This window comes from Bellilinea caldifistulae, assembly GCF_001306055.1.
GTDB classification, from domain to species: domain Bacteria; phylum Chloroflexota; class Anaerolineae; order Anaerolineales; family Anaerolineaceae; genus Bellilinea; species Bellilinea caldifistulae.
In genome coordinates, this window is record NZ_LGHJ01000008.1 from 1 (window position 1) to 57671 (window position 57671).

The window sequence follows — 57671 nt, forward strand, 5'->3', positions numbered from 1 at the left end:
TGGAGGTGAAGAGGTCAAATCAAGATACACAGCCCCTTTATTTTAGGGTGGATACCCCATCGGGTGCGGCTTTTCCACCCCTCAAACAGCCTGCTCGGCGTATTACGCTTGATTTTTCAACTCTCTCAATATGGGTTTGGTTGAACGTACAAACTTAATTGTTTTTCCATTGTTCTGCGGCGGTGCGCAACAATAGATAAGAGGATGTGGCACCGGGATCCTGATGACCCGCACTGCGTTCGCCGAGGTAACTGGCACGCCCTTTACGGGCAACCAGCGGGATGGTGGCTTTCATGCCTTCCTCGGCGGCGCGGGCAGAGCGCTCCAGAGCATCGCTGAGAGTGGTGCCATTCTCAGCGGCTTGTTTGAGTGCGTTCAGAGCCGGCACCAGCGCGTCAATCATGGTCTTGTCGCCCAGTTCGGCTTTGCCACGCATCTTGACGCCATTGACGCCGGCTTCGAGTGCATCAATCCAGTCCTGAAGCGTCAATTCCATCTTACCCGTGGTCTTCATCCCAGCCTGGAGAAATATGGTGGAGTAGAGCGGCCCGCCCGCTCCCCCAACTGTGGAGAGGAGTGTCATACCCACTGTTTTGAAAATGGTGCCGATGTCCTTATCCCGCATCTCCGGCATCTTTTTCATCACAGCCTGAAAGCCGCGGTCCATGTTGGCGCCATGGTCGGCATCGCCAATGGCGGCATCCAGTTGGGTCAGGTAGTCGCGATTCTCCGCCAGTATTTCAGCGTAGCGTGTAATCCATTCCAGTACGTCATCACGTGTAATTACCATAGACTTCTCCATCAAACAAGCCAGGCAGAGCCAGCGGGTAAACCTGGCTTTTCAGGATTTTTAGACGCCCCAGCGCAGTCCGGGGGTTTTGACGGGTGCATCCCACAGTTTGATCAGGTCATCGTCCATCTTCAGCATGGTGATGGACGTGCCAGCCATTTCCAGACTGGTGATGTACGGGCCGATCAGATTGCGAACGACCTTCAAACCGTGCTTGGTGGCGATTTCGTAGGCCTTGCGATAGACAATGTAGAGTTCGATTAGCGGTGTACCGCCCATGCTGTTGACGAACAGCAACACTTCATCACCGGCTTTGTAAGGCAAATCCGAGATGATCGGTTCCATCAGCATTTCGACAATTTCGTCGGCGGGTTTGATCTTCATGCGGGTGCGGCCCGGTTCACCGTGAATGCCGATGCCGATTTCCATCTCGTCTTCCGGCAAATCGAAGGTGGGTTTACCGACATGCGGCACGGTGCAGGACGTGAGCGCCATGCCCATGCTGCGACCCCAGCCGTTGACTTTGCGGCAAATATCGGCAACTTCCTTCAACGAGCGGCGCTGTTCAGCGGCGGCACCGCAGATCTTTTCTGCCAAAACGGTGGTGCCAACCCCGCGGCGTCCGGCGGTGTAGAGACTGTCCTGTACGGCCACATCATCATCAATGACCACCGATTCGATTTCGATGCCTTCGGCGCGCGCCAGGTCGGCGGCCATTTCAAAGTTCATGATATCGCCGGTGTAGTTCTTGACGATGTGCAGCACACCTGCCCCGCCATTGACGGCTTTGGTGGCTTCCAGCATCTGGTCTGGGGTGGGGGAGGTAAACACCGCCCCTGGGCAGGCTGCATCCAGCATCCCCAAGCCGACAAAACCGCCGTGCATCGGTTCGTGGCCAGATCCGCCGCCGGAGACAATGCCCACTTTTCCTTGAATGGGCGCATCTGCGCGGACAATGAAATTCGGGTCAAAATGGACTTTGACGAGATCGGGATGAGCAACTGCAATCCCCTCCAGCTCCTCCTTCACTACGTCTTCGGGTTTATTGATTAACTTTTTCATGCTGTATTTCCTTTCTACACAAGAAACTTTTGCGGTGTGCCACTACCTGTCAGCGGGGCGAAGGTGGGCCTGCTTCTACTTGCAAAGCAGGCCCTGATGATGACGAAACTAATCTTTCTTGGGGGGCAGTTGAGCGGTGACCAGGGCGTCATAAATGACCGCGCCGAGGATACCGCCAATGATCGGCATGATCACCGGGGCAACCAGCCAGTAAATGCCATCGAACAAGCCCTGAGTTCCGACCAGCGCGCCAAAGATGCGGGGGCCGAGATCACGGGCGGGATTGATGGCGTAACCGGAGGGGCCGCCAAGGCTCAAACCGACCGCCAGAACCGTACCACCGACCAGGAACGGCCCCATGTTGAATTTAAGGCCGAGGTTGCGTTCATCTCCGCTGGCTAATACACCCATCAGCAGCACCGCCGTACCCACAATTTCTGCGATGCTGGCGTTGACCAGCGAGTAGGCCCCAACCGAGCCGCCTCCCGTTCCGCCCCAAAAGGCCTGACCGAACACCGAACCCGGCCCGGTGCACCATACATTTGGCATACCGGCGGCTTGCAGACCTTCCATGTAGACCAGATAGACACCCAGTGCGCCAAGGAACGCACCAACGAACTGGCCGAGGATGTAGGTGGGGACTTTCGACCATGAAAAGCCACGTTTGACTGCCAGAGCGATGGTCACGGCGGGGTTGAGATGTGCGCCGGAAACGCCAGCCGACACATACACCGCCACGATCACCGCGAAGGCCCAGCCGATGGTGATGGTGTTCCAGTTGTAGGCGGGGGAAGCCAGACGCGGGGCAAGACCAACGTTGGCGACCACGCCATCACCCAACAAAATCAGCGTGAATGTTCCAATGACTTCGCCGAGGAATTCACTTAAACCTCTTGATTTCATCTTCGATCTCTCCTTTCAAGGATTTGAAAAATTGGGAAACAGCAGGAAACCAAGGACAGAAATGGAATGTATCTCTTTCCGTGCAACCTCCTTGTTATGATTTGGATTGTTGAGAAAAGACCGATAGGAACTTGCAAAAAAATACCGCTGTCTGGATGGGGTTCCTAACGAGCGGTATCTCTTGCCGGAAGGGAGGGAATAACCAATAATCCTTGAGCTGCAACCTGCCAGCTCATCATATCGGAGCAAAGCCCCTGCCAATAATTGCGCGTAAATGTCCAAAAATTAAACATCGCCCTTAATTGTACGGCACTTAACCAACGGGTCAACTTTTGTGCAATTTTTGGTTCGGAATGAAACAGATATCTTAATAAGTGTTTCAATTTGAAACATTGAGTGATTTTGTGTTGCGAATGCGGAATTCTTCCGGGGATAAATTCATCTGCTTAAAGTAGCGCCAGATGGTCGTCCGGCCGATCCCCAGCATCTCCGACATGCGGGTGACATTCCCCTGACAGTACTGAGCGGCCTGCAGGATGGCGCGTTTTTCCAGTTCTTCCAGCGGCAGGATTCTGCCGTCCTCGCGCGGCAGGCTGAGATCGCTTTCCCCGATTGCCTGCAACTGAGGCAGATGGGCGGGGGTAATCAGCCGGCTCGGGCTGGCCTGGACGGCAGCGCGGGTCAACACCGACTCCAGCTCGCGCACGTTGCCGGGCCAGTGATAGGCCTTGAGCAGGCTGAGCGTTTCGCGGCTGAGAGTCAGAGGATGTCCCACCTGTTTGGACAACCGTTGGAGAATTTGTTCGATCAACAGGTCTAAATCCTGCTTGCGTTCGCGCAGGGGCGGCAGCACAATTTCAAATGAACTGAGACGGTAAAGTAAATCGGCGCGGAAGTTGCCCTCGCGTACCAGATGCTCCAACGGAGCGGAGCTGGAGGCGATGATGCGTACATCCACCTCGATGGGTTTGCGGCTGCCGATTTTCTGAATGATGCCCAATTCCAGAAAGTTGAGCAAAACGCTTTGCGCCTCGAGCGGCAGTTGATCCACATCCTGCAGGAACAACGTGCCGCCGGCAGCCAGCTCGAACTTGCTGGTGATCGGCGCGCCGTCGTGATTGCCTTTTTCACTGCCGATCAGTTCGGTTAGCGCCAGTTCACTGGGGACTGCGGTACAGGCGAAGACCACAAACGGAGCCTGGCTGCGCTGGCTGTGGTAGTGGATGGCGCGGGCGAGCAGGTTTTTACCCGTACCCGGCTCGCCGCGGATCAGCACACAGCCACGGGCAGCCGCGGCGCTGCGCGCCATGCGCCGCACCCGCCGGATAGCGGGTGATTCGCCGATCAGATTTTGCAGGTCGAAGGTGGGTGAGCTGACCTGCCTTTGGACGTACTCGCGCAGGGTCTTGACCGGGCGCAAGACGGCAATGGCTGAACGCAGCCCGTGCCGGCCGTGAATGTACTGCAAACTGAGCAAGCAGTTGATTGGTTCGCCGGCAGCGGTCAACTGGATCTCAAGATCGGTGATCGGGATGAGTTTTTGAAGGGCGTCTTGAATCACGCGCGGGAAACGGATGTAAGCATCCAGCTTGGAGCCGAGCAGGCTATCCGGTTTCACCCGCAGGATGTTGGCGGCGGTGGGGTTGGCGTGCAGAATGGTGCCCTCCGCATTCCACACGAGGATACCCTCCTGGATGCTGGAGAGGATGGCATTCAGACCGGTAAGCTGATTGTTCTGTTCTTCCAATAACTGGTCGGCTTGGCGTTGGGCTTCGATGGCTCGGGCAGCGGCAGTAACCATGCCGAGCGAATGCGGGTGAAGATGTCCGCGCAGGGTGATGATTCCCAGCGCCCCGATTAACTTACCGGAAGTATCGAAAACCGGGGCAGCGGCGCAATCATACTGGTGGAACGGCTGGCGGAAATGTTAAAATCCCAGCACATATTGCGGCATTCTTTCGAGCAGGCTTAATCCAATTCCGTTGGTGCCAATTTCTCCCTCGGCCAGCAAGGTGCCGGGAGTGATACCCATTCGCTCGAGCGCCGCCATGATGTTGGCATCCCCCACGGTATCCAGCAGATAGCCCACGTTGTTGGCAAACACCACCGCCGAATTGGAGTTTTCGATGTATTGATAGACATCTTCCATGACCGGACGGGCTATGGCCATCAGGTCAAAGTGATTCACCTGGATGGAAAGTAAGTGCTCGGCAGAGAGATGGGGCGGGCGGTGTGGGGAGTAAGGATCCACGCGCGCCCAGCAGCGTTCCCAAGAGGCGGCAATCACCGGGCGCACAGGAGGCATAAGGACGTGGTTGGTGACGAACGCAATCCAGGCTTGCTGGATTTCCTCACCCGGTTGATGGCTCATTGACTTCTCCTCTCCCGAAGTATGGAATAGAAACGAATCAACCCCAATATATTCTAGCCGATAGCGCCTTCAGATTCAATAACCAACTTTTTGGGGAATGGAGCCGATTGAACTCTGACTTGATCTGGATGCGGTTGTATTTGGGTGAAGTAGTGTTGTTTTATGAATGAGTAGTTGTTTGATCAACCAGTGATAAATTTAGACCTTACAAATCAGTATATTCATTTCAGTCTTGACAGAAATGATGAATGATTGTAGAATAAAAAAGTCCCTGATGGACGGCTTGGTCCTTTTTAATTTCAAGGAGTGATGAATCGTATGGTTTCAGACGAAACGGATAGTGGTGATAGTACCCCTCCCATATCGGGAGACCTGACCACCCTATCCCAGTTCATTGAAAATATGGGATTGCACTTTGAGGAGTACGGCATTCCTCGCATCGGTGGCAAGATTCTCGGGCTGCTGTTGATTGCCAGCCGACCGGTTTCGCCGGAAGAGATGGCCGAAGTGTTGCAGGTCAGCCGCAGCAGCATCTCCACCAATCTCCGAACGCTGTTGATGGCTGGGCTGGCAGAGCGGGTTTCTCTGCCCGGAGAGCGCAGCGATTATTATGTGTTCTCTGACGAGGCGTGGGAAAATTCGCTGGAGATGCGTCTGGAAAGCATTCAGAACCTGCGCGAAATGGCGGAAGAAGGCCTGCAAGGACTGGCAGACAATCACCCGGCCCGCCAGCGGATGGATGAGATCATCGAGTGGACCGATTTGCTGGAAAAGTCGTACGAGAAAATTTTACAGGAATGGCAATCCCGCCGAGAGATACCAGCCTGATGGTGTAGATGGCGCATGACCGCCTCCTTTGACCGGCTGGTATCTCGACACCAGCCGGTGTTTTTTACCGGTAATTGACGGACAAGGAGGTTGAAAATGCGCTACCTCGTACTGCGTACCGAAAATTTAACCAAAGAATTTCACCGCCGCCCGGCGCTTTGTGGGGTGACGCTGGAAGTTGACCCGGGAGAAGTGTTCGGCTTGCTTGGGCCATCCGGCTCCGGTAAATCCACCCTCCTTCATATTCTCCTTGATTTTATCCGTCCCTCTCATGGTCAGGCACTGGTCTTAGGCATGGACTGCCAGCGCAACGGGCTGAAAGTACGGCGGCTGGTGGGCTATTTACCGCAAAATCTGACATTGCCCAAGGGGATCACTGCCGGTCAACTGCTGGAACGCTTTGCAGCTTTGCGTGGTGGTGTGGAAATGACTTTTGCCGATGAACTGGCGGCGCGTTTTCAACTCAATTTGGAATTGCCGTGTGAACGGCTCTCACCGGGCGAACGTCGGAAAATCGGTCTGGTGCAGGCTTTTATGCACCGTCCTGAATTGATTCTACTGGATGAACCTTCCCGTGATCTGGATACGGCTGCTCAGAGGGAACTCTACCGATTAATTGCCGAATTTCGCGCCGAAGGCCGTTCGGTGGTGATGGCTTCTCAATCTATCTCCGAGATGGAGCGGATTTGTGACCGGGTCGCCGTCTTTTACCGGGGACGGATTATTGCTGTGGAACGCGGCGCCCAATTGCGCGCTCGCGCCATCCGCAAAATTGAAATGCGCTTTGCCAACCCGATCAACCCGCAGATTTTCATAGGTTTGAACAATATCAATCAACTGGTCTGTGATCAGAACAAGGTGTACTGCACGGTACAGGGAGACCCGGATGCTTTGCTGAAAACGGCCACCCAGTTCCGCGTGCTGGATATCATCAGCCAGCAGCCCAGCCTCGAAGAGGTCTATCAAACCGTCTACGGCATTCCAGCCTATGCGACTTGATCTATTGCGGGATCTCTGGCTGGAAAGAAGGCGCCGCTTCGCCTTCTGGTGCATAATGGTTGTGGGCTGGAGCGGGGTATGTGGATTGCTTTTTCCGGTGCTGGTGGATGAAATCTGGGTTGAAGTGGTGATGGATTGGTTCAACCCCGCTCTGGATCTGCAACAGGGTTACTGGTTGGTGGCGCTTCCTGCTGTGGGGTTACCGGTTCTTGGCGGATCGTTTGCTTTTTTGGAAGGAGGATCGCTCTTCAAGGGGCAGACGGTGCGCCATGCAATTGCCTTTTTGCTGGCTTACCCGCTGCCGCGCTGGCAGGTCTATTTCAGTCGTCTGGCATATCTCCTGTCGGCGTGCTTTTTGTTGACCGTGGCCGGTTATCTTAGCGGAAGCGGTATGATTCTCCTGACCGGCTATCCGCTGCCGGCCGGGTTGTCTGGGTTGTTGCCCGGTACCTTTTTGCTGATCCTGCTGTTGGGGGAATTGGGGGTTCTGTTTGGCATGTTGAGCAAATCTTTCTGGCTCGATCGGCTGGCAGGCATCGTCTTTCTGTTTTTGGTTTACCTGCCCTTTGGGATGAGGTCGGGTTCTGGATGGGTGCGGTATTCGCCCTTATTCTATGTGCTGGGTGAATCACCGCTGATGGGTGGAGTTGATGTGGTAAATTTGCTCGTGCTGAGTCTGTTGTGTGTGGCTGGCGGGCTGGCAGGCGGTTACGTGTTTGAGCGGTTGGAATTGGAGTGAACTCTTCTTAACAAATTGCTAACCTGTTCTTTGAATACTCTTAATTCAAATCCTGTATGATAAATGCAGGCAGTCGTTGCTCATTCCTCCGGGCAAAGTCGTGCTCCTGGTGGGTAGGTGATACAGGGATAAGATAGTGGTAGAGACGGAAAGGCAGCCTGAGAAGGCTGTCTTATCCGTTTAAGAGGCGAAAGTCGAACGGCGGAAGTGATACATTTCGTTTTGAGGTGGGATTATTGTCAGGTATAATTTTTATAGACAAGAAAAGCCAGCCTGTTTTTTACCCGCTGCTTTTCTGGAAAAGGTAGGTTGCCATGAATCCGCTGATGGATCCCAATGTTGCTTATGTTCTGCTCGTACTCGGACTGGTTTTAGGGATTCTGGCGCTGTTTTCCCCCGGCACCGGTTTGCTGGAAATTGGGGCTTTGTTTGCCATCGTGCTGGCAGGAATTGGGGCGCTCAGCCTGCGCATCAACCCATGGGCACTTGGGATTCTGGTGGTGGGAGTCGTGCCGTTTTATCTGGCTCTACGGCGTTCGCGCCACTGGATCTTTTTACTGCTCACCATTGCTGCCGTGATCGCCGGTTCGGTTTTTCTCTTTGAAACCGCCGAAGGTCAACCGGCGGTTAATTTCTGGCTGGCGCTGGTCACTTCGATTATAGTCATCCCCATTCTCTGGATTGTTGGACGAAAAGGAATTGAAGCCATTGGACGCGGAAAGGATTTTGATCTTACCCGTCTGGTGGGAGCGATTGGGGAAGCCAAGACCGATATTCATCGCGATGGAGCCGTATATGTAATGGGAGAGGAATGGTCGGCATGGAGCGATGAGGAAATTCCGGCCGGCAGCAAGGTGCGTGTGGTCAGACGAGAAGGGTTGATTTTACAGGTTGAAAAAGTGGACGAAGAGTCAACAATCCCGTAAGGGATCATCACATCCGAAGGGCTGTGTTCAAAACAGCCAATTCAGTAAAAATGGAGGTTTGCAAAAATGGAAGTCATCTATTGTCTGATTGGGATTGTCGTACTGGGGGCTTTGATCTTCCTCGGCACGGCGCTCAAGATTGTTCCGGAATATCAGCGGTTGGTGGTGTTCCGACTGGGACGCTGCATTGGCGCCCGCGGGCCGGGTCTGATCATCCTCATCCCCTTCATTGATCGGGCAGTGCGGGTGGATCTGCGCGAACAGGTGCGTGAAATCCCCGCCCAAACTTCGATCACCGCGGATAATGCTCCTATCTCGATTGACTTTTTGTGGTACTACAAGGTCTTTGACCCGGTACAAAGTGTGCTGCAGGTTGGCAACTTTGAAATGGCGGCCCAGGGTATTGCAACCACCACCCTGCGCTCGGTCATCGGCGGCATTATGCTCGACGGTGTGCTTTCAGAGCGGGAAAAGATCAATCAGGCTCTGCGCGTTCGCCTGGACGAAGTGACTGAACGGTGGGGTGTCAAAGTTACGAACGTGGAAATCCGCGAGATCATCCCGCCGCGGGATGTGCAGGATTCGATGAATCGCCAGCTTGCGGCAGAACGAACTCGCCGGGCGGTGGTGACCGAATCGTCCGGTCAGCGAGAGGCAGCGGTGAACATTGCCGAAGGTGAGCGCCAGGCCGCCATTTTACGGGCGGACGGTCAGAAACAGGCCGCCATTTTGCAGGCAGAGGGTGAAAAACAGGCGCAATTGCTGCGCGCCGAAGGTTACGCAGCAGCGCTGGAGCGCATTTTCTCCGTTGCCAGTACTATAGACCAGAAGACGATGACCCTGCAGTATTTCGAAACTCTCAAAAACATTGGCGCAGGTCAGTCCACCAAGTTCATTTTCCCGATGGAATTCACCAGTTTATTAGGTGACTTTCTTAAAGGACGTTATTCCGCAGAAAATAAAGAATAATTTCCCCGACTGAGAAATCCCACCCGACGGTAACTGCATTCCTGGTCGGGTGGGTGCTTTTCTCCTGCTTTCCTTCCCCTTGCTATGGACTATCTCATTGAAAAAGCCAGTTGGCGGGATTTTTTTGACCTCTATCGCTTGGAAAAAACGGTCTTTGCCCAGGATGCCTGGCCTTGGTTCGATTTATTGATCGTGCTTACCTTTCCGGGGTTCGTGCGCCTGAAAGCAGTTTCCGGCGGGCAAATGATCGGCTTTGCTGCCGGCGAATTCCGCAGAGGGGATGGGGCTGGCTGGGTAGTGACGTTGGGGGTTTTGCCGGAATACCGCCGAAAGGGGGTTGGACAGGCGCTGCTCCGGCAGTGTGAGGAATGGTTGAACAGCAAGCGCATCCGGTTGTGTGTACGCAAATCCAACCTGCCGGCGTTGAAGTTGTATCAGCGGGAAGGCTATGTGGTGTACACCACCTGGCCAAATTATTATCAAGGTGGAGAAGATGCCCTTGTGTTGGAAAAAATTTTTCCCAGTTAAGAGGTTTCTTAAAATTTAAGCGAAGTCGTTGACTTTACCTGCGAGTCAGTATAATATAGTAAAGAAAGGATACGAGGCGCATCCAAATGCCTGTGTTGACGACATATTCAAAGGTTGGCTCATTTTCTGGGCACGCGTGATGACGCGTGCCTTTTTGTAAATTTCAAATCGAAAGGAGACCAGTTGAAATGGATTATGGGATGATCGGGAAGCGGGAAAAAGCCAGACGGTACGCACAGGAGCGAGAGCGGATTCACTTCCATTCTTTTACCGTAACAATGGATGGGAACAACAATCCGCATCACATTCAATATGAAAATGGACGCTGGCAGTGTGATTGCGATTTCTTCAAGACGCGTGGGGTTTGCAGCCATACCATGGCGCTTGAAATCGTATTGGAGAATATGCTGGCAGCGCCGGTGAATAACCCGTAAGTCACATTCGAGTAGCCCAAAACAAGCCCGGCGCAACAAAACCGGGCTTGTTTTTTATTCGTTTGGATTGCAGAAATTAGATGCGCGCCAGTTTGAGGCGGGGTTTGGTCTGAACATATAAACCGTCAATCGCATCCTCTTGATTGAGGGCAAACAGACCTTCTACCGAAGAAAAGAAACGCGCATTTTCACGGGCGGCTTTGAGGTCTTCTCCCTCCAGATTGGCGAGGGCCTGTTTGTCTTTGCGAAAATTCAAGTTTTCGCTGATCCGGTCGGTCATTTCTTTCAGGATAAAGTGGCGGGTGTTGCTTTGTGCATCGCGCAGGTCCCTGACGCCGGTAACCAGATTCAAGAAGGCCATTTTGAGGTTGTTCTCGTCCACATCCTCCTGAGTCAGACGTTGGGCTTCCCAGAAGTAGGATTCTTTTCCGCGATTGATGTCGTAGAATGCCGAGAGGAACACCAGAAAACGCAGGTAGGCCTGGCGGTAGGCTTTTTCGAAAAAGGAGACGGCCTGCTCTTCGCTGATTTCTCCTTCAAACATGGTGATTAATCCAGCAGCCGCCAGCATAGCGCTGAAGGTTGCCAGATGCACCCCGCTGGAAAGCAGGGGATCGAGAAAACATGCGGCATCACCTACCATGAAGTAACCCGGCCCGGAGAATTTTTCTGCTGTGTAGGAATAATCGGTCTCGGTTTTGAGGTCGGAAATCAGTTCCGCATCCTGGACGATGCGGGCAATCAAAGGCGATTCGAGCAGTGCCTGCTGGTAGATTTCCTCCAGACCCAGCGAGCGTTTCGCAGCAAGGGCATCTTTGTGCATGACAACCCCGATGCTCATCGTCCCGTCATGGAGGGGAATTGCCCAGATCCAGCCGTTCGGAATTGAGCCTACTGCAATGTCACCTTCCCGGCCGGTAGCCAGACGGTCGGTGTTTTTCCAATAGCCCCAAAAGGCAATGTTCTTGAAAACTTGATGATAGCGGCGATTACGCAGATAACGATTTGCCATAATTCCGTTGCGTCCGCTGGCATCAATCAAATAATCGAACGAAATGCTGCCGGTTTGTCCGGCGCTGCCGTTGCCATTCTGGTTGACCAGATAAGCAGCCGAGACGGGGCGTTCTCCCACAAATTCAAGGCTGCGGACTTCGACACCTTCAAACACTTTGACTCCCTGACTTTTGGCATGTTCGAGGAGCAGGTGATCGAATTCGGCCCGCGTGACCTGAAAACTATACGTGGTATCGCCGGCCAGTTCGCCGAAGTTGAGCGCCCAGGTGTCGCGTCCCCACTCAAGATAGGCGCCATGTTTGCGTTGAAAGCCGAAGGCTTCCATTTTTTCGCGCATTCCTAATAGATTGATGACGTCAATCATGGTTGGGAGTAAGGATTCTCCAATGTGATAGCGCGGAAAACGTGACGCTTCGAAAAGAGTGACATCCAAACCAGCTCTGGCAAGTAAGGTGGCAGCCGTGGCCCCGCCGGGGCCGCCGCCAACGACGAAAATCTTCGTGTGAGATGGAATTTCCAGCATAAAAACCTGCCCTTCAGTGAACCTGATAAATTTTATTCTATTTATAGATTATCCAAGTCAACAATTGGCTTGTCAAGAGCATATTTCTTATAGGCTTCTTATAAAAATAAAAACCTTTTTGAAATGAAAGACTCAAAAAGAAAACGTTGACAAAAACACTATACATTGTATTGAATTTGTAAAATGTATAATGTACTATAACCAAGCAGACCGTAATCCATCCTCGAGTCATTTCAACAGACGGAGAAAGGGTGCAAATGTTCCAATTTTTCAACCGAACTATTCAAGTAAAAGGGAGAAATACGAAATGAAACCGTTTGCAAAAGTTGTGTCCTTGATGGTTTTACTGGCGTTGTTCTTTGGCTTTGCCGTCAGCCCGGTGCAGGCCCAAACCAAAGGCGATCAGTGTGAGACCTTTTTTGTCAACGTCAACCATGGCATCAACGGCACCCGACTGGGTCTTTCCAGAGAGTTGCCAGTAGTTGCGTATGTGTACAAAGATGGTGATGTGCTTGCCAAAATTCCGCTGGTATTCAAGGATAATTTTCAGGCTGAATTACCGGTAGGCGAATACACCATTGAGATCTTCTCGGAAGAGCTGGGTGTTTTCATCGATTCGATGAAAGTCGGACCAGTGGAAATTCCCGGATGTGTCAAAGTGACTTTGCTGGCGCGACTCGGTGAAAAGGGCGAACCCACTATCCGTGTGTTGATCCGTGAATTAGCCGGTAAAACCGCCAGCCGATAATTAAATGATCAGCCCTTTTTCCCCGGTCTGTCCCCCGCCAGCCTTGCTGGCGGTTTTTTTTAGGGGTGATTTTCAGCCTTTTTGGGAAATCACTATTGATTTTGTTTATAAAAGTGATAAACTATTAATGTGGGTGTCAATCAATCCGATTACTCCCGCCGAAAGTTCAACGAGGGGGTATGGATTGAGATCATTTCTTTTTGTTCAATAGTGGAGGAAAAATGAAAACGTTTTTAAGGATTTTTTCGATTGTGATATTTCTAAGTCTTCTGGTGGGCTTTTCCTACACCCCGGCTGAAGCGGGTGGCAGATGCCCAACCTTTATTGCGCATATCACACACGGCATTGACGGGACAAAGTTAGGATTAAGTCAGGAACTACCGGTTATTGTGGAAGTTTATTTCGGCCCGAACCTCAAATTGATGGACAAAATTGACTTGAAATTCAAAGAAAGTGTAACTGCCGAACTTCCACGGGGAACTTACCTGATCAAGGTGTATTCGGTTGAGCTAAAACAATACGTTGAAACAATGACGGTTGGCCCAACGACCATTGAGGGGTGTAAAAAGGTGATCTTCCAGGCGCGCTTAGTGGATAATACACCCGTGATCAATGTAATCATCCGTGATCTGACGCCCAAGCCGGTGGAGGTTGCTCAGTAGGTTTTGACCCTTTTTTCACAACAGAATATCCAATTCTCCAGCACCGTTATCAATTTGATGGCGGTGCTGGATGTTTGTAGGGCGACTGGTCTGGTAGAATGGGTGTATCTCAATTGGGAGGATTGCGAATGGAATTAGCCATCATGATTGAGGGGCAAAATGGTTTGAACTGGCCGCGCTGGAAGCGGATGGTTGCGGCGGTGGAGGAACTGGGCTTTACCGGTCTGTACCGCTCGGATCACTTTACCAACGCCCGACCGCCTGATAAAGATTCACTCGAATTGTGGGTCTCGTTGACCTGGTTGGCAGATCATACCCGCCGCATCCGCTTTGGGCCGCTGGTTACGCCGTTTTCATTCCGTCATCCGGCGCTGACGGCGCGCATGGCAGCCGCGGTGGATGATCTTTCCGGCGGACGACTGACGTTGGGGGTTGGTGCCGGATGGCAGGAACGCGAACATGACCTGTTTGGCTTTGATCTGCTGCCGCCTCGCGAACGATTTGAACGTTTTGAGGAAGGGGTGATTGTCCTCAAGCAATTGCTTGGCGGTGGGCAGCCTGTCACCTTTAGCGGTAAGTACTATCGCTTGAAGGAGGCGCAGGTGCTGCCTGCACCCCAGCGCGGAGCGAAGTTGCCCATTTTGATTGGCGGCAATGGTAAAAAACGCACTCTCCCGCTGGCAGCCAGGTACGCGGATGAATGGAATGCAATCTTCCTCACACCATCCGCTTTCCGGGAATTGAACCATGAGTTGGATCACCTGATTCTTCAAAGCGGTCGCCAACCGGTTGAGGTACAGCGTTCGATGATGACCGGACTGGTGTTTGGCAAAGATCAATTCACCCTGCAGGAACGGCTAAGATTGTATGGAGGGGGCAACCTGACAGCGGCGGATTTACGCATGCGGGGGCTGATTGTCGGCACCCCGACAGAAGTGTTGGAACAAATCCAGGCGCTGAGCGAAGCGGGTGTGCAGCGTTTGATGTTGCAATGGCTGGATCTGGATGACCTTGCCGGGTTGGAAGCACTGGCAAAGACTGTGCTGGAAAAGGTCAGTTGACAAAATCCACCAGTCCACTTTTGTGCAAATCCTGAAAAACGGCTGGCAGGTCATTCATATAACTGAGATACAGGTAATTGCGGGCGCGGGTCATTCCCATGTAGTATAAGCGGCGTTCCTGCGACTCTTTACTTTGTCTTTGAGGGTCATTTTCGGAAAAGTTGAACGTGCGCTGCAGGAACGGCAGAATGACCGCTTCGAGTTCCAATCCTTTGAAGGCGTGTATCGTACTGATCTGAACTTCGTATCCTTTCAGCCGGGATTTCAGTTTATCAATATCATCTTTGAAACGGACTAAAATGCCGATTTGATTGTCCCGCAGTCCGCGGCTGCGCAGGGTTTGGATCGTATCCGTGATGAAGTTGAACTCATCCATTGCACCGCGGCACTTGCGCAGGAGCGGCCGCTGACCATGCCGCATGGTGTGGGGGTTCAATGCCGGACTGACCGGTTCCCCCTCTTCTGCCAGTGATTGTTGAATTTCCTCGTAATTTTCAATCAAGCGGTAAGCAGCCTGATAAATTTCAAAAGTGTTTCGGTAAGGCACACGCAGCCAGCGGGTGCGCCCCACTACCGGGATACCTTTCTCCCTCCAACTGAAAAAGCGGTAGATACTCTGGGAGGGGTCATCGGATAAAAACAGGAAACCATCCGGTTTCAGGATTGTCTGAATCACTTTGAACCAGAGGGGAGCCCAATCCTGTGCTTCGTCTATCAGGATGGCGTCATAAGGCTCGAACTTTACCTCGCCGCTTTGTAATTTTTGCAAGGTCAACCGATGAGCCTCCTCCCAATCCCAGCGTTGATGCGTTTCCAGAAATTGCTGATAAGCACGGTAGATTTCAAAAATTTTCTGGCGTTGTTCGCGGTTCAGGCGCAGGTCACGCCCGATGCCGCGCCGCTCGATCTTCAAGTAGGCGTCGGACTGTTCGATGCCCATGTCCCGTATCCACTTAACTTCACTTTCCAAATCGTTGGGCTTGAATTCTGCGAGGAAGGGCATGGAAGGACGATTTTCTTTCAACCAGTCCTGAAATTCAATCATCTGGGGATCATCGAGCCGGGTGATAGAGCGGCAAAGTGCATCAAAAGTGAGCGGTTTAATCGGCGTGCCCTGAAAAGCGCGTTCCAGCATTTGCTGCAACGCTTTGTTGTATGTAAAAACGCCAATCTTCCATTCGGGGTATTGGGCAGCTAAAAATTTCGCGCGCTGGATCATCACCAGTGTTTTACCGCTGCCGGAAAAGCCGCGCACCAGACGGATGGCGAAGTTCTGCACCAGTTGTTTGCCCTCATGTGGCAGTTCATCGGTTTCCACCGGTTGGGTTAATTGCTCAAAGAGGGCTTCCTGGCGTGCCTGTTCTTCCTGTCTGCCGGGACGCTGAACTTTTTGAGGTTCCTCTGCACGAATGGGTTCGGCAACGATTTTTTCCTGTTGCTCATCCAGTACAATGACGCGTTGATCCTCGGTGGTAAATTCCAGGATGGGATAGATTGTCGAACGAACGTGGTCGAGTTCCTCGCGGGTCAGCGGACGCATGCGTTCGGCCGGGAAGAGGTTCTTCAAGCGGTTCAGTAGAATATCCGAATTTTCGAGATGGTATTTACCGAAGACAAACTCCTCTCCCCAAACTTTTTGTAATTGGGTGATGGTGCTGCCGGGCAGGTTGGGCAGCACGGCTGCATAACTCCATGGGATGGCCTCACCCGGTAAGTCGCCGTTTCTCCTGCGGTTGAGTTGATTGGAGAGATTGATGGCATAGTTGCGGGCTACCTCGACTGGATTTTTCTCCTCCCGTTCTTTATTGTTCCGTGTCAGAACAACAACCCAATGAGGGGTTGCCTGACGAACTTGAACCCAGTCCTTAACTTCTAAAACGATTACCCCGTAATTCGTCAGGATCGTAAAGTCGGGGTATTTCAGGTCACGGCTTTTGTGAATGGGCGTTTCAACGTAAACGGTGAACTCTTTGGGCAGATTGTTTTTCAAGTACCTGAGTGTTTCTTTTTCACCGAACGTTGCATCATGCCGAAGAATACCGATGATTTCTGCCACAGGCTATACCTCCCTAATAGCTGGTTTGTTTCTGGTTTAATTTTACACAAGAAAAGTGAAAAACAGGGCGACAGATATTTATCGAATCTCGATCTGGAGCGATTGGGTGATCTCCCCAATTTGCACGGTCAGTGTACCATTGCCCGCCGTACTGCCGGTCTCGAAGAGCCAGCGGCACAATCCCTGTTCATCGGCGCGGATAGTGCCCTCTGCGGCGTTGAGCAGCGTTTCGCCGGCCGGGTTAGTGTAGGTAAGGGTACAGGTCTGGCGTGGATTGGTTTGGATTTCGAGCAGGGCTTGCCGGTTGATCAATCCAATGGACGGGCGATGAATTATTTTAAACCCGACAAATGGACAGATCATTTCGCTGCGGTTCTTGCGATTTTCGGTTTGGCTTTGATCGGAAGATAAGGAAAGAGCGATATATTCCAAAACAGGCTGGTTGAGTTCGGAAGGCAAACCCGCGTAGGTCAATACAGCCGGCTCTTGCAAGACCATTTGACCCTCGCAGATAACCCCCTGAAAATAACGCACACTGGTTACTTCTTTGACGTAGTCATGCACCGTAACCCGTAAAAAAATGCGATTTTGTCGAAGGCTGTAGTCTCCCCGCCACAAATTCGTGTTTTCACGGTTCAACCAGCGTTGGATATCGGATAAATCCTTTGATTGGGGCGGGGATTCAAAACACTCACCTTGCGAGTAGAGCACCAAACCGTCGGGATAAAAACGGTAGAGTTTATAACAGCGTTCTGGCTGCTTACCGGGACTTGAAACCCTCGATATAAAAATTTCATCCATGCCGCCACTTACCGCATCGGATGGGAGCGGTTCGGCATTCAACTCAGCCGGCATGGGCAAGGGAGTTGGCCGGAATAAACCGTTGATGCCCGTTCCTGTGCAGGCGGTCAGCAGACAGCCAAGAAAAAAAGAGAGAATTACCGTGATGGTTTTGAAGTCAACACCCTGCCTTAGATTTTGCTAATCGGAAAATTTTCCATCCCACGAAAGAAGATGTTGTCAAAGAAGTGGATTTCACCTTGTACAATTAGAATTACTTTTGTTAGTATAACAAATTGTATCGTTTTTGTATAAAAATTGCGGGTTTGCTTTGGGGGCAATTTTTCCCTCATCAAGCAACGTGGTCAAATTCACCATTCTTAATCCCATGTCCTTAACTCGGGGCAAACAATCTCTGAAGTTCTTTATATCTTGTTCACGATTATGTAATAACACAATAGGAAATAAAAACACCGCTCTTTTTTCGAGCGGTTTGGCAGGTTTTTATTGTGGCGGAGAGGGTGGGTGCCCGCCCATCCAAGCGTAAAGCAGGCTAAAAGCAATTATTAGCCGGCTCTCGGTCTGAACCTGTTTTTTTACAGGCCAGATTGAGAGCCGGCTTTTTGATTCTCCCGAAAAGCCGGCGGGAGAAAAGGAGATGACCACACAACCTACCCACCCACCCCCGGGCACCTGGAATGCCCGAAACTTACTGACCGTGCTCGAAGTGGCGGAATGGGCACGTGTCCACCCTAAAACGGTTTACCGCTGGATTAGAGATGGAAAGCTTGAAGCGATCCAATTTGGACCGCGCACATTCCGTGTGCCGGAGGATGCCATTGGCAAGTTTCTTCAGAAAACAGGATACAAAAAGGCGTCTGAACTCCCGAAGCCAAATGGGAGAGAACGATCATGAACGGCTCCTCGATCCAGCCGGAGCGGGCGTGGCAGATGGCGCTTGACCAGTTGCGTCTGGGTATGCCAAAGGCTTCTTTTGACACCTGGGTGCGGGATACCAGCTTTGTCTCGTACGCAGATGGAGTTTTCACCATCGGTACCCCCAATGCCTACGGCCGAGAATGGCTGGCAAGCCGCCTGACCAGCACGGTGACCCGCATGCTGACAGGTATCCTGAGCCAGCAGGTGGAAGTGCAGTTTATCGTCGTTGAAGCGCCAGTTGATGAATATGAGGAGTCGGAAGGCGACGAGTATGCCCAACAGATAGCAATCCCACCTGAGCAAAACCAGGATGTGCTCGCGCTGCAGGCAGCCTACCAATCCGTCTACGACGAGATCGTCCGCCCCGACCAGGTGATCGTCCTGCCAGGCTATTTTCTTCGCTTTATCCCACTGCTCGGTGTGGAGCTGGCCTGGCTGTATATTGGCTTTCGCCAGGCGGCCTACGAAGCTGGCGCTGCGAGGCAACCTGGAAAGAAGTTCGGCGCGCCAGCACAGAAGGTTGCCAGGTACTCCGGGATGAGCCTGCGCACCTTCCGGCGCTACTCTGCAAAACCCGATACCTGGCAGCGCTTACGCGGTTTGGTTACGGCTGTCGAGGATAAACCCCGCTGGCAGCACGGCAATGATAACCATCCTCATCGGACTCCCCGCTTCTACCGGGTGGCGATGACCTTGCCATTAACTCCCTCGGATGAGCTTTCACTCCGCGCCTGGCTGTACAAACGCCTGGCTGGAGGGAAAAGCCCACTGGTTGTGATCCGGGCTGCTTTAGAAACCCCAGCAGATGAGCTGATCCCCTGGCAAGAGAATACACCATCGTCGAGAGATGTCAACGTCGAGCTTCATTCTGTCCATGATGTGCTGAGCGCCGTGTGCGGACCAATCTCAGAAAACGATCGCAAGCAATTCCAGGAACTGGCCGATCAGTTGGCGCAGCACCTGATGCCGCCCAAAGACCTGGTCTTCCTCACACACTACTTCGTGACCCGATGGCTGCCCAAACTGGGTCATGGGCAGGGTTGGTTCGTGGTGTTGCTGCGCGACCGCTGTTATATCAACCCTCGCACGGGCGAAATCCGGGATGAAGCACGGGTAGAACAGGGCTACGCAGAGATCGCTGGCTGGTTAGGCTTGAAACGCGTCAAAACGATCTGGGAATGGCTGCGCAACGATGATGTCAGCCGGTTCGTCCGCGAGATAAGCCACGAGATTGGCGAATGGGAAGAATCGCCGCGCCGCTTCAAAGTCTGCCTGGGTGAACCGATGACCGATGAAGACCAGACCCGGGCAAATAAATCGTTAGCCCATAGAGGGTTTGGCGCAGTTGACACCTATAGCCAGCCGATTGGCGCGAATGACACCATTAGGAATGAGTGCACCAGCGGCTCCGTTGGCGCGGTTGACACCCATAATGGCGGAATTGACACCATTAGTGGCGCGAGTGACACCATTAGGGATGGATATAGCAACGATCTTATTGGCGCAGTTGACACCCATAATGGCGCGATAGACACCGATCGTGGCGCGAATGGCACTCCCATTGGCGGTGATGACACCCATAGGGTTGGCGCGGATGTCACCTTTGATTGGCGCGAGTGGCACAGTTTAAATACCTTAGCACTTGGTTTGAATCACAAGAAAAATACGCCAACCACCACCGGCTCCGAGATCGAATCCGATTTGGAAATTCCAGCTAGCACAATCAGAAAGGGGGTGGTGGGCATGGAATGGAATTTATCGGAATTGCTCCTCCGAAACCGAATAAGCGTCAAGAACCAGGAGTTGCTCCTGGAAAATGGTTTAACAGCGCAGGCATTGGTTTCCTGGCTGCTTTACGCCGCCAGCACAAGCGGAAATGGCATCCGTGATCCCATCGCCCATGCTGTCTCTCGATTAATCCCAGACCCAAGTCGAGGTGCAGGTGGCGTCTTTGATCAGCTATCCGAGGTGCCTGCCAACGAACTGGCGGACATGCTCCTCAGAGAAATCGAAGGACAAAGCCCCTGGAACCAGGTATGGCGAAAAGCAATGAAAGGTACACCTTGTTCACGACTGCGAACGCTGGCTGATCAGTTGGGTATACCGGTTTCGGACCTTGGTAATTGGTGATTTGGTTCAGTTACATGGAGGTGTGACATGAAAAAGATTGGTTTCTTCATCGCTCTGGTGTTGTTGGTTTTACTGGCTGCGGCTGCATGCGGGCCAGGCGACAATGCTGTGGAGATTGCCCAGGCGCAGAGCGTGATCGAGGCTGCCCGCGCCGCTCAGCATGCTGCCCGGGCAGCGCAGATCGCCTCCCAAGGATTGAGCGATGTGGGACGAGGTCAAACGTTGATCCTAATACTCCTGACCCTGGTGGTGGCTCTGCTGATTGGTGTGGCAGCCTATATTGTCATCCAACGCCAGGTTTGGAAGCACAGCCAGGTTCAACCAAAGAACAATGGCCGCTGGATGAGTGGGCCGAACGCCCACTGGAAGCGAGTGGATGCTCTTGATCCTTACCAACAACTGCTCCTCCAACAGCAAATGCTGCTTACCCAGCTTCTGCAGCAAAGCCAGGTCGAATCCGAAGATGATGATCGACCTCAACTGCCTGCTGGGTGGTGGGGATAAATGCGGCTAGTGAGGATGTCCACATGAAAACCCACAAGTTATCTATCCTGCTCATTCTAATGTTGGCTGGAGGGATACTGACCGCATGCGATGATGCTGCTTATATCAGCGCAGATCCCAATGTCTCCGGAGTTCAGGCTAGAGCGACCCTGGAATTTGTACAGGCTGTGCAGACTTCTACCGCGCAGGCTTTGTATGCCGCCGAATGGCAGGCGACCGTCCAGGCAGGGGCGACGCAGGATGCTATCCAGGCTGCCTATGTCGCTGCTCAGGCGACCGAAGAAAGCATCCGAGCTGCGGCAGCAGCCACCCAGACTCAACAGGTGTGGAACGCCACCGCAACAGCCGATAGCAGTCAGGCAACCGCCACGGCTGCCGCCAATGCCATGGCAGTGAGCTGGTCGAGCACCGCTACCCAATCTGCCTGGAACAACCAGGCTACTGTCGAAGTCGCCAGCGTACAGGCATTGCAAACCGCTCAAGCTGCTCAAGCCGATATGGCTCGAATGGCGGCGGAGCGTCAGCGCACGATCAATAAAATTCAAGCCGCCGCTCCCTGGGTGATCCTGGCAATCGCTGTCCCTTTGGTGGCGTATCTGGCCTGGATCTGGGGCAACACAGAAGCTCTGCGCCGGCGCGCCATCCCGCGGGATCCGCGTGGGGATGCACCTATCCTGATCCTGGATGACCATGGCAGGCGCAATGTCATCGACCCGGATTTGTTCTTCGGCGCAGCCGTGTCGATCGGTAAGGGAGGCCAACCGGAAGCTCCGCAGTTGGCTGCTCCTGAGCTGCAATCACAGGTGAAGGCGCGTGACCAGGCTGTCGATCTCGTCAGCCGTGGCCTTCCCGGTCAGCCTCCGCGCAGGCGCGCTTTACCTGCCCTAACACAACCTCCCTCAAATCTGTTGTTAGGCGATGTCCGGATAGTGGAGCCCGACGAAGTCAAGGATTGGATTTCAGATGTGCTGCCGCGTATCCAGCAAAAGGCGCTACAGGAAGGAGAAGACGATGATGTTTGAAACCAACAACTTCATATCCAGGCGTTACCAACTCCAGGCGCAGATTGTCGCGAAGCGGCTGCCGCAGGTGCTGCAACAGCGCGGCCTGGAAGCGGCGTTTGCTGAATTTTTGCTCACCTCGACCCAGGGCATGGTGCTGCTCTTTGCCATTCTGGATCTGCCCCGCGTCAGGCGTCTGGAAGCCTATACCACTCCCGAACTATTGCATCACCTGAGCACCGATTTGCAGGGGTTGCCGGTGTTCCTCTCTAACTCGAATGGGCTGCGTTACGCCATCCCGCTATCCCCGCTTCCCCGCCTGCCAAAGTAATTCCATTCCCCGGTGTGATGGATGGCTGGGTTCAGTTGGGCGTCAACCACAGCGGCGAGACGATCAGCCAACCCTGGTCGAGACTTGGTCACCTGTTGGTGGCTGGCAAGACAGGTTCCGGGAAATCTGTCTATCTGCGTTTGTTGGCATACCAGGCGATTGCTGAAGGCGCTCAGCTCCTCCTGGTGGACTTAGACGGCGCCACCTTCCCGATGCTGACCAATCACCCAACTTTGTTGGCTCCAATCGCAACGACACCGCAAGCAGCTCAAGCTGCAGTCGAGCGTGCCCTCGGCGAGTGCAACCATCGGGCAGGACTGTATCTGCAAATGGACGGATACCCTGAAAGTCTGGAAGAGTATAACCGGACAATCGTCCGACATGGAAGCGACCCGCTCTCCCGGCTGCTGGTAGTGCTGGATGAGTTCAGCGCTTTGATGACCACTCTGGGTGGTCCGAAGAGCAGTTTTGCGAATCGGGTCGCAGAGTTAGGCTGGCGTGGGCGCAAATTTGGCGTCCACCTGGTATTCGCAGCCCAGGATTTTACCAAGCAGGTGGTAGGTCGGGTGCGTGACCAGGTCAGCGCCGCAGTCTGCTTCCGGGTGCGTAGCCTGGAAGCTGCCCGTGCGATGGGTTGCCCGGAAGCGGTGCGTATTCCGGAGAGTCGCCCTGGACTGGCATGTACCGACCGTTGGGGATTGGTGCAGACCTTTTACCTGGACAAGCGCATGTTCGGGCAGGTTGGCCCAAGGTCTGTGCTTAGTCGTCAAGAGCAGGAATTGGTGGAGCGCGCTTTGAACGAAGCCGAGGGCAAGATGTCCATCCCGCTGCTTGTGTCATGGGGAATGCCAGAGCGTGGGGCGCGTTCGCTGGTAGAGAGTTGGGAGCTACGTGGCTGGCTGCGCCAGGATCCGTCTCGCCAGAACGCTCGCTATATCACCCCGAAATTGAAAGCATTGCTGGCTGCTTTTGCCAGCAATGCCAATTCCTTGTCAAACAGTCAAGATGGTCAAACCGCGTCAAGCACATCAAGCTGGTGAGGAGTAAGTATATGCATACGACAATAGCAATCTTGAACCAAAAAGGTGGGGTCGGGAAGACAACAACCGCAGTAACCCTGGCATCAGGTTTGGCCAAAAGCGGATATCACGTTTTGCTGATTGACCTGGATACCCAGGGCAATGTCGCCGACAGCCTGGGCTTGCCGCACAATGATGACCTTCGCCGGCTGCTTTCACCTGATTTACGCGTTCCAATCGACCAGGTCACCACATCGAGCGGATTAGATCATCTGGATGTCATCCGCTCTGACAAGAGCACTACTGCTTTGAAACAAACCCTGGCTGGTGTAACCATGCGAGAGTACGTCCTGGCGGATGTGCTGGAAAGTGTTGCGCATGACGTGATCCTGCTGGACTGCGCTCCTTCAGCCGATCTTCTGCACTTCGCTGCGCTGGTCGCCGCAGACTATCTGCTAATCCCCACCCGTCTCGACAAGCTGGCGGTGAATGGTGTGCGCGATGCCCTGCAAACGCTGGCTGCGTTGAGGCGAATCAGCCGCTGCCAGGTGGCTGGCATTTTGCCTACATTCTACGAAAGAGTCACTTTGGAAAGCCATGAGCAGCTGATCCACCTGGCACAAACTTTTGGCAAGCTTGTGTTGCCACCAATCCCACAAGATACCCAATGCCGTGTGGCGACTCGCTACGGGAAGACGCTGTGGGACTACGCCCCGAATGCCAAAGCCTTGATTGGTTACGAGCAAGGCAACCGGCGAGTGGGCGGATATCTACAAGTTTTAGAACGAGTAAAGGAATGGCTATGAACAGGAACACAAAAGGATTAACCAGTTTTGAAGAATTGCCCGCGGTTGACCCGGCGGTCGAGTCGCTGCTTGGGCAGGGGCAGCGTCGCCAGGATGAAGCCCGCCTGGCGCGCGCCGAGCGATCCCGCAAGAAGAAGGAGCGCGAGCGAGCGGAAAAGCGCAAACCCAACCGCATCAACCTCGACCTGCCAGTGGATTTGAAAAAGCGCCTGGAGCAGCTGGCGAAGAAGGAGGGCGTGCCCATCAGCCAGTTGGTGGCTTTCCTGCTCTACGAGCCGGTGCACCAGCTGGAGAGCCGGGCGATCAGCCTGTGGGGCTACAAGACCGCCTCCGGCTGCCCCAAGTTCGAGTGCAACCTGGATCTGAAACGCCGCGCAGATGAGGCGGCGCGGAAAACATGAAACTTTGGCTCTGTAGGGCGTCCTGAGGCGATTTGTAGGGCGTCCCAATAGGGCAGCCTACTAGGGCGTCCTATTGGAGAAAACCCCAAAAATCATAGGGCGTCCTAAGAGCCAACAGGAAGGCTCAGGAGCCACGAAATCTGAGGGGTGGTTATCTTTGATCATAAAGCGAAAAACCGCCCTTGAAAGGGCAAAAATATACACGACAAGAATGGAGACCGAAAGATGACAGACACGCTGCACCTGAACGAATTCCAAGCGTATTTGTTAGCCGAGGATCGCTCGCCGGTAACAATCACTGGCTATTTGGGTGATGTGCGCTTATTCGCCCAATGGTATGAGGGGCATTATCGGGAAGCATTGATCCCTGCTTCTCTGACAAACGAAGCCGTACGCAATTATAAGCAGCACCTTCTTGACCAGGCTGCCAAACCCAAAACGATCAACCGGCGGTTGGCAGCTTTGGCAGCTTATGCTCACTGGCTGGAGCAGGCAGGATATGTAAAGAATGCACGCAATCCAGTCCAGGGGGTGAAGGCTGTGAAGGAAACCGCGCTTGCTCCCAAGTGGTTGGATAAGAAACAGCGTGCAGCATTGTTAAGAGCGGTTGATAAGGAAGTTGATGATGCCGTGCGCCGTTACCCACGCCTACGATTAATGTATCTGCGCGACGCAGCGATCGTAAAACTGATCCTGTTTGCCGGCCTGCGAGTAGGAGAAATTATCCAGTTGCGTATGAGCGACATTGTTTTGGATGAGCGAAAGGGAAGCGTAGTCGTCCGGGAGGGGAAAGGTACAAAGAGGCGCGAGATCCCGCTGAATGCCAAAGCGTGCAAAGCTTTGCTCGATTATATGCAAGTGAGACCAGACATAGAAAGCAACGAGCTTTTTCTTGGCCAACGTAATGAAGGCGTGCAGAGCAAGACCATCCAGCGGGCTGTACAACGCTTTGCGAAAAAAGCAGGGCTCAAAATGGTTACTCCTCATACCCTGCGCCATAGTTTTGCCAAAGCTTTAATCGACGCAGGGGTATCCCTGGAAAAGGTTGCGACGTTGCTTGGGCACAGCAACTTGAACACGACCCGGATTTATACAACTCCGGGGGTGCAAGATTTAGAAGACGCGATAAATGAGTTGGAAGATTTTTAGACATCCCTGGAAGTATTCTGTTGTCGCGTTAAGCCGAACTGTTACTGCTTATGATATGCTGGGGTGGCTTGGATAGCCCTCACCGATTACTACTCGTCGCTCTTATGCTTGGTTTTGTCTACCAGCACGAAGCCCTGACCGGATTTCGGAGTAGGGGGCAACGTTTCGCCTTTCGTTACCGTTACCTCAGTACCGGTTTTACCGCCCTTTGAGTCAACAACAGCGTACTGCCCCGAAACAGGAGCTTTCTGGCCCGGCTTATAGGTTGGCGCTTTGGCTTTGCCCATCTTCATCACCTCCTTTGGTCATTATGACCATCTCGTTAATCGTTCGCTACATTCCTCGGCGGGTAATCTTGCGCCTGATTCGAGCATTCGCCTGAGGGCTGTGGCGGCTTGCCCTGGCGTGAGAGCCTTGAAATGCACCATCTCATCCAATAACCAGAGAACGCCATGCACTACAAGACCGTTAGCGTTGGCTAGCTCATTGAGCCGCCGATCCCCAGTCACGAGGGTTGCATCCAGCAGCTTGGCTAATAACAATGCAGCTAGGTCGATGATAGAAAGCCCTCGATGAGCTTGACGCAATTGGATTAGTTCAACCACCTGCTCAGCAGGCAGTCCGTGCGCTCTGAGTCCCAATACTTCTAGAGTCTCCCATCTGGGTCGAATGAGCTCTGGAATAGCAAAATCCGGGATCAAAAACTGATAAGGGAGGCGGAAAACCTCCACCAGTACGCCGCCATCTTCGAGGTCGATCCAAATATTGGTGTCAGTGACCAAAACCGACTGCAACGCCATCCTGTTGGAATGCCTCCGCCACCCAGTGCAGTTGTAAAGGTTCGCCGAGCAACTCTTTTGCTCTGGAACGCGAGATTACATCCTCCGCCAAAGCCCTATAGATAAGACGCTCCATGCGTAAAGGCTTTTCACTAGATAGCGCCTCACCCGGCTCCTGGCGATGCCAGCCATTGGCTCGAAAGCGGTGGAAAAGCCTCGTAGCGGCATTCTCTGAGATAATGCCTAGCTCTTTGGCTCGGAAGATCCAGGCTTGCATGCTCATACCGTACTTGTGCTTGAGCAAATACAGCTCGTTCATGTCCAGTGTAGTACGCCTGGAGCCCAGTTCGAAGCGGACTGCCTGCGCCGGGACCAGAAAAGCCCCGACAAACCGATGACAGGCAGGTTCGGGATCGAGTTCTTCTTTAATATCCAAGATCAAGTGTCCTAATTCGTGCCCCAGGTTGAAGCGCTGCCGGTCGCCAGGAAGCTCAGCCTTCGATACGATTACTGGAATACCATCAGCCATGAAAGTGCAGGAGTCGAAATGCTCAAACCCCGAGACCAACCCCACTTTTATGCCTTGATCTTCAAGCACTTGAGTCAGGTTTTCGATTGGATCAAGGCCCAGGTTCCAGCTTTCGCGCAAACTTAAAGCAACGTCTTCTACCTGCTCTATCGCTTGTATCGAATATACGGGCAGGTTAACCGAGCGTCTTTCATCCGGGAAAAGGCTTTCGACCTCTAAGTATCGTTCTAGCCACTCTTGAATCCGCATCTGAATCGCTTCTTGCTCTTTTACACCCAGCGCGGCATGTTTGCGATACGCCTGTAACCGGACCGATATCGTATAGGGACGAAACAGGAAATCCATCGATACGTTCAGCGCCTGCGCCAGACGCAGCAGAACACTCGAGCTGGGGATATCCAGATCCCGCTCGTACTTCGAAATTGCCATTGCACTGATCTCAGCCTTTTCTGCAAGGCTTCGTAAGCTCATATTGTTCGCCTTACGGGCCTGTTTGATGCGCTGACCGATGGTCATTATCGCCTCCTTTCGCGTGTCTCTGGTTTACATTATAGCATAATTGTTTTATTTTGTAAACCGATTTGACCGAAGAGAGCGACCTCTCGCTGACCGCCGGGCAGCAACGTTTGAAATTTTGATTATTTGCAGTATTTCTTCAAGCTTGGTTCGATAGCAACGCTAATCTGGGCAATTCATCCCATGTCCGGCCGTCCAACTTTCGTCCTGATTTCTTCTTGTTTGTTCCTCCCCACTGTTTGAAAAAGAACGGAACGTTGGCATCTAGGCATTGATCTCGAATATCACAAACCCAAGATTCTTGAATGGGGCGAGCTCCTGGTCCAGATTCACCACCTACAATTACCCAATGAATCCCCGATAGATTTAGATTTACAAGAGGACCCAATAATGGTTCGAGTGAAAGAAATCTTATTGCGGCGTGTGTCTCCCGTAAGTGGTCTATTCTAAATGCGTAGTTTTGATTTTCTACACTCACTCCCATCCATACATTCTCAGGCCAATACAGTTCTTTATCAAGTTCCAATAATCTATCAGAGCGCTTGGTAAGTACCTGAAAAGTGTGCCAGTGGGCCTTAGTCATCGTATCGAAAACCTTTTGGATGAACTCCAGCGGGACATCTTCATGGAAAAGGTCACTCATCGAATTGACAAAAATCATTTGCGGTTGTTTCCAGTTTAGAGGAATTTCTAAGGCATGATCATGTAGAGTAAGATCGAAACCGTTACGATAATTTGACTGCCCCATTGCTTGAAGCCGTTTAGCCATTCTTTCCGCGTAGCAATGTTTACATCCCGGACTAATTTTTGTGCAACCCGTTAACGGATTCCAGGTTGATTCTGTCCATTCGATGGCAGAATTGGAAGCCATAAGAATTCCTCCTATCGATACACCTGTAATAATTATGGCACAAATGTTCTTGTATTATATATCGACTTTGAACTCGACAACCGCATCGTCTGGAAATGCACCTCTGCGTCGTTTCTTGCCACAAACTTTGTTAGGGTTCACACATAAGAGATCCTGTTCTTCTAAAAGTCTTAATGCTTTTTTCATTTGGCTACTTGTATAAGGCGTCTGATTTTCAACAAAAACCCGAATTTCACTTACTTGGACTTTTTGTGAGGTAAAAGCAGATAAGATTAGTTCAGACAAGGCATTAGACGAATCCATTTCAAACAACACGAGCTGATTAGGATTTGTCGCATCCGAAAATCTAAACCCACTTTCAGGATCAACTTTCCAAAAAGCTTCTTTCATCCGAGCATGACCAAGCGGATGGTTAGTTGCAAAGAAAAGGTAATAGAGTACCCGATCTCGCTGGTCTCTCATCTCAAAATATCGTACAAACCGAGCATGATTTTGGAGTTGTGATAAATATAAACGGCGTAAGGCTTCCAATCGATCCCCACCTGAACGAATTACATCCAAAACCTGGCGGGTGCCAAACAGATCAATAATGTGCTGCTGTGTTTGTGGATCGGAGCGTTCGATGAAACGATTTACAAAGTCAATCATGACATTAACGAATACTTCTGTATGCGGGTTCTGCAATAATTGCTTTACCAAATCAAAGGAGAGACCTTTAAAACCGAAAGGATCAATGAAGGCAAAAATTGGAGCAAGATTAGAATTAGCCCGTCTTGCTTGGTCAAAAATCTGTTCCAAAATACAATGAAATTCGCCAGTTTCTACGATAAGCCTGAAATTAGGTGGAATGGTTAGCAGAGCGATTTCTTGCTTAAGATGCTCGATTCGGTCCGGGTTTGTGTCAATGAAAAGGAACACAACCTCGCTGTTCTGCAATAAAGAATGATGTTTTATGGCTTCTTTCAATGCTATGATAGGTGAGCCATCTTCTCCCCCTATATAACGCCCGGGACCGCAGAAACCATCTAGATACATGATACGAGGGATCTTCTGCCCCAAGATGCCAAACCACGCTCCTAAGTAACGACGCAGGATTTCGTGTTTTATTTGCGTATGCGGTTCGATTTTCCATATTGTTTCTGACGATTTTGCCATTAACCGCTCGATTGTCTCTCTCTGTGATCAACTATCACAAATGTTTACCGATTGACGCGGAAGATTGATTGCTCTTGGATCGAATTAACGATCACATAACTATTGGAAAGGTGCTCGGCAGCCTGAAAGAGTAGTCGATCTTCATGTAATGATTGCTAGATTACTCATGGCCGTTGAGAAAAATCATTACATTCTACAAATAGTTCTCCTCGCTCTTGATCTGTTATCGAACGAGTGTGAAATTGGAGTCCCCAATTTCTTAGCACATCGTATTTTGACCATATTTTAGGATAAAAATGACGAAATATAAATCGGACAAAATGCCCTATACTAATTGGACCAAATACCGGCCAACGACACTCCTCGTTAAGCAGGTGTAAATGCGAGGCTGGATGTGTGTCAGTTTGTGATCCGGGGTCAAAATCGAATCGGAAGGGAGTTGAAAGCCGTAGCAGGTTTTGCAGACGGGAAAATTCCGATTCTGAAATCGCAGCTCTTAATGCATCAATTTCCTGAGTGAGCAACAAGTCGAACAGAGTGACAAAATCGTGTCCTGTCTGTATGGACTCAATATCCGAAGAAGTAATGACCAAGGGGCAGGGATAATAACAATTTCGATGTTTCGACAAAGTATTATTTGTATACAAATACCCAAATTGGATAATTGACCCATCAAATAGCATACAATGATAATGCCTATTTTCTATCAGGTTTCGATATTCAGTTATTGTCGCAAACCTTCCAACCAAAGCATCAAATAGTCTATCTGGAGCATTTGCCCAGGTCAGGATTGAATCGTGACCAGAGTCCCGAATAATTGCCGAATTCCAATCAATAGCTAACCCCTCCTCTAAAAGAAAAGAAAGCAATTCGTTTATCTGTCTTACCAGTGCTCTAGCGGTCATCATCCTCACCCGATCTCCCAAACAGCTCTTCCAATTGGGTTCGAAGTTCGCTAGGCAAATTTTCGATGGCAAGATCTCCACTTGTAACTTGGGCAACAAAGTCCGCGAGGGTTTGCTGCATTTTCTGAACCTTCTCTCTTTCCTTGGGGGTCATGTCACGATGGATTTTTCGTAATCTTTCGAGTTCTACGGGAGTAGGAACTCGAAATCTAAGTTGGTAATTATCCAAAACCACCTTATCTACTTCAGACTTCAGTCCTTCCATAGCTGTTCCGCACCCAAACAACCTAACCCACGCCTTAGATCGAGTTATTGCAGTGAAAATAATATTGCGGCGCTTGCTTAACTCAAATCCTTCAAATGCATACTCGCTGTTCAAAACATAAACCATTGGGGCTTCATTACCTTTAGCCCTATAGATTCCGGTGATTGCAACCGACTCATCCTTGAAAAGTTCATCACGACTGCTGGTTACGCCTGCAAGATGAGTAGGGATATTTAATTGATTTAACTCTCTAAACAATATGGCAGCCTCCTCTTGGGCAGTTAAAGGATCAGAGAGGATAATTAGAATATCTCGAAATTCCAATTCGTCTTCGGTCAGATTCTTTTTTATCTCACGTGCGACTGCTTTAGCTTGTGTAACTTTATCGGGAAACACCTGACAAAGTATTGCATCATCTGAATCAAGTAATTGTTCGAAATAATCTGGATACGAATCCGAACGGCGTTTGAGAGCTACCTCTTGCCCTGGAGCAAGTGCACCAGATACGACATGATACCCAACTTCTTCCCAGAGCCCCTGGGGATCATTGAAATATTGAACCAAACCTTGGTCGCGCTTTATGCCAAATCCAAGAGCATGAGCGATTGTTAATGCCCAGGGGGTGTTACGGTAACAAACGGGTAAAACAATATCCTGAGATGGCGATCCTTTCTCATTACGTAGCTCAGAGACTCGAGGCGAACCGCTAGAATCTTTTCCGAACAATTCGGAAGGTGGCACCATCGAATAACGACTGAGGTTTTGTAATTCGTCGTAAGCGTATACTATTCGTTTGGGTTCACGGGTCGCAAGATATGCCAACTCAAAGAAGGATTGTGGGAAATCCTGCGCTTCGTCTATAAGGACTACATCAAATATTGGCTGGAATTTCGCTTCACCGACTTCTTGTAGCAATTCTTGGCATACACCATCAAAAGCTGTAGGAGCGCCAAATGTACTTTTTGCATAATTGAAATCCTTGGGCAAAACGCCGTGAGCCATGGCAACTTCGGAATAAAAGCCGGGCTGATTCGAACTACCCCAAGCATGAATGATGCGCAAATTTTCCCAGTTGGGTTCATCATTAATTTGATCGAAAGTGAAACGTCTGACAAGATCCTCAAATTGTTGATAGAGTGATCGGGTTTGAAAAGTAATCGCGATCTTCCATTCCGGTTTTAGTACATGAAGATAAGCTGCTTTCAAAGCCAAAACGATCGTCTTGCCTGAACCCGCTAGACCGCGAATTCTCTGCACCCCATCAGGCATTTCAACCGCGGCACTATTTTGCCATTTATCCAAATTAGCGATCTCTTTCTCTATCTCTTTTATGCGAGCACCACGAGAATCCGGCCTCTTGACAGAAGAGCGCTTACGTGAAGGCTTGATGGTTGTAACGCGCTCGACCGCGGCATTTATTTTCTCGAGCAGATCGTGACTCACGGGTTGGAAGTCTCGGATAACATTTACCAAACTGTCCGGTCCTGTTAGTAACAAGCCATCCTCACGAACTACTCCTCGCATTCCTGGGACAAGTGTTACTACGTTAATCTCAAAAGGGAGGCGTCGTCCCTCAACCAAGTTCTTGTATCGTTTGAGTTTAATTTCTAAAATTCTATATAGATCGTCTTGTCGTTGTCTCAGACGATTATCTTCGGCTGATCCTTGGGCGCGATCATCAAAATCAATTACAACCACACCACATTCCTGAGTGGTTAATAAAGCATCGATGAAAACTGTTTCTTCTACATCGGCTAGGATAGGATAGCCGATATAAAGAGTGCCATTCATCTCTACATCATTGAGTAACTCGATCAGCGTGTTTGCAGCTAAAGGATTACTCTTATGACCAACAACTAAATTCAACATGTTTAGTTATCCTCCAATTGACAGAAGTAGACATGATTCCAGTCACGCATATTCTAATCTAAAGATTGATAACTCCAATCACTCCAACCCCATCGCCCGGATGGCGGCGTTGATCGGGTCGGTATAGAAAGTCGCCTGCAGCTTGTTCAACACCTCATCCGGTACATCGGCCAGGTCGCGCTTATTTTCGCTCGGTATCAGCACATACTTGGCGCCGGAATCCAGCGCCAATTGCATCCGCTCGGTCAGGTTGGTTACTTTCAGCAGCAGTCCCTGAACGCTCATCTCGCCCAGCACCACCGTTTGCGCCCGGACAGGTTTGCCTAGCAAGGCTGAGACCAACGATACGAAGAACGCCACCGCGGTTTCAGCGCCTTCCTTGGCTTGCTGCAGGTTAATCGCCTGCATGCTGAAATCGTAGCTTTTCAAATCGAGAGAGATACCCAATTTGTGGATGTTGGCTTTCAGATAAGCCTCGGCGGTCTTGATCCCTTCTTTCATGGCTTTCGATAGGTTGCCCAAGGGGATCATGCGCCCAGAGCCAGGATTGATCTGGGTTTGTAACAGGAACAAAGCCAACTTGCCGCTCTCGGCATCTCGACCAATGGTATAGACTGCTCCTGGAGCCAGGGTAATAGGTTCAATGATCAAACCGCCCCCCATCTCTGGCACTCTGACAAATTGCTCGTTGCCGGTTTCCAGGTCGCGATAGGAGAAATTCACGTCCCAGTACTCGACGCCGGCGATTTTGCGCAATTGCTCCTTGACCCGCCGGCGCATTTCCATGGCAAAGATGAGGTATTCTTCGACCTCTTCTTTGGTAACCCGCCCATCCGGATGGATCAGCTTAATCAAACCGGAAACTGTTTTCCGAACCGCTTTCTGGTCACGTCCGGTCAGATGGGAGCCAAATTGGAAGTACCTTTCGGGCACATCGGTGTAGCTGTCCTTGCGCAATGCCCGCATCACTTCAGCCAGATAATCCGAAACAAACCCGAAATGGTTGGTGTAGAACTCATCGCGCGTCTTTTGCAGTTCCCAACCAGGCAGGTAAAAGTGCAGGCGGTCGAAGAAGGCTGCGTCCATCTCCTTTGGCATGGGATAGAAAAGGTGCGAGGTTTTTACAATTGTTTCGATATCGCCATCCAGATTGCCCAGGAAAACAATTGACCCTTCGGCGGTGATGATTTCGGAGCCGCGCGAGAAGTTGCCATCTTCCATGAACCCCTTCATGATGTTGATGCCATTTTTATCTTTGAAGCTGACCCCAGCCGCCTCATCAAAAGCCACAGTGTCCCACAAAGCGACCAAACCCTTGGCGCCCGTCGCCAGGTTGACAAACATCTGAGCCACGGTTGTTTGCCCACCAGAAACAAGATGGCAGTACGGGCTGACTTGCTGATAAACAAAACTCTTACCCGTTCCCCGGGGGCCCAACTCCACCATATTGAAGTTCTTTTCAACCAGTGGAATCAAACGGGAGAGATAGAGCAGCTTGACCCGATGGGTGAAATAGGGGTGGGTGGGCTCCAAACCCAGGCTGCGTAAGATAAAGTTGATCCATTCATCCCGGCTGAACTGCGCACGCGCAGCCCGGAAGCGGTCGAGTGAAAGGTTTGACACCTGGATCGGTTTCAAGTTTTCGATGACAAATGGGCGGTTTTGTCCCCGAAAGATGTAGGACTCGTCATATCCTAGACTCACCTCCGCCCAAATCCCACCTTGAACCAGGCGCTCGTGTTTGCGCAGATAGGCTTCGTCGATGTTTACAAAATCGAGGTTAATGTTAGCCAGCTCAGCCCAATACTTATCATGCGTCTCGACCAGGCGTACTTTCACCTTATCAATGATTTCATAAACGCCATGCTGCTTGATGCGCGACTTTACCATTTCCCGCTCGCTGGGTTTGACGTACTTCGTCCGCAGCGTTTCACGCACGTACTGCAAGCCTTCTTCGATGATCTCCGGGTCGGTTGTAGCGCAGTACTTGCCCAAGAGAAACTCGATCACAAACATCGGCACGCTAAACGCAGATCTCACCCGGCGGAGCAGGTCTTTCCGCACCACCAAACCCGGAAACGCCTCTGTGGCTCGCTGATCGATTTCATCCAAGACCAAGGTTTCTAAACTGTTCATAAGCTCATCCTTCACTGCCTAGCTCAGATCGCGCCCTGCCCGGATGGACATCCCATGGGCAAAATTATAGTGGGTGTCCTGATCCAACACCTGAAGTGGGATTTGGGTTCCAGCCGCGATGATCGGCTCTCGATTCAAGAAGAGGGTAACGCTGATAGGCTCTGCGCTGCCGGGTTTGATCTCTATCGTTTTCTCATTGGAGCGCGGCGCCTCCGGCTCTCCGAGGAATACGCGCAACTTCAATCCCTCAACCTGGGTGTCGAACAGGTCTTTCGGCGCTGGCGTCTCCGGCGTTAATTCGACTTTAACCGCCAGCGTAAAGATCTCGGTCTTGGGCAATTCCACCGTGACGCTCATCCGGCGCGGGACGGTCATCGAGACGAATTTCAAGTGGGGAATGACCACTTCTTGAAGCGTGGCGCCGCCGTGAAAGAAACGCCCTGGCTCTGCAAAGCTGCGCAAGCCGGGAGGTAAGGCTACCTGCCAGTTTGGGTCCAACGGAAAGGGCACACTGGCAACCGGCAGTTTTTGACCCGCGTCGGTGATGCCCCAACGAGCAGCGCTCAACACCAACTGGCTCTTGTTCAGCTCGAGCGGCTGGATGTTGGCGTTGGCGTTGAGCAAGACAAAGCCATGATCGGTCACCACATGGATCTCAGAATAACCCCAGCTTTTTAGCTTGCGGATTGCCCTGCCGAGGGTTGCGATCAGTTCTTCGAAATGCAGGATGACCTCATAGTTCGCCCCGTGACCCAGCTCATCCACGCCCCGATCGAACAACACCAGCATTTGGGGCAAAGAAGCAGGCTTTTCGGCGAGCTCCTGAAGATGATGGATCTCATCCTTCCGATTGCCCTTGCTGTCCACACCCAGATGGCTCGCTCCCGCAGCCTCAAGCAGCTTCCAACGATAAGCGCGGTAGCTCAAATCCCCACCGGCAGCCGGGGATGCCAAGACCGGTTTGCCCCCTTTGATCTCTAAATGAACGTCTGGAGTGGGCAGCAGGCTGGTCATCCCCACCCAGGTCTCGGAGGGCACATTCGCCAGGTAACCGCTCAGCTCGCCTTCCACCAAACTGGCGCGCAAGGCAGCCGCCAGATCGAAGCGCAAGGCGTCCACTACCAGGATCGCCTTGCGCGCCGCGCTGCTGGAAAAGAGCTCTGAAGCTAGTTCGGAGACCGATAGGCAGCCGCTGGGCGGCCATTGAGCGGCATCGCGAAAGGCAGTGTAAAATGCCTGTCCGACGGCGTCCAGATATTTGGTATAAAAGTGATCGGCTGCCGCTGCCAGAAGCTCCATCTCATCCGCCCGGAGCGCCGCAGCCATCAGCCGCCAGTGAGCCAGGTCGATCTGGTGCCAGTCCTTTATGTACGCCTCAACCAGATCGGAGGGCGTGAGCGAAGGATTGAGCACCCCGAGCACTTTGTCCACTCGCTCGACAAGATGGATCAACTCGAGCGCCAGCCCCCAGCCCAGGAGATCGCCCGTCCCCGATGCCCAGAAGCCCTTGACCTCTTCTTCGGCAATCCCCCGCTTTTCAATCAGGTAGCTGCGCAGTTCGCTTTCGCTTTGGGCAACCTGTTTCAATCCTTGAAGGTATTTCTTCCAACGTTCCGCCGCCAGCGAGTACAAGGCGTGCGGAGTCCCCGCTTTGCCTTCAGCCCAGGCGCGCAGATCGACCTTGGCATCCATTTTAAATTCCCAGCGCCGGTAAGTCTCCAGATGATCCCGGTCGCGTTGCCAGTGAGCCAGGAGCTTGCGCGCCGCGGCGCGGTGCTTCGGCTTTGGCAGTTCGGCAGATAAAGGATAATCCGCCGGGCTTCCGGTGGCTTCGTAGATCTCCTGGGCAATCAGCGACCTGACAAAAGCGGCTGCCCAGCCTTCCGGATCGTCCGGCAGGGAGGCGGTTTCGCCATATTGGGCAGCGACCTGGGAGCAAAACTCATCGGCGATGCCCTGTTGCTGGAGCATTTCCCATTCGTGCGCTGGATCAGCCAGGAAGCGCAGCAGGCGTTCCATTATATCCCCAACGATGCTCTCCTCGATCGCCGCGGCGGTCAGCACTTTCGACTTCCAAAAGGCTTCATCGCGGTCCAAATTGGTGCGCACATATTTCGCCAGCAGCGATTCGCCTCCGCCGCGCCAGAGGGCGTCCTGAGCGGCGCGGCTGCTGGGCAATGGCACGCCGTGTTTGCGCAAAAAAGCGAACAAGGTCGGTTGCCGCCCGTCGATCAGCCAGGTCAATCCCGAAAAGTGATATTCCATGAGCGGGTCGAGCGGCTCGATCTCCCACAAGGCGCTGGTCAAATCGCCGCGGTCGAATGGCAGCCAGAGAATCGCCTTCTTCCCTTGCGCAGGACCCGCCTCAAGCGCCCATTTCAGCCACAGCGCGCCGTGGTGAAGCTCCGGCTGATAAGCCAACAAGCAAACCCCTTGTTCAGCCAGTGATTTTTCGACCGCCGGCAAAAGGTGAGAAAACTCGGCGTTCCCGTCGAACCACAATGCCACAGACGCCCGCGCATCGCGGGTAAACAGCTCGATGAAATCAGCAGTGATCCACTTCAAGATCACGCCATGCCTCCCGGGGATTTCTCCACACCGGTCACCCTGCGGATTTCGGCGATGATCGCCGCTTCCCGGATCGAGAGGAACTTCTCATACACCTTTCGCAATTCAGCGTGTCCCAAGTCTTCCGTCGCTGCGCGCATTATTTCCAAGGCATCTGGACCGATGAAATGCGGCTGCAACAGTTCAGATTTCGCTCCGGCGGGGAAGATGTCCTCGCTCTGCAAGTATTCCGCCGGCGACTTGGCTTTGATCTTGTTGTTGGTCTCATCGCTGATCAGGGTGCGATTCACGATGGTGTTGATCTCCACCCGTTTCGTAAAGCCACGCTGTTGTAGATACCCGCGTGGGAAGATGTGGTGATCCTGCAAATCCTGGAGCTGGATGCTTTCGCCCCTGCGCCAGTCCCTGGCATTGCGCAACGCCAGCAGGCAAAAGACACCGCTGTAGACGGCGCTGCCGGTGGTCGCCGAATCGCGAATGGTATAGCTCGGGGAACCAATCAGAGCTTTGGCTTCGGTGAAAACGGATGGCTCCGGGCTGCCCTTTTGCCAGTATTCCAGCATTTCGATGTAATCTTTGCGCGACTTGCTCTCCACCGCGCTGGAGTAGCGCTCCATGAACACATTGCACCAATACCAGCGGCGCAAATCGGCGCGCGCCGCTTCCCCCAGCTTCTTCTCCTCGATGGTGGCGCGCAAGGCAGCCAGGGTGGGCAGCAAGCCAGAGCCAGGCAGCCACTTCGGATCGAAAGCGCCAAAACCATCCGGCGCAACGAGGGTGACCAATTCCAAAGCCTTTTCCATCGCCTGGGCTGCCCGGCGCCAATCTTTTTCAAAGTTTTCTGGGTCCAGATCGATCAGCTCTCGAGGAGTTGGTTTTACGTCTCTCAGCAGCGCCAGCGTGCGCAGCAATAAGACGCCAAAGTTGTTCTTTTCCGCCTTCCCCTCAGACCAGGCTGCCAGGCGCGGGTGCGCCTTACAGGCTCTCTCCCACAGGTTGTGCAGTTTGATGCCATGCCGATACAGCCGGGCGGTGAGCAGATCGTAGACCGAGAGCGCCACCCCGGTCGAATTGAGCTTTTCGAAAATGGCGCACACCCGACCGATGGCTTCGGAGTCAGAGTCTTCTACGCGGGGCAATTCCACCAGGGGAACCTGGTAGTTCTGGAAGGCGGTCACCAGATCCGTCCACGGATCGCGCCACTTGTCGCGGAAGTTCTGGTGGTCCGCTGGGCTGTTCTCGCGCAACCAGTCGTCCAAGCCATCGCGCCATTTGAGAAAATCCCGCGAGTTGAGCAAGCGCGTGCAGGGCAGGACGAGCTTCTGATACTGGGTCTGCTCGGTGAGCAAATCGGCCAGCTCGTCCTCGGCTCGGTCAAAGACGATTTCATCGTCATAGACATCTTCCAGAAGGAGTTTCAAGTCCAGAAAGAACCATCTTCTGCGGCTGGAGTCTTTCAAGCCCAGGTTGGGCGCTGTCAGGGCGTAGAGCAAGGCGGTGATCCGTTGTTGCCCGTCCAGCACCAGCGATTCGGGCCTTGGTTGGTGGTATTGCGGCTTTGCGCCGCGAAAAAAGCGCGGCGCAAAAGGCGGGTTGTTCGGGTCGCAGCGCAGCAGAAGCAACGATCCGATGTAGTAACGCCGCACGATGGAGCGCAGCAAATCCGCCACCTCCTCGCGGCTCCAGACAAACTCGCGCTGGAACTCGGGGAGGCACACCGCCCCTTTGTGGGCTTGCTCGATGATGTTCACCAGATTGCGCTTATCGGGAAAAAGCTCCACAGACTCCTCCTACGAGATGAAATCAATCATTTCAGCCAACTTCATTCTCTCAGCGCCCCTCCGGCGCCAGCAGGCTATCCAGGTCTTTCTTGGAGAGCACCTGCGCCGCCAGGAGACCCAGGCGCTGCACGGGGGCGATGTTGACCCGCACGCCGTCGTTGATGTCCGGATCCCAACCCACGGGTTGCTCCTCTGGGCTCTTCCAGGGCACCCAGATGCGCGCCTCGCGCTGGCGCCCCTCTTGCAGCAATCCCAGCCGACGGTCGAACTCCTCCACGTCGGCGATCTTCTCTTCCAGTTCGGCGGCGCGGTCCAGCGCCCGGCGGTCCAGCGCAGCCTGGTTCTGCGCCTCGCCGAGCTGGCGGCGCAGTTCTTTCAGGGTCTCGCTCACGTAGCGCGAGCGCAGCAGCTTCAGGCGATCTTTGTCGAACTTGTGATAATAGACGATTGCCTGAAAAGCGCCCTTGGGGCTGGTCAGGTGCCAGGCGATGGGGCGTTTTTTGAATTGGGAAACATGGCGCTTGAAGAACTCATCTTTGAACCAACGGTCAAGGGTGATTGGTTTATGTTTTCCCCATCCATCGTGTTTCTTCAATCCCAAAAAAATTCCAATTTCGCGTTCTACAATATGACCGTGTTCAGCCCCAAAAATATTGTCTAAATATTGACTAAAACGTTTCGCGAGTACTTCTTCGCCTGTTCCAGGCGTAATTGGTATTATGCCGTCAACATCTATTTGCTCCGAATCTTGGGTAATCTTACCTCCGGCTTGCTCAACAACTTGTCGAGTAGGCCAATGAAATCCTAACGCTGCAAGCAATTTGGCTGAAAGATAATCCTGGACTAATTCATTAACTTCTAATGTGCATTTAAAATTCTCAACAATCCACAGTTCTCTTAGAAGCCAATAAACTGAAATTGGATGAATTGACAAGTTGGTAGATAGTTCTTCGACAAGTGTTTCAGGTGGTATTGACAACTTAAAATTTGAAAAATTATTAACCACAACATTATTATTTGGATCTGGTGAATTATCTTTAGTTTGGTTAAGACTTTCTGCATATTTGGGGACACCTGACAAATAAGCTCTGAGACGGTCCTTTAGATGTTCTAATTCACGATTTGATAGCTGAATACGATTATGGGAACGTAGTGCCTCATAGATATGATCAGGTAGCGTCTCCATTTCAGGAAGGGCCTCTATAATTGCGTCATACCCCTCAACTAATGGGTACCAAGATACAGGTAAACCGATTTGCTCATAAACATGCTCTACGGTTTTTGGTGAGAGCGAATAATAATTGACTATTTTAAGCTCACACCAACCCTCCAATATATGCATCCAGCATTGGCGGAGATATCTATCGAAGATCTCTTGAATTATGGTCTCGGAAAAAGATCCTGTTGTTTTTAATTGATTATAAACATAGTCTCGGCTTGTAATATTTTCCCCTTCAAAAAGTACCCGCAAACGTAATATTATTTGAACAACTTTTGAAAGTTCATCATCCCTTAATTCCTCTAATGGAGGAACTGGAAGACTTTCGATATTTCCACTTGTATATGAATAATTCGGGGATACAAATGATAATAGATAACTTGCTAAGCGCGAATTTAATATTACAAGGATCAACCATCGATATAAAATCGATGTGTCTAAGTAGCGGCTTGTATCAAGAAAGATGAATCCTTTAGGTAGATACTTTGCATATACACGATAGCTGCTGAGTTTTGAGAATGTTAACCCCTCAAGCTTATAATAACGTGTGTTTTGAGGTCTTGACTTAAGTTTTCCATTTGCGTTTATGAAATTTCTTAATAAATGTCCATCTTCTCCCCATAAAACAACTAGGTTTGGAGATGTGTAATAACTGCGTGAATCTCCTCCGCTCATACACGGTACCCACCCCGGAGGCTCTGGATGGAATGATGTTACCTCCCACCATAGCCTTGTCCATCTTGGATTGTCTCCTGTAGCCAACCCGGATTTTGCAGAAGCGTATTTACCAAGCACTATATCTGAGCCAAGTATTTCCAACAATTCATCCCCTGCCCAATAACTTAAAGTTGCCCAAGGAAGTTTTACGAACCATCTTTGGCTAGCAATAAAAAATCTATCGCGTGGTCTATTCTTTATTACATCAAGCAACATTGATTGTTTATCTGTTCTATCATAAACCCTAAGATATTGACCAGAATACTCACTATCCATTTTTCCAGCAATGAAAAGACATATGTTTACAGCTGCGCCACTAATCTCTGAGAAGCCTCCCTGACCAATATCGGCGTACATTTTCATCACAGCGTTATTGAAAAAATGCTTTCTTGCTTCGAAGAATGTCTCTGTATACCAATATACTCGCTGAACAACCATTGAAATTAGCCCATCTTCAGAAATTAGCGATACGCATCTATCAATGAATGCAGCAAAAAGATCATTCGACGATAAAGGATATTTTGTTGTCAAGAAGCCCCTGAGTGTATCCCCAAAGGCGAGACTACCCATATAAGGAGGATTTGTACATACAACATCATAACGTCGTGACAGTAAGCTCAATAAACCAATACTCTTCCATCCCTCCATACCAAAGATACGGCTTGTTAAATTCGTGCTTTGGTTTTCAACGTTGAAAACTTCCCGCAGGCGTTGGAACAAAACCTGCTTGTATCCTTCCCAATCCCTGGCGGACGAGATCAGCGGGGCATCCCGATCCTCTTTCGCCTTCATTTTCCGAATGGCATCCTCGACCTCTTCTTCCACCCGCACCAGGCTGCCCAGCTCGCGCACGTGCTCCAGCGAATGCCAGATGGCGCGTATCGCCTCCTGGATGGCAGGGTCATCTTGATACTGGGCAAGCAGGTTTTCATACGCCTCGCCGCGGCTGAGCACGGCGTCGGCGACCACCAGGTTCAGGCGCGGCGGTCCGCCGGACTCATCCCAGCCCAGCTCTTTGGCTTTGAGATAGAGCGCCAGCGCCGCCAGTTGCACCGCCCGTAGGTCGATGTCGATGCCGTGCAGGTTGTTTTCGAGGATGACGCGCGCCGTCTGCTCGGCGGGCACCGACCAGCCGGCGGGCAGGCGACCATCGGCTTCCATCTGGCGTTCCTCTTTATATAACTGCGCTAGCAGGTCGAACGCCACTACTAGAAAATGCCCGCTGCCCATCGCCGGGTCGAGCAGCTTCCACTCTTTGAGCGGTTTGGGCAGGCGGGTGTGCGGCGTGGCGGGGGTGACGTAATAGGGCCAGGCTTCTTTGGCGGGCGAATCGGGGTACATCTCCATCCAATAGGCGCCGATGGAATTCTGCAGCAGGAAGTCCACCATGTAGCGCTCGGTGTAGAGGGCAGTGTAGGTGGCGATATCCGGTCCGGTGTATTTCTTGGTCTTCTTCAGCTTTTGGGTGAAGGATTCTCCGGCGGTGACTTTCTCCTTCTCCTCGGTCTGGAAGTACTGATACACCCAGCCCAGCAGCTCGTCGGTGCGGAAGGCGTCCTCGGGCAGCTCGTTCAGCCGGTCAACCACCATCCGCAAGGTGCGGAAGGAAGGCCAGACCTGGGCGTAAGGATCCGCCGGGTCAAATAGCACGCCGATCTCTTCGGTGACCGTGGCGCAGGCTTGCAGCAGCCCTTCGCGCCAGAGCAGCTCTTCCGCCTGGGCGCCGTGGCGGTAGCGGCTCTCGCGGGAGCGCAAGGTCCACAGCCACTTGGAGCGCCCGCCGAACTCCGCCCGGCAGGTCACCGCTTCGGTGCGCTCGCCTTCGATCACCAGGTGGCCGCGCAGCTCCAGGCATTTCAACCCCACCAGCCGGTTGAGGTGGGTGTAGGCGGCTTCGCGGCGCACGGCTTCCAGGGCGCCGGCGAAGGAGCCGATCGACTCCTGCTCTTTTGCCAGGATGGCTTCCAGCTCGGCGCGAATTGCCCGTTCCTGATCGGTCAGATAACTAAGCTTCTCCACCGGAACCGGGGAGTCTTTGCTCCCATCAAAACCCAGGCGGCGCAGCTCGCGCTCCAGGTCCTCTTCCAGCGTGCGGCGCAGCTCGATGATCAAAGGCTTCAGCCGCTTCTTGACCTCATCGCTCAATGCAGGGCGTCCGTTGACTGGCTGGCTCATGCTTCCACCACCACCTCATAGCCTTCATCCAGTTTGGCTTGAATCTCGGCGCCGATGCTCTGCCAGAAGGCGTCGAATTCATCGCGGCGCACAAAGCGGCGCCCGGTTAATTTCTCCCGCAAGCTCAGGCGGTGCACCTTCTGCTCGGGCTTCTCACCGCCATCGCCCACTTTCTTTTGGGCTTCCCGTTGCGCCTGCCATTCGCGCTCGCAGCGGTCGAAGATGGCTTTGCGGTAGCCCGGGATTGCCATGCGCAAAGCCTCCAGCTCGCTCACCTTGCGCTTTTCCGAGGCAGCCAGCAACTTGTCGGCGGTCTTCAGATCATCAATTGCCGGCAGCGCCAGCAGCGCATTCGCACCGAAGTACTCGTCCAGGATCGCCCGCTGGCGCGAGAGCCCCAGGCGGGTGAATGCTTCTGCCGCCTCGATCTCGGACTTCAAGGCGGCAATCGCCTGATCGCAACTGGCGTAGGCAGCCTGATAGACCTGGCGATAGCGATCCAGCACCGCCAACGCCGCCTCCTGGAGTTGTTTCCACTTGGTCATGATGTCTTTTACCCCTACGATGGCATCGAAATCCTCCAGATTTTCGCGCGCCTTCTTTCCCGCCTCGCCCTCGAAGACCGCCGGCGTGCTGCGGGCGTAATCCAGCGCAGCCACATAGGTCAGATAGGCGCGGTCGCGCCCCTGCTCGACGAAGGTCTCATACGTTTTGAGGAACGCCGCCACACCTTTCCAGCCTTCTTGATCCTCGATGAAGCGGCGCACACACGCCACCGGGTCGCGCTGCGCCAAGGCTTGGGCGGTGACCGGCTCAACCCGCTGGTAGGTCTCCGGCAGAGGCAGCTTGAGGTCGCGCACCCGCACGCGGATGGCGTTCGCCTGGGTCGTCATCTTCTGCCCCAGCTCGCGGATGCGCTCCGCCAGACCATGGGCGGTGTCCGGCAAGCCAACCTCGCCCAAGGCGATCAGCCCGTCTTTGGCTTGCTTCATCTCGTCGGGTTTCAAGCCGCCCACTGTGGGGTAGAAGCGTGTCTTTTTGAATTTGGTCGGCTTGGTGAACGCCTCTTCGGCGCGCGGATCGGAGACATCGTAGATGGGTTGGTCAGAATCGGCTGGCTGCAGATGCACCGCGCCGCCGCGCAGCATGGCTGCCAGGGTCAGGCGCACCAGGGCTTCTGGCCAGCCGAAGGGAATTCGCTCGAAGCTCTCCAGGATCGCCTTGCCGTCCAGGTCGAGCCCTTCATCTTCGCGGCGCTTCAGCTCATCGAAGATCGCCTCCACCAGCGGGGCGCTGCGCATCAAATGGTCCTGGGCGTCGAACAGATCCAGCGCTGGGTCCAGCCGCGCCAGGTTTTTCGCCTTCGCATCCAGGTAACGGGCGATGTTCTTCTCGTCAAAGGCTTTGTCAGCGTCTTTGAAGCGCTCATACAGGTTGCCCGCTACCACGCCGACGAATTCCTGCGCGATGGCTTTCAACTCCTTGGATCCGTCCAATTCCGCCCGATCACCAGAGTAGTAGGCCACGCCTCTGCGCAGGCAACTCTCCAGTAATCCGACGATGTGATTTTCCAGTGCCGCGCGCTCCTTTTCCTTTTCCTTCAACACCCGCACGGTCTCGTCGCTGCGGTCGTTGCGCCACTTGGGCAGTTGGGGCACTTTTTCCAACGCCTCCAGGCGTTTGAGCTTCTCGACCAGCGAGCTTTCGCCGGCTGCCACCCACCAGATCACCTTGCCGCGCACACCTTTGCCCAGGTTTTCGAGCTCGATCTCTTCGACTTTCGGCGCAGAGAGCGGGCTGGAAAGCTCCACCAGGATCTCGCCGCCGGTGTTGATCGGCTCGCCGTCCAGGCTGAGCGAGAAGGGGATGATCCCGGTTGAACCGAGCTGGATCTTGAAATCGCCGAGCTTCGAACGGGTGAGCACGCGCTCTTTTAGCAGCTCGGTGGCTTTGCGCTTTGCCACCCCAACGCCGTAGTCGCGAATCTTGTCGATGATATCTTCTTCGACCCCGCGTTCTTTTTCGCTCAGGTAGCGGTATTGCTCTGTGGCTTCGTCCCTGGCTACCAGACCGGCTTTCTGCAGGCGGTCGAGGGTCGTGCGGACATCATCACGCAGTTTTGCCAGGTCTACGTCTATTTCGCTTGCCAACAGTCGGGCGATAGTTTCGGGGGTGCGCGGCACCCACTCGACGCGCGAGATCAGCCACAGCGCTTTGAGCACCCGGCTAGGGGGGATCGGCGTGCCGGGGATCTGCTGGTCGGTCTCCCGGATGAGTTTAATGCCTGTGGTCCCCAGATAATCCGATGAACTGAGTTCATCAGTCACCTGGTCAAAGATCAAATCCAGGGGCGCCAAGATCCCCAGGGGATCCTCCGCCAGCCGAATCAAGACTCCCTGGACGACTCCGATCATGCTGCGTTCCGTGCCAGAGAGCTTGAAGCCGCGCATGGCGTTGAACAGCTCTTGAACCAGGGGGACCATGTAGGGCAGGAAGGGGTAAGAAGCGCGAAAACTTTCCCTGCTCAGGACGGCTAACTCGCGCTCGATTTGCAGGCGGCTCAAGTCAGCAAGCTGACCTTCCTTGTACAGCTCATCCACAGCGCCCAGGTTCGCCTCGCGTTTGCGCAGCAGGCGTTCTTGCACCACCCGGCGCACATCCTCGCCGGTCAAGGTGATCTTGGTCGAAAAACGGGCGTCCAATTTGCCCAGGCTGCTCAACTTGAGGCCGGTGCGCTCGACCACCTGATCTAAGGCTTCTTGCGAGGTGCAGATAAACCAGATCCGGCCGCGCCCCTGCACGCCGCACTGTTCGACGATGGCACGTAGTTCCTCAATACGGTCGTTGCTATCGCCAATAAACTGACCCATCTCATCGATGACAAAGATCAAATGCGGTTCGCGCGATTTTACCTTCGGTGCATAGCTTTCCAGATAGGCTGTAATCTCCTTGGCGAGAAGCTCCGGGGTGACGCGATTGTGATCGCGTTGATAGGTTGCGATCGTCTCTCTGGCGCTTGCAATGGGTTTATCCATCGCCTTTGCCAGCGCCTCGGCGATTTCGTCGCCGTAAAATCCGTGCTCGGGGCGGTCCGCCTGCCAGGGGCGCCCAGTCTGTTGGCGATATGCTTCAAGGAAAGCGTCGTAAAGCCCTTCGCTCTGCAATTTGCGCTCCAAGCGAGCCAACCAGATGGTGGGGGCCAGGTTCTGGCTCTCGTAGAATGTTCGCAAGCAACTCTCGGTGACCGATTCAGGATTGGCTTGATCCAGCCTGGACTTGATTTCAAACGCCAGAGTCTGACACCAGGCCTTGTTCTTGACCTCGGAAAGCGCAGCCTTCAGATCGGAGGATAGGTACAGTGTAGGATCATCCAGATGCACCTGGAAGATATCAATAGCGGTTTTTTGATTTTCTAGGTCAACCACCTCATTAGCCAGCAGGTTGCCCAAAACCTTTGCCAGGTGGCTCTTGCCGCTGCCAAAAAAACCCGCAATCCAAACCGCCATCCCGTCGCCGCCATCGCCTGTTTTGATGCGTTGCTCCAGGCTGTAGGTGAAATTATCCAGAAATTTTCGCAATTCGCGTGCCAGCGCGTCGGTGATCACAAATTGCTTCAGATCTTCCAGAAGATTTGCCCGGTCGTAGACTTTGACAGCCGGCTCGATCCTTCTGGACAAGTCACGAGCGATGACATCGCGGATTTTCATTCTTTCATTGCTCATCTTAGATCCTCGCTGCTCGGTAGTTGTATCCATCTTTCACCCCCAAAAAATGGAGGGCTGGTCCATTTTCGGTGCCTGGAAAGGGGATCACCAGGGTGTTGGTGATTTTTCCTTCGATGGCTTCCAGAAGGGCGGAATAACTGATCCAAGGGAATAAGGCTGCGGTATGTTTGCAGAGCAAAATAACATTTGGGTTACCTTTTGCCGCTTGCTGTATCTTGGCAACCGCTTCCCTCTGCACCAGGCTGGCGAGACTGCGCCGGGCATCGGGCGAGCCTTCTGCATCCAGTTTAAATGCCCTCTCCAATAAATTCCGCTCTTTCAGAGAGTCGAAAACCAGGGTTCGGAAATCCAATACGGCTATCTGGACCCCTTGCGCCTTCAATTCCTGAATGACTTCTTCGTAACCTGCTCGAAACGAAAGCTCTTCCTCGGGAGGGTAAATCACCAAAAGCGCGCCCCCTGCGTGGGCGCCGGTCAATAGTTGGGAGCGCAGTAGATTCAATTTATCATTGATCAGGCTCATATTCCCCCTACACCTTAGTCAACTCAAGGTAGATCACTCCACCTTGAGATTCGTAGCGAACATAACCTTGTTGGTCAAGTTCCTCGAGCGCTGCGATCACATCTCGCAAAGTAAGCCCCATAGCTGCAAACAATCCGTGCTCTGGCGCTTTCACTATCGGTTCGCCCCCTCCCAAAATCAATTGGATAGCAAACAGAATGACCTGAGGCGAAATATAGGGTCTGCGGATTTCTTTTTTGGCGGAGCCGCTGGCGTATCCGCAATCGCGAACCGCGCTCAAATAATGCCGCGCAATCCGTTTACGGGTGACTGGGTTCCAGGTTTTAATGACCGGATGCGCTTTCTCCATAAATTCCAACTCGCGCTCGATGTCGCTCGTCTCTCCTTCAAATATCGGACCGGACAGTTTCGGCGCTAACCATCGCTGGGATAGCTCATAAGTCAGAGCATCATTCCAAAGCAGTAATGTGAACGCCAGCAAGTTGGCTTGATCCGGATTTGCAACTCTACGGAAAGACGACACAAATAATGTATTCGCCTTGGGAGTGTCCTTGCGGAAGTAGCGCTCAGCCAATTTCCGGTACACTTCTTTGCGGCTGGAAATACTGGCTCGTCTGAGGATATTATCCTCCAAGATTAGCCGGTGGAGATCTTCACGGGCGTTCTCAGGGTTGATGTAGTCGATCACGCCGCGCAGCTCCTCCAGCATGGCTCCTTGCCGGCTGAGCAGAGCGGTAATTTTTATGGAGCGAGGTTCCGATGAGTTCATGAGCGTTTGAGTCCTTCTGCTTGAATAACCACATCTGCTTCGTCCAACCTTTGCCCGGCAATCCAGTTGATCAGAGTTGCACGGTGAAAACGCCAGTGCCGACCGACCTTCTGGCAAGGTATTTTGCCCTCCTGAGCTAGTTTGTATAGAGAGGAACGAGGAATGCGGAGATATTGACAAACTTCGTTGATGGTCATAATTTCAGGGAATTCCGTGGACATCGGTTACCTTCCCCAGAAAGGGAATAAAAACTCACGTATCAATATACTTGACATTGCTCATAATTGTCAATTAGTTCCAGGTATGATTCTTAATCGTACAGGTATTTCCAAGGAAAAGCAATATAAATGTGGACAACTTATTGTCGGTCTGGTTTTCTCCTCCCTGATTTAGGATTTTTGGATGATCATTCCATATAAACCCGCAAACCCTGACCCACAATACCTCTTGTTGGTCATCCCTGATAACGCCTCTTACCTCAATATTAAGAGAATTTAAGCCAAACATGACCGATTCCCCCCTTGCACTGGATGGAAATTCTGTGATATACTTTTGACCACAGTATACATAACACGCCATTAATATATCATGTAGTAGCAAGGAAAAACGATGACCGACACGCCGATCGATTTCGCAAAGAAACTGAACACGCTTTTTGAGACCAAAATCAAACCGGATGGAACCAAGTACACACAAGAGGAGGTGATCCAGGGAACCAAGGGTGTGCTAACCCGAGCCTATCTATGGAAACTGCGCACCGGGCGCGCTAAGAACCCCGGATTTAACGTCGTTCAGGCTTTAGCCGATTTCTTCGACATTGATATCAATTATTTTCGGGTTTCTGAAGACGAAGAGAAAGCGCTGCTCGAAAAAGCGCGACGAAACAAACTCGTGAGCGAGGTTGCATTACGGGCAAGCATGTTTAGCGAAGAAACCGTGCTGGCCATTATCAATATGATGGAATACATTGAAAAAAACCGTTCAGAGAAAGGCGAATCACAGGAGACTTGAGTGGTGAACCCCAGATTAAAATCCGAGAAAATTCTGGCAGATCTTCAATACAATTTTCAGGACTTCACGATTGACCATTTCATCAAGTGGATTGGGGAACTGAAGAGTCGCCGGATTTTATCTTACCCTCTCAATATGTCGGCTGGGTTGTTTGGCGCCTGGTTGACGGACGATGAGGAACCGAATGAGTATATTTTCTATCGCGCCGACGTCCCCCCAATGCATCAAATCCACATCCAGCTCCATGAGTTGGCGCATTTTCTATTAGGACACCCAACGCTGCATATCACCCGTGAGCTACTGGCCGCTGCGTTACGTGGGGAGGGGGAATTGCCATTTAATGAATTGGCCCGTTTGCGCTCGACCTTGAAACCGGAGGACTCGCGATCCATTCGCGAGGTCGAGTCGGAGATCCTGGCCTCTGTCATTCAGGAGCAGATCATCCGGCACTCACAACTTGATCAGCTAACCAGGGGCATCTCTTCCGATAAGAATATTGCTAATTATCTCAAGGATCTTGGGATGATTTGATGAACGCGGCGGTTGAGATTTCTCTGTGCATCCTGGCCTGGCTGGTCGCGCTGATCCGTCTGCCTTCCGTTTTGGAGAGCAACGCATGGAGATCGGATCGCATCGCTTTCCGCATTTGGATCGCCACGTTTTTCTTCGCCTTGACCATGACCTTCCTGGTGACGCCGATAGGCGATGCGATCAACCGCTTAACTGCGCCCAATTTTTCACGTCTGCTGGCCTACTGCTCGGTTGCTTTTACCCTGTATTTGACAACCTCATCCTCAATGGCCACATTTTCAACGCCCAAAAATGCGCGCCAACTTCGCTATCTCAAACCTTACCTGCTGTTTACCCTTGGGCTGTTGACTGTCATTTATGTGTTTTTCGTCTCCCACACGTCCCGCTGGGTGGAGGAGCCCACACCGGCAACGGCTGCGGAAATGGCTTTCAAGCTGACCCTGTTTTCGTATGCAACGATTTTGTGCATCCTGATGGCGTTAGCCTGCTACCGCTATCTGGAGCAGGAAATGGTGGCGGTTACGAAATACCGGATCATCGCCATCATCCTGACAGCTTCAGGTGGCGCGGCCTTCTTCTTTACCAAAACGATCCTCGCTCTCGGTTACCTCTGGACGCCGCTTGGCTCTCCCTCGATCCATACGATGTCCAAGGCTCTGATGACTGCCACTGCGATGTTGTGGGCTGGGTCGTTTTTGCACAACAATGTCTATACTCGTGCGCTCTCGATTTTCCGCGGGTTTCGATATTGGCTTGCCTATCAAGATCTTTCTTACCTGGTCAAATCCCTGGATCGTTACTGCCCCCCAGTGGCATTCATCGAAGAAAAGCCTTCTTTTGGCGGCTTCATGCGCAGATCTGAGTATTACCTGTACCGGGCAACGATCCGGATTTTCGATGGGAAAGCATTCATCGGTGATATTCTGAATAGAGAAAAAGGCAAGGAACTCCCCAAAGGGTGGACAGATCTTACCCTCGAAGAGGCAAATCAAATCTTCCAGGCGTTGAAAAATATCTACGCCGTGGGGGATTTTTGGGATATCGTCCGCAGTTTCAGGATCGCGAGTAGAAATTTAGCGCGCTCTCGGTCTTTTGGCGCTCAGGAGGCGTACGGTTGGCGACCACAGTCATGAACGCTGCAACCGCCGATAAGCTCGCCGAGGTTGTCTCTTACGTCTTTCACCCCCTCCTCGTCGTCATCCCCACCCTGGTGATCGCCATGGTGCGCCTGGGCAGCACCCTTGGGCAGGCGATTTTCTGGACGGTATTGTCGATCGTGAGCGTGAACGTGCCAATGGCAATATTGTTGTTCTGGGGTGTTCGCTCCGGCAAGTATTCCGACGCCAGTGTATCGATTCGTGAGCAGCGCACCAGCATCTACGCCGTCGGCGGCGCCTGCCTGGTGATTCTGCTGGCTGTGCTGATCATCGGCAAAGCTCCGGTGATTATCATAGCCTGCCTGATCTCAGCGGTGATTGCCACCGCGATCGGTTATTGGGTCAATCGCCACACCAAGCTCAGCCTGCACTCGGCAGCGATGGCGGGCTGCACTGCGGTGTTGCTGTGGACGGTTCCGCTGATCGGCGTGATCATGGCGGTATTTGCCCCGCTGGTCGGCTGGGCGCGCATTCGACTAAAGCATCACACCCCGGTTCAAATTCTGATTGGATGGATGGTGTCTATGATTTGTGTGTTTGTGGTCTTTCAACTGATGCTGTAATTCCGGCATGATCGCCGGATGAAATAAAAGGACGGCCGCTAACTGGTCAAGGTCGCCGGCCGTCCGGGTGAGCAGGTGTTCATGGCGTTTCCGCCACGGATCGCTGCCCGCTTTAATTATAACCGATTTGGTAGTGAAGCTCCTCTTCTCAGGAGGCGGTACATGGCAAGAAACAATCACGTCTGGGTCAAAGGCGACATCACCGGGGATATCTATTTCGATATCCTGAAGCTGGATGGCAAGGAGGTCCAATACCTGCGCATGTACCTGATGATCAAAGGCGTCAAGGGCGCCAACGGCGTCAAAGGTCTGCGGGTCTGTGTGTACGGACCGCTGGCTGAGCTGGTCTATGGTCATGTTCACAAAGGCAGCCGGATTGGGGTCATCGGTCATATCCAGCAGCGCAACCTGCGGGATGGAAAGATGGTGTTTGAGATTGTCGCCGTTGAAGTGGATTTTTTGCGCAATATCGAGTGGCAAACCGGAGAGCGAGTGCGACAGGACCTGGTGCAGCGCGGTTTGCTGCGCTCATCCCATCGGGATGAAGACAACGGCGGGGGTGGCGTCACAGACTACGCCGACCTCTCCGAGCACCTCAGCGTTGCCGTTCCGGAGGATTTGATCGAAGATGAACAAGCCTGAAGAGATCACGATTTCCATCTGGGTGCTCATCCTCCCTGCCCTGGCGATTCTGTTGGGGATTGGCTGGTTTGCCTCGCCGCGCGACGAGAACAACCGCCCGCTGTTGCTGCTACCAGATGTCAAAGCGGTAGAGGAATACCGGCGGCTGGCAAACCACTGGAGGGATGAGTTACGGCTGGTGGATGGTGAGATTGCCCTGATCCTGGCCAGCAATACATCCGATTTATTCAGCCGATCTCGCCAGGCGCAGAACACCCTGGAGCACAACCTGCGCATCATTCAGGAGATTGACCGTCATGACCCCCCGGCAACGCTGGTGGGTTTACAGGAAGAGCTCAAGCTGGTTTCGCAATCTTATCTGGAAGCCTCGCGCCTGGCGCTGCGCTGGCTCAGTTTGCCCGATCCCGCTAACCACGATCAGGCACAAAATAAGCTGGTCGAATCCCGAAACATGCTGAGCGACATGGAGGCGAGCCAATGGCTGGAGAAGAGATCACCATAGAGAACCTGCGCCAGTTGCTGTCGATCCAGACCGATCTGCGCGAGCAGGCTGAAACGCGCTGGCGCAAGGCTCAACGCGTGCTGGTATCGTTGTTGGAAACCTTTGCGCCAGAAGAAGTGGATCAGCGCCTGAAAAACGGACGCCCGCTCGACCACCTGCCGGTGGATGAGCTGGAGCAGTTGGTGCGCCAGCAGGTGGGCAACCGCCTGCACCAGGTACAGCGCTTATTGAACGACAGCCAAACCGCCCAGCGCCTTCAAAACCTGCGCGAGCAATTAGAAAAATTGATAGCCCAAAATGAGGAACTCCAGAAAGAGAACAAGCAGTTACAAGACCGGATTAACCGTCTGGACGCTAAGAAGATCGATATGCTAGACCAGCTCGCAGCGCTGCGCGCTGTATCTCAGGAGAAACAACAAATTATGGCAGAACAAAAATCGGGCATTTCTGACCAGAATGAAAGCGATCCGCCTGAGCCTGCCTGGATGGCGATCTGGCGGCAGGTAGAGACCTTCGAGCGCGACGCCAGCGTCCTGAAGATGATTGCCGAGACTGGCCTGGCGCGCCGCCCGGTGATCGAAGCCCAGGCAGCCGAACTGCTCGGCATCAAAAAAGCCGGCGGCAGCCTCCAGGCTTTGATGACCCGACTGGAGGATCTCCACCTGATCGAGAGATTCCGCCCGTGGACGACGGATGGCGCCGGCACCGGCGGCAAATTTCCGGACCTGGTGCGCCTGACCGATCAGGGTCGCCTGGCGTACTGGCTGCTGACTAACCAACAGCCGCAGGTGAACGAATATGATCTATTGCTCGAACGCCATGTTTCGCCGGAGCACACCCTGCTCAACCTGCAGGCTGCCGATGTGCTGCGCGAGGCTGGTTACCAGGTGGACCTGACCCCGCCGGAGATAACGTTGCCGGATGGCGGCTTGTTCCGCCCCGACCTGGTGATCGTTGATGACCAGGGAGTGACCCATTTCGTGGAAGTGGAGCGCGACGTGGATAAAAACCTCGAGCAGCGCCAGGCGAAGTGGCGCAATTTCTACCAGGCCAGCGGGGGGAGGATGTTTGTGGTGTGCGACAACCGGTCGTGTATGAGGAATATCCGCAGCGAGATTAATTACTGCCTGGGGAATAGACCGCTTGTTGTTTCACTGACCAATCTGGCGGATTTGCAAACGGGGAAACGAGGAGAGGAAGATGGTATATGGCTAGAAACGCGAAATCGGGGGTAGTGTTTTATTGTCACAGAACAATGGGTTATCTACCGGTCTGTGGTTCAGCCGCACGCGGAGCGGATCGGCTGGATGCACGGGTTAGCCCGCACCCTACTTTTCGGGAATGCGCCGGACAATAGTGCCTTTCAGAATGTCTTCAAATGAGAGTTTGCCTGTGGGTCCAAACTGAAGTACCAAAGCAAACTCGCGATTGCGGTACGTTTTGTCTAACTCTTGCCAATGGTCAATCAAATACTGGATTGCACCCATTGTTCCAATTACGCCAAGGCCAGCCCCAATAATAATTGTGGTATCGTTGCGTGTCTGGTCAATTACCCGTTCAAGTATTGCTATATCGTGTTGATTACTGGCTGGCCGTATAACTTCGCCCTTATCCTTTCCCTTCATTACTTGGATAGCTGTTCCGTTATGAGATATTTGCAACTGGACAAGGTTATGAATGACACAGTAGTTCGTAACTACATTGTAGCCCTGACTGCCCGCAGTGATTATTGAACGAGTCGAAAAATTTATTTCACTTTCTTCCATTGGGCTTGCATTGACGCTTACAGTCAAGGGGCGGAAGAAAGCGTATTTCTCCTGTAGAGATTTTCTGACGACAGGTGGAATGTACTCGAATGCGTCGACCGTCAAGGCTTTTGCAAGTCGCGCACTGATGCTGAGTTCCTCGGTTGGGATAGTAATTCCTTGATACGAGCGCGGTAGTCCATCAAAGCCGACAGCACAACCACGCGGGATAAGGAGACTGGAAAGATAAACGACTGATTGTCTCGCTTTTTTGTCAGCTCCGAGAAAGTTGAACAGTTTGCGTTGTCTACTGAGGCTGAAAATAATGAAGCCGACGAAAGCAACGATAAACCCAATAACATATGGAGCGATTGTAAGGGTTATATCCCCGATAGATGGCATAAAGACCAGACCTTTCTGAAGACTACGATTGCAGCGAGCAGGCTAACGATTTACGCTCGAGCCGCAGCGCTGAAGTCGCTGTCGGCTCAAAGCGCGGGTTAGCCGCTGTGCTCTTTAACTGGAGCCTTATCGTTGGAGCGCTGAGCCTCATAAAGCCAAAAATTCACTGGGAACCGCGGGTCATATGTTTTGAACCCACGCGATGATGTCAGCCCTACGCGAAGCCTGTGATTCTTGCAACGCTCATTGAGGTATTTGATAACACAAAATCTTTCGCGCTCGCTGTTACTAAGGCTAACATTTGTGTTTGAGCCGAATTCAAAGGTTAATTGCCCCTGCTCAGTAGGTAACCAAGACATATATCTTGAGTGTGTTAAGTACGAATACGCTCCGATACCTGCAAAAAGATCCGCCACTTGGCAAATGGGCTCTTTTGCTGATACGACTTCGCGAATTTGCAAAATCTGAAATTCATGTAAGAGGCGAATACTAAAGGGTTGTTGACCAAATAGATCGGTGTTTATGCTTATCGTAAGGCCTGCACTATCTAGATAATCCTGAACACTTGCCCAATCTAGGGCTGAATTCTGATCAGGGAAAAGATACCACCTGCTTTCAGAAGGCCATCTATGCTGCAATACATTCTTGAAGAGATGGTAGTACATTCTCTCAATGTTCGCTATGTCATCTCTGCCGCGGATCTGGTGACGGCTATCTTGCGTATCCCATATCAACACATCTATCCGTAGATGATTGCAGACAGCCAACCTTATAGCAACATCAATGATTTTGAAGGCAGCAAAACGCTCGCGTGCTTGTCGAAGTTTAGCCCATTTGAATTCTCTTATTTCTGAACTTTCGATGCATTCGCGAAATGTTTGTTTGATCTTGTCATGATTTTCAGCCGCAAAGGTAACAACTGCGATACTACGATACCGTTCTTTGGTGTAGTAGGATTCGTCAGCATACGCTATGTGTGTGGCAACTATGTCAATGTTCATTATCATAATCTGGTTGGCATCGGTGGAAGGCGGCTAACAAATTAATAATTGATGTGGCGGTCAGTGCCAATGCCGAAGCCCAAATCAACTTGCCGCCACATCAATCCGAGTTGAGCTAAGCCGTTTTATACAACACCTCCAGCTATTAGAGGATTTAAAGCACACTGTCAAGTCAGCTCCGCGGTCAAACTGGTGATTATGAATGAATTTTAACCAAAAAACCATTCGGCGCAAGCAGGAAACCGGGCAAAAGAGCCGTTTGAAAGAATTTGGCTTTGATTGAAGTCTCTGAAGCTTGGGAGCAGGACGGATAGGTCATTTTTGTCTGAATCATGGTTGGTTCAAACCCCCTGGTATAAACCCGGAACACACCTGGTTTAAACCGGGGTAACGGCTTAAGGAGGGTTTGAACCAGTCTGGTAATTTTAACCGTGTTAAATTGGACAAAAATTATTGAGAATTGGTTGTAGAATTGATTTTTAGAGTTATCGATGATCCGCTCGTTGTTTTCCGCCCTTGGAATCTTGATCCGCCTGCTCCTGGCGCTCGTCCTGATCGCCGGATTAGTTCTCGTCGCCTTCGTGGCGTACCGAGGCTCTCAGCCCATGCAGCTTGCCAGCGCGAACGGGATGACCTACTGGCAGTTCATGCGCGACCGGATCGGCGCCATCCGTGAGTTGCCGGTAAAATGCCAGCAGATGCACTTCACCAGCTTTGCGATCGCAGTGCCGCTTTACCCGGCTTTGTACACCTACATCGGCATCTACCCGGAGAGTTATCTCGCCGGGCACACCCAGCCCGATCCGTCGATCCCCAGGGATATCGGCTGGACCGACGCGCCAGATACCTGGTGGCGGCTGGTGGAGGACGTCTCCTGGGAAGCCTGGGTCACCCAGCACCTGCCCACGGTCATGCCCGAGTGCAACCTGAAACCGCCATCCCTGCCTGGTGTTAGCAAACCTTAACCAAAACAAGGGTGTCATTGTTCAGGGAAAATGACACCCTAAGTGGTAAGGGAAAATGTCACCTTGACCAATGGGTGAGTGTAAGTATAATCTACAGCACCCCAAAAGAAAGGCGAGAAGATCAGGAGTAATCCGGTCAGCTCGTCTTTTTTCATGGTAGTTTGTCATCCCAATTTATTGCCTTTCAACGATTTGCCATACTGCTTCCAAGGGTGGTCAGCAGGGGGTTTCCAGGGTTGTCTGGGTTGTTTGGGCAGGGTAGTGGCTTGTGGCATATCAGGTGGTGGTGCGAGGGTAGCTGGGTGAAATTGACCGACCCGAGGGGGAGCGGAGGTGGCAGGCTGAAAGGTGATTAGGTGCTGTCCCTGGTAGAAAACGGCCAGACTGCCATCCATGGCGTGGTGCAGCTCGACCCTGGCTTTAGCGTAGCTCTTGCGGTGGGGTCCGGGCGGGATCTGGAGGCGATACTTGTTGAAAGGGATGGTATTATCGTTAGTCACGGTGCGGGGGTACTTGAAGCAGAAGTAGTCGGCTGGATCACGATCGGGTGGCCAGGGCAGATAAGCCGAGCCCGGTTGAGCTGCTTCGATCTGAAAGCGGGCATTGAACTTGGGCAGGTAAGCTGCCAGGACCCGGTTGGCACTCTCCAGGTCGTTAGCTCCCGCCTTGCGTAATTCCTTGACCAGCCGATCCTGGAGGGTGCCCCACAGGCGTTCGACACGCCCTTTGGCCTGTGGGCTGCGGGCAGCGATCAATTGGATGCCCAATTCGTCCACCAAGCGCCCAAACTGGGTGCGCGGCAGCCCGCCGTACAGCTCTTGCTCGATGCTTGGCTGGCTAGGGCTCTGAAAGATGGTATGCTGATCGGCGTAGATCGACTGGGGAATCCCTTTGCTTCTGCAAACCTGCTCCAGCACCAGGAAGTAGCCAGCCGCATCTTCTTCTTCCCGAAAGACTGCCCAGGGCACTTCGTTGTC

53 protein-coding genes (1 of these 53 running past the window's edge) are annotated in these 57671 nt (G+C 52.5%); 27 read left to right on the top strand and 26 right to left on the bottom strand.

Annotated features, from left to right (window positions below; genetic code table 11):
- Nucleotides 1-154: 154 nt before the first annotated feature.
- The 5 genes from dhaL to AC812_RS02370 all read right to left on the bottom strand — a co-directional run bounded on the left by dhaL (nt 155) and on the right by AC812_RS02370 (nt 5126).
- Nucleotides 155-790 (bottom strand): dihydroxyacetone kinase subunit DhaL, encoded by a 636-nt coding sequence (gene dhaL, locus AC812_RS02350; protein ID WP_062158770.1) that lies wholly within the window; start codon nt 788-790, stop codon nt 155-157.
- Between the two features lie 60 nt (nt 791-850).
- Nucleotides 851-1852, bottom strand: coding sequence for a dihydroxyacetone kinase subunit DhaK (dhaK, locus tag AC812_RS02355; protein ID WP_061914222.1), 1002 nt, complete (start codon nt 1850-1852; stop codon nt 851-853).
- Between the two features lie 108 nt (nt 1853-1960).
- Nucleotides 1961-2755, bottom strand: coding sequence for an MIP/aquaporin family protein (locus AC812_RS02360; protein WP_061914224.1), 795 nt, complete (start codon nt 2753-2755; stop codon nt 1961-1963).
- A 379-nt stretch (nt 2756-3134) separates the two neighbouring features.
- A complete protein-coding gene (locus AC812_RS02365) occupies nt 3135-4556 on the bottom strand; it encodes a sigma 54-interacting transcriptional regulator (RefSeq protein WP_061914226.1) in 1422 nt (473 codons plus the stop codon).
- A 126-nt stretch (nt 4557-4682) separates the two neighbouring features.
- The gene (locus tag AC812_RS02370) at nt 4683-5126 is read right to left on the bottom strand and encodes a sigma-54-dependent transcriptional regulator family protein (RefSeq protein ID WP_061914228.1); all 444 of its coding nucleotides are present in this window, start codon (nt 5124-5126) and stop codon (nt 4683-4685) included.
- 309 nt (nt 5127-5435) lie between these two features.
- On the opposite strand from AC812_RS02370, the gene AC812_RS02375 reads away from it, so the two are divergent.
- From AC812_RS02375 to AC812_RS02405, 7 genes are all read left to right on the top strand, one after another.
- Nucleotides 5436-5954, top strand: a complete 519-nt coding sequence (locus tag AC812_RS02375; protein WP_114676085.1) for a GbsR/MarR family transcriptional regulator — start codon at nt 5436-5438, stop codon at nt 5952-5954.
- A gap of 96 nt (nt 5955-6050) precedes the next feature.
- Entirely contained in the window at nt 6051-6953 is a 903-nt protein-coding gene (locus AC812_RS02380; RefSeq protein WP_061914232.1) for an ABC transporter ATP-binding protein, read from the top strand.
- Nucleotides 6943-7692 carry an ABC transporter permease gene (locus AC812_RS02385; protein WP_145962514.1) on the top strand — a complete coding sequence of 250 codons (750 nt, stop codon included), beginning with the start codon at nt 6943-6945 and terminating at the stop codon, nt 7690-7692. Before AC812_RS02380 ends, AC812_RS02385 begins: the two co-directional genes overlap by 11 nt.
- A 314-nt stretch (nt 7693-8006) precedes the next feature.
- Nucleotides 8007-8618 (top strand): NfeD family protein, encoded by a 612-nt coding sequence (locus AC812_RS02390; protein ID WP_061914236.1) that lies wholly within the window; start codon nt 8007-8009, stop codon nt 8616-8618.
- 66 nt (nt 8619-8684) lie between these two features.
- The gene (locus AC812_RS02395; RefSeq protein WP_061914238.1) at nt 8685-9587 is read left to right on the top strand and encodes an SPFH domain-containing protein; all 903 of its coding nucleotides are present in this window, start codon (nt 8685-8687) and stop codon (nt 9585-9587) included.
- Nucleotides 9588-9671: 84 nt separating this feature from the next.
- Nucleotides 9672-10115, top strand: coding sequence for a GNAT family N-acetyltransferase (locus AC812_RS02400; RefSeq protein WP_061914240.1), 444 nt, complete (start codon nt 9672-9674; stop codon nt 10113-10115).
- A gap of 188 nt (nt 10116-10303) precedes the next feature.
- Entirely contained in the window at nt 10304-10549 is a 246-nt protein-coding gene (locus AC812_RS02405; protein ID WP_061914242.1) for an SWIM zinc finger family protein, read from the top strand.
- A gap of 76 nt (nt 10550-10625) precedes the next feature.
- Here AC812_RS02405 and AC812_RS02410 read toward each other — a convergent pair whose 3' ends face one another.
- Nucleotides 10626-12083 carry an NAD(P)/FAD-dependent oxidoreductase gene (locus tag AC812_RS02410; protein ID WP_061914409.1) on the bottom strand — a complete coding sequence of 486 codons (1458 nt, stop codon included), beginning with the start codon at nt 12081-12083 and terminating at the stop codon, nt 10626-10628.
- 310 nt (nt 12084-12393) lie between these two features.
- Between AC812_RS02410 and AC812_RS02415 the strand changes: the two genes are divergently transcribed.
- The 3 genes from AC812_RS02415 to AC812_RS02425 all read left to right on the top strand — a co-directional run bounded on the left by AC812_RS02415 (nt 12394) and on the right by AC812_RS02425 (nt 14557).
- Nucleotides 12394-12834 carry a hypothetical protein gene (locus AC812_RS02415; protein ID WP_061914243.1) on the top strand — a complete coding sequence of 147 codons (441 nt, stop codon included), beginning with the start codon at nt 12394-12396 and terminating at the stop codon, nt 12832-12834.
- 221 nt (nt 12835-13055) lie between these two features.
- The gene (locus AC812_RS02420; protein WP_061914245.1) at nt 13056-13496 is read left to right on the top strand and encodes a hypothetical protein; all 441 of its coding nucleotides are present in this window, start codon (nt 13056-13058) and stop codon (nt 13494-13496) included.
- 128 nt (nt 13497-13624) lie between these two features.
- Nucleotides 13625-14557, top strand: a complete 933-nt coding sequence (locus tag AC812_RS02425) for a TIGR03560 family F420-dependent LLM class oxidoreductase (protein ID WP_201797697.1) — start codon at nt 13625-13627, stop codon at nt 14555-14557.
- On the opposite strand, the gene AC812_RS02430 is transcribed toward AC812_RS02425, so the two are convergent.
- Together AC812_RS02430 and AC812_RS02435 are read right to left on the bottom strand one after the other, a co-directional pair.
- The gene (locus AC812_RS02430) at nt 14550-16613 is read right to left on the bottom strand and encodes a nuclease-related domain-containing DEAD/DEAH box helicase (RefSeq protein ID WP_061914247.1); all 2064 of its coding nucleotides are present in this window, start codon (nt 16611-16613) and stop codon (nt 14550-14552) included. The genes AC812_RS02425 and AC812_RS02430 overlap by 8 nt on opposite strands.
- Before the next feature lie 78 nt (nt 16614-16691).
- Nucleotides 16692-17414: a hypothetical protein gene (locus AC812_RS02435; protein ID WP_145962515.1), complete on the bottom strand. Its 723-nt coding sequence runs from the start codon at nt 17412-17414 to the stop codon at nt 16692-16694.
- A 637-nt stretch (nt 17415-18051) separates the two neighbouring features.
- Here AC812_RS02435 and AC812_RS02440 point away from each other — a divergent pair.
- From AC812_RS02440 to AC812_RS02480, 9 genes are all read left to right on the top strand, one after another.
- Nucleotides 18052-18309 carry a helix-turn-helix domain-containing protein gene (locus tag AC812_RS02440; RefSeq protein ID WP_061914251.1) on the top strand — a complete coding sequence of 86 codons (258 nt, stop codon included), beginning with the start codon at nt 18052-18054 and terminating at the stop codon, nt 18307-18309.
- Nucleotides 18306-20462 (top strand): DnaA N-terminal domain-containing protein, encoded by a 2157-nt coding sequence (locus tag AC812_RS02445; RefSeq protein ID WP_061914253.1) that lies wholly within the window; start codon nt 18306-18308, stop codon nt 20460-20462. The genes AC812_RS02440 and AC812_RS02445 overlap by 4 nt, the downstream gene beginning before the upstream one ends.
- A 27-nt stretch (nt 20463-20489) precedes the next feature.
- Entirely contained in the window at nt 20490-20966 is a 477-nt protein-coding gene (locus AC812_RS02450) for a hypothetical protein (RefSeq protein ID WP_061914254.1), read from the top strand.
- 23 nt (nt 20967-20989) lie between these two features.
- On the top strand, nt 20990-21988 hold the full coding sequence (locus AC812_RS02455) for a hypothetical protein (RefSeq protein WP_061914257.1): 999 nt from the start codon (nt 20990-20992) through the stop codon (nt 21986-21988).
- Nucleotides 21978-22298, top strand: coding sequence for a hypothetical protein (locus AC812_RS02460; protein WP_062158773.1), 321 nt, complete (start codon nt 21978-21980; stop codon nt 22296-22298). Before AC812_RS02455 ends, AC812_RS02460 begins: the two co-directional genes overlap by 11 nt.
- 17 nt (nt 22299-22315) lie before the next feature.
- Nucleotides 22316-23338 carry an FtsK/SpoIIIE domain-containing protein gene (locus tag AC812_RS02465; RefSeq protein WP_061914261.1) on the top strand — a complete coding sequence of 341 codons (1023 nt, stop codon included), beginning with the start codon at nt 22316-22318 and terminating at the stop codon, nt 23336-23338.
- An 11-nt stretch (nt 23339-23349) separates the two neighbouring features.
- A complete protein-coding gene (locus AC812_RS02470) occupies nt 23350-24123 on the top strand; it encodes a ParA family protein (protein WP_061914263.1) in 774 nt (257 codons plus the stop codon).
- Nucleotides 24120-24524, top strand: a complete 405-nt coding sequence (locus AC812_RS02475; RefSeq protein ID WP_061914264.1) for a ribbon-helix-helix domain-containing protein — start codon at nt 24120-24122, stop codon at nt 24522-24524. The genes AC812_RS02470 and AC812_RS02475 overlap by 4 nt, the downstream gene beginning before the upstream one ends.
- 225 nt (nt 24525-24749) lie before the next feature.
- A complete protein-coding gene (locus tag AC812_RS02480) occupies nt 24750-25673 on the top strand; it encodes a tyrosine-type recombinase/integrase (protein WP_061914266.1) in 924 nt (307 codons plus the stop codon).
- An 89-nt stretch (nt 25674-25762) separates the two neighbouring features.
- Here AC812_RS02480 and AC812_RS02485 read toward each other — a convergent pair whose 3' ends face one another.
- From AC812_RS02485 to AC812_RS02550, 15 genes are all read right to left on the bottom strand, one after another.
- Nucleotides 25763-25960 carry a YjzC family protein gene (locus AC812_RS02485; protein WP_061914413.1) on the bottom strand — a complete coding sequence of 66 codons (198 nt, stop codon included), beginning with the start codon at nt 25958-25960 and terminating at the stop codon, nt 25763-25765.
- A 21-nt stretch (nt 25961-25981) separates the two neighbouring features.
- Complete coding sequence (locus AC812_RS02490) at nt 25982-26473, bottom strand: PIN domain-containing protein (protein ID WP_061914268.1); 492 nt, start codon at nt 26471-26473, stop codon at nt 25982-25984.
- Entirely contained in the window at nt 26445-27497 is a 1053-nt protein-coding gene (locus AC812_RS02495; RefSeq protein ID WP_061914270.1) for a helix-turn-helix domain-containing protein, read from the bottom strand. The genes AC812_RS02490 and AC812_RS02495 overlap by 29 nt, the downstream gene beginning before the upstream one ends.
- A 139-nt stretch (nt 27498-27636) precedes the next feature.
- Nucleotides 27637-28368, bottom strand: a complete 732-nt coding sequence (locus AC812_RS02500; protein WP_061914272.1) for a DUF5131 family protein — start codon at nt 28366-28368, stop codon at nt 27637-27639.
- Nucleotides 28369-28422: 54 nt separating this feature from the next.
- Nucleotides 28423-29523, bottom strand: coding sequence for a three-Cys-motif partner protein TcmP (locus tag AC812_RS02505; RefSeq protein WP_061914273.1), 1101 nt, complete (start codon nt 29521-29523; stop codon nt 28423-28425).
- A gap of 164 nt (nt 29524-29687) precedes the next feature.
- The gene (locus AC812_RS17045; protein WP_082148965.1) at nt 29688-30431 is read right to left on the bottom strand and encodes a DUF2290 domain-containing protein; all 744 of its coding nucleotides are present in this window, start codon (nt 30429-30431) and stop codon (nt 29688-29690) included.
- Nucleotides 30418-32562 carry a DEAD/DEAH box helicase gene (locus tag AC812_RS02510; RefSeq protein WP_061914275.1) on the bottom strand — a complete coding sequence of 715 codons (2145 nt, stop codon included), beginning with the start codon at nt 32560-32562 and terminating at the stop codon, nt 30418-30420. Before AC812_RS02510 ends, AC812_RS17045 begins: the two co-directional genes overlap by 14 nt.
- A 78-nt stretch (nt 32563-32640) precedes the next feature.
- Complete coding sequence (gene brxL / locus AC812_RS02515; RefSeq protein ID WP_201797698.1) at nt 32641-34698, bottom strand: protease Lon-related BREX system protein BrxL; 2058 nt, start codon at nt 34696-34698, stop codon at nt 32641-32643.
- Nucleotides 34699-34716: 18 nt separating this feature from the next.
- Nucleotides 34717-37263, bottom strand: a complete 2547-nt coding sequence (locus tag AC812_RS02520; RefSeq protein WP_145962516.1) for a PglZ domain-containing protein — start codon at nt 37261-37263, stop codon at nt 34717-34719.
- Between the two features lie 2 nt (nt 37264-37265).
- Nucleotides 37266-39047 (bottom strand): GmrSD restriction endonuclease domain-containing protein, encoded by a 1782-nt coding sequence (locus AC812_RS02525; protein WP_061914279.1) that lies wholly within the window; start codon nt 39045-39047, stop codon nt 37266-37268.
- A 49-nt stretch (nt 39048-39096) separates the two neighbouring features.
- A complete protein-coding gene (pglX, locus tag AC812_RS02530; protein ID WP_061914281.1) occupies nt 39097-43158 on the bottom strand; it encodes a BREX-1 system adenine-specific DNA-methyltransferase PglX in 4062 nt (1353 codons plus the stop codon).
- Nucleotides 43155-46880: a BREX system P-loop protein BrxC gene (brxC, locus tag AC812_RS02535; protein WP_061914283.1), complete on the bottom strand. Its 3726-nt coding sequence runs from the start codon at nt 46878-46880 to the stop codon at nt 43155-43157. The genes pglX and brxC overlap by 4 nt, the downstream gene beginning before the upstream one ends.
- Before the next feature lies 1 nt (nt 46881).
- Nucleotides 46882-47406, bottom strand: a complete 525-nt coding sequence (locus AC812_RS02540) for a BREX protein BrxB domain-containing protein (RefSeq protein WP_061914285.1) — start codon at nt 47404-47406, stop codon at nt 46882-46884.
- A gap of 7 nt (nt 47407-47413) precedes the next feature.
- Nucleotides 47414-48175 carry a BrxA family protein gene (locus AC812_RS02545; protein WP_061914287.1) on the bottom strand — a complete coding sequence of 254 codons (762 nt, stop codon included), beginning with the start codon at nt 48173-48175 and terminating at the stop codon, nt 47414-47416.
- Complete coding sequence (locus AC812_RS02550) at nt 48172-48396, bottom strand: helix-turn-helix domain-containing protein (RefSeq protein ID WP_061914289.1); 225 nt, start codon at nt 48394-48396, stop codon at nt 48172-48174. Before AC812_RS02550 ends, AC812_RS02545 begins: the two co-directional genes overlap by 4 nt.
- A 388-nt stretch (nt 48397-48784) precedes the next feature.
- On the opposite strand from AC812_RS02550, the gene AC812_RS02560 reads away from it, so the two are divergent.
- From AC812_RS02560 to AC812_RS02590, 7 genes are all read left to right on the top strand, one after another.
- Entirely contained in the window at nt 48785-49186 is a 402-nt protein-coding gene (locus tag AC812_RS02560) for a hypothetical protein (RefSeq protein ID WP_061914293.1), read from the top strand.
- 3 nt (nt 49187-49189) lie between these two features.
- Complete coding sequence (locus AC812_RS02565) at nt 49190-49717, top strand: hypothetical protein (RefSeq protein WP_145962517.1); 528 nt, start codon at nt 49190-49192, stop codon at nt 49715-49717.
- The gene (locus tag AC812_RS02570) at nt 49717-50850 is read left to right on the top strand and encodes a hypothetical protein (protein ID WP_061914297.1); all 1134 of its coding nucleotides are present in this window, start codon (nt 49717-49719) and stop codon (nt 50848-50850) included. The genes AC812_RS02565 and AC812_RS02570 overlap by 1 nt, the downstream gene beginning before the upstream one ends.
- Nucleotides 50832-51437, top strand: coding sequence for a phosphatase PAP2 family protein (locus AC812_RS02575; protein WP_145962518.1), 606 nt, complete (start codon nt 50832-50834; stop codon nt 51435-51437). The genes AC812_RS02570 and AC812_RS02575 overlap by 19 nt, the downstream gene beginning before the upstream one ends.
- Nucleotides 51438-51599: 162 nt before the next feature.
- On the top strand, nt 51600-52079 hold the full coding sequence (locus AC812_RS02580; RefSeq protein WP_061914301.1) for a single-stranded DNA-binding protein: 480 nt from the start codon (nt 51600-51602) through the stop codon (nt 52077-52079).
- A complete protein-coding gene (locus AC812_RS02585; protein WP_061914303.1) occupies nt 52066-52581 on the top strand; it encodes a hypothetical protein in 516 nt (171 codons plus the stop codon). The genes AC812_RS02580 and AC812_RS02585 overlap by 14 nt, the downstream gene beginning before the upstream one ends.
- A 14-nt stretch (nt 52582-52595) precedes the next feature.
- The gene (locus AC812_RS02590) at nt 52596-53816 is read left to right on the top strand and encodes a hypothetical protein (RefSeq protein ID WP_157235383.1); all 1221 of its coding nucleotides are present in this window, start codon (nt 52596-52598) and stop codon (nt 53814-53816) included.
- A gap of 93 nt (nt 53817-53909) precedes the next feature.
- On the opposite strand, the gene AC812_RS02595 is transcribed toward AC812_RS02590, so the two are convergent.
- Complete coding sequence (locus AC812_RS02595; protein ID WP_061914307.1) at nt 53910-54728, bottom strand: hypothetical protein; 819 nt, start codon at nt 54726-54728, stop codon at nt 53910-53912.
- A 98-nt stretch (nt 54729-54826) separates the two neighbouring features.
- A complete protein-coding gene (locus AC812_RS02600) occupies nt 54827-55729 on the bottom strand; it encodes a hypothetical protein (protein ID WP_061914309.1) in 903 nt (300 codons plus the stop codon).
- 491 nt (nt 55730-56220) lie between these two features.
- Here AC812_RS02600 and AC812_RS02605 point away from each other — a divergent pair, with 491 nt between their 5' ends.
- Complete coding sequence (locus AC812_RS02605) at nt 56221-56694, top strand: hypothetical protein (protein ID WP_061914311.1); 474 nt, start codon at nt 56221-56223, stop codon at nt 56692-56694.
- A 164-nt stretch (nt 56695-56858) separates the two neighbouring features.
- On the opposite strand, the gene AC812_RS02610 is transcribed toward AC812_RS02605, so the two are convergent.
- Nucleotides 56859-57671, bottom strand: the 3' portion of a protein-coding gene (locus AC812_RS02610; protein ID WP_061914313.1) for an ISNCY family transposase. It continues 516 nt past the right edge of the window; only the last 813 of its 1329 coding nucleotides appear in the window; its start codon lies beyond the right edge, outside the window — the gene reads right to left on this strand; it ends in the stop codon at nt 56859-56861.

Excerpts from the sequence above, each read along its gene's own strand:
- dhaL (WP_062158770.1), bottom strand. The coding sequence starts at position 790 with ATGGTAATTACACGTGATGACGTACTGGAATGGATTACACGCTACGCT.
- dhaK (WP_061914222.1), bottom strand. The coding sequence starts at position 1,852 with ATGAAAAAGTTAATCAATAAACCCGAAGACGTAGTGAAGGAGGAGCTG.
- AC812_RS02360 (WP_061914224.1), bottom strand. The coding sequence starts at position 2,755 with ATGAAATCAAGAGGTTTAAGTGAATTCCTCGGCGAAGTCATTGGAACA.
- AC812_RS02365 (WP_061914226.1), bottom strand. The coding sequence starts at position 4,556 with ATGGTTACTGCCGCTGCCCGAGCCATCGAAGCCCAACGCCAAGCCGAC.
- AC812_RS02370 (WP_061914228.1), bottom strand. The coding sequence starts at position 5,126 with ATGAGCCATCAACCGGGTGAGGAAATCCAGCAAGCCTGGATTGCGTTC.
- AC812_RS02375 (WP_114676085.1), top strand. The coding sequence starts at position 5,436 with ATGAATCGTATGGTTTCAGACGAAACGGATAGTGGTGATAGTACCCCT.
- AC812_RS02380 (WP_061914232.1), top strand. The coding sequence starts at position 6,051 with ATGCGCTACCTCGTACTGCGTACCGAAAATTTAACCAAAGAATTTCAC.
- AC812_RS02385 (WP_145962514.1), top strand. The coding sequence starts at position 6,943 with ATGCGACTTGATCTATTGCGGGATCTCTGGCTGGAAAGAAGGCGCCGC.
- AC812_RS02390 (WP_061914236.1), top strand. The coding sequence starts at position 8,007 with ATGAATCCGCTGATGGATCCCAATGTTGCTTATGTTCTGCTCGTACTC.
- AC812_RS02395 (WP_061914238.1), top strand. The coding sequence starts at position 8,685 with ATGGAAGTCATCTATTGTCTGATTGGGATTGTCGTACTGGGGGCTTTG.
- AC812_RS02400 (WP_061914240.1), top strand. The coding sequence starts at position 9,672 with ATGGACTATCTCATTGAAAAAGCCAGTTGGCGGGATTTTTTTGACCTC.
- AC812_RS02405 (WP_061914242.1), top strand. The coding sequence starts at position 10,304 with ATGGATTATGGGATGATCGGGAAGCGGGAAAAAGCCAGACGGTACGCA.
- AC812_RS02415 (WP_061914243.1), top strand. The coding sequence starts at position 12,394 with ATGAAACCGTTTGCAAAAGTTGTGTCCTTGATGGTTTTACTGGCGTTG.
- AC812_RS02420 (WP_061914245.1), top strand. The coding sequence starts at position 13,056 with ATGAAAACGTTTTTAAGGATTTTTTCGATTGTGATATTTCTAAGTCTT.
- AC812_RS02425 (WP_201797697.1), top strand. The coding sequence starts at position 13,625 with ATGGAATTAGCCATCATGATTGAGGGGCAAAATGGTTTGAACTGGCCG.
- AC812_RS02435 (WP_145962515.1), bottom strand. The coding sequence starts at position 17,414 with ATGGATGAAATTTTTATATCGAGGGTTTCAAGTCCCGGTAAGCAGCCA.
- AC812_RS02440 (WP_061914251.1), top strand. The coding sequence starts at position 18,052 with ATGACCACACAACCTACCCACCCACCCCCGGGCACCTGGAATGCCCGA.
- AC812_RS02445 (WP_061914253.1), top strand. The coding sequence starts at position 18,306 with ATGAACGGCTCCTCGATCCAGCCGGAGCGGGCGTGGCAGATGGCGCTT.
- AC812_RS02450 (WP_061914254.1), top strand. The coding sequence starts at position 20,490 with ATGAAAAAGATTGGTTTCTTCATCGCTCTGGTGTTGTTGGTTTTACTG.
- AC812_RS02455 (WP_061914257.1), top strand. The coding sequence starts at position 20,990 with ATGAAAACCCACAAGTTATCTATCCTGCTCATTCTAATGTTGGCTGGA.
- AC812_RS02460 (WP_062158773.1), top strand. The coding sequence starts at position 21,978 with ATGATGTTTGAAACCAACAACTTCATATCCAGGCGTTACCAACTCCAG.
- AC812_RS02465 (WP_061914261.1), top strand. The coding sequence starts at position 22,316 with ATGGATGGCTGGGTTCAGTTGGGCGTCAACCACAGCGGCGAGACGATC.
- AC812_RS02470 (WP_061914263.1), top strand. The coding sequence starts at position 23,350 with ATGCATACGACAATAGCAATCTTGAACCAAAAAGGTGGGGTCGGGAAG.
- AC812_RS02475 (WP_061914264.1), top strand. The coding sequence starts at position 24,120 with ATGAACAGGAACACAAAAGGATTAACCAGTTTTGAAGAATTGCCCGCG.
- AC812_RS02480 (WP_061914266.1), top strand. The coding sequence starts at position 24,750 with ATGACAGACACGCTGCACCTGAACGAATTCCAAGCGTATTTGTTAGCC.
- AC812_RS02485 (WP_061914413.1), bottom strand. The coding sequence starts at position 25,960 with ATGGGCAAAGCCAAAGCGCCAACCTATAAGCCGGGCCAGAAAGCTCCT.
- AC812_RS02490 (WP_061914268.1), bottom strand. The coding sequence starts at position 26,473 with ATGGCGTTGCAGTCGGTTTTGGTCACTGACACCAATATTTGGATCGAC.
- AC812_RS02495 (WP_061914270.1), bottom strand. The coding sequence starts at position 27,497 with ATGACCATCGGTCAGCGCATCAAACAGGCCCGTAAGGCGAACAATATG.
- AC812_RS02500 (WP_061914272.1), bottom strand. The coding sequence starts at position 28,368 with ATGGCTTCCAATTCTGCCATCGAATGGACAGAATCAACCTGGAATCCG.
- AC812_RS02505 (WP_061914273.1), bottom strand. The coding sequence starts at position 29,523 with ATGGCAAAATCGTCAGAAACAATATGGAAAATCGAACCGCATACGCAA.
- AC812_RS17045 (WP_082148965.1), bottom strand. The coding sequence starts at position 30,431 with ATGATGACCGCTAGAGCACTGGTAAGACAGATAAACGAATTGCTTTCT.
- AC812_RS02510 (WP_061914275.1), bottom strand. The coding sequence starts at position 32,562 with ATGTTGAATTTAGTTGTTGGTCATAAGAGTAATCCTTTAGCTGCAAAC.
- brxL (WP_201797698.1), bottom strand. The coding sequence starts at position 34,698 with ATGAACAGTTTAGAAACCTTGGTCTTGGATGAAATCGATCAGCGAGCC.
- pglX (WP_061914281.1), bottom strand. The coding sequence starts at position 43,158 with ATGAGCCAGCCAGTCAACGGACGCCCTGCATTGAGCGATGAGGTCAAG.
- brxC (WP_061914283.1), bottom strand. The coding sequence starts at position 46,880 with ATGAGCAATGAAAGAATGAAAATCCGCGATGTCATCGCTCGTGACTTG.
- AC812_RS02540 (WP_061914285.1), bottom strand. The coding sequence starts at position 47,406 with ATGAGCCTGATCAATGATAAATTGAATCTACTGCGCTCCCAACTATTG.
- AC812_RS02545 (WP_061914287.1), bottom strand. The coding sequence starts at position 48,175 with ATGAACTCATCGGAACCTCGCTCCATAAAAATTACCGCTCTGCTCAGC.
- AC812_RS02550 (WP_061914289.1), bottom strand. The coding sequence starts at position 48,396 with ATGTCCACGGAATTCCCTGAAATTATGACCATCAACGAAGTTTGTCAA.
- AC812_RS02560 (WP_061914293.1), top strand. The coding sequence starts at position 48,785 with ATGACCGACACGCCGATCGATTTCGCAAAGAAACTGAACACGCTTTTT.
- AC812_RS02570 (WP_061914297.1), top strand. The coding sequence starts at position 49,717 with ATGAACGCGGCGGTTGAGATTTCTCTGTGCATCCTGGCCTGGCTGGTC.
- AC812_RS02580 (WP_061914301.1), top strand. The coding sequence starts at position 51,600 with ATGGCAAGAAACAATCACGTCTGGGTCAAAGGCGACATCACCGGGGAT.
- AC812_RS02585 (WP_061914303.1), top strand. The coding sequence starts at position 52,066 with ATGAACAAGCCTGAAGAGATCACGATTTCCATCTGGGTGCTCATCCTC.
- AC812_RS02595 (WP_061914307.1), bottom strand. The coding sequence starts at position 54,728 with ATGCCATCTATCGGGGATATAACCCTTACAATCGCTCCATATGTTATT.
- AC812_RS02600 (WP_061914309.1), bottom strand. The coding sequence starts at position 55,729 with ATGAACATTGACATAGTTGCCACACACATAGCGTATGCTGACGAATCC.
- AC812_RS02605 (WP_061914311.1), top strand. The coding sequence starts at position 56,221 with ATGATCCGCTCGTTGTTTTCCGCCCTTGGAATCTTGATCCGCCTGCTC.